The sequence below is a fragment of the Runella salmonicolor genome (assembly GCF_024158025.1).
Classification (GTDB): Bacteria; Bacteroidota; Bacteroidia; order Cytophagales; family Spirosomataceae; genus Runella; species Runella salmonicolor.
Genome location: NZ_JAMZEL010000001.1, coordinates 115,344 through 173,014 on the forward strand (window position 1 = coordinate 115,344; position 57,671 = coordinate 173,014).

Consider the following 57,671-nt stretch of genomic DNA (forward strand, 5'->3'; position numbering starts at 1 on the left):
AAACAGGCATTGACCTCATCAGCTTTACCGTGGTGCTTACCACGCCCGCGTGTCCACTCAAAGAACTCATTCGGAAAGAATGTACGGATGCCATTCACAAATTTTTCGGTGAGCATATCCGGGTAGATATAAAACTTACCGCCGACGTTACAACCACGCGCACGGGCGGGCCAGTGGTGCCACAGGTAAAAAACATCATTGCGGTAGCCTCGGGAAAAGGAGGCGTCGGAAAATCGACCGTTACGGCCAACTTGGCCATGGCGCTCTCTCGCTCAGGGGCCAAAGTCGGAATTCTTGACGCTGACATTTACGGGCCATCCATGCCCGTTATGTTTGGAGCCGAAGACATGCAGCCCCGAATCGTGCAGCGCGACGGTCGCAACATGATGGTTCCTATCCAACAATGGGGCATTAAGTTGATTTCGATGGGCTTTTTGGTGCCCGCCGACAGTGCCACCGTATGGCGCGGCCCCATGGCCAGTACGGCATTACGCCAATTGATTGGCGATGTAGAATGGGGCGAACTGGATTACCTGCTCATTGACTTGCCTCCGGGCACCAGCGATATTCACCTGACACTTGTGCAGGCATTGCCCGTTACGGGAGCGGTTATTGTGACTACGCCTCAAAAGGTGGCTTTAGCCGACGCGATCAAAGGCTTGGCCATGTTTCGCCAGCCGCAAATCAACGTGCCAGTCTTGGGAATTGTGGAAAATATGTCCTACTTTACCCCTGCCGAATTGCCCAACAATAAGTATTATCTTTTTGGGAAAGACGGCGGGCAGCAATTGGCCGACAAATTTGACGTTCAGGTATTAGGACACATCCCGTTGGTGCAGGGAATTCGCGAAGGCGGCGACGAAGGTCGTCCAGCATATTTGAGCGATGACCTCATCACCAAAGAAGCTTTTCAGGAAGCGGCCGAAAACCTCGCGCAACAAGTAGCCATTCGCAACGCTACCTTGGCCAAAACCAAGCAGGTAGAGATTAGAGTATAACTGAAAATAGCATCTTAGCGCATTATTTTATAAAAAATGGAAACACTTCAAGCTGATTCACTTAAAGCTCGCGTCGAAATGGCGCTCAACAGCATCCGCCCTTATCTGGAAGCTGACGGCGGCAACGTAGCGGTGAAAGAGATTACCGACGACATGACGGTTCGACTCGAACTTGTTGGTTCATGCAGCTCATGTCCCATGTCAACCATGACCTTCAAGGCAGGCCTTGAGGAGGCGATTTTAAAATCCGTTCCTGAAATCAAAAAAGTAGAGGCCATCAATCTCACTCCTGCTTATTAAAATCATGAAGGGTTCAAAAAACGTTTTTTGAACCCTTCATGATTTAGTAATTCCACCACTCTTTGACGGGATACTCACCGCCCCCTACTTCCACTTTTTCGCCAATCATAGGCGTTGTAATGGGCTGATTCAAGGCTTTTGCTTTTTTCGTCACGCGTTCGATGGATTCATTCCACGGATGCAACGCCAGCGTAAATTTGCTCCAATGAACGGGCAAAAGTAATTTGGCTCGCAGCTCAACCGCCGCTTGGGCCGTTTCTTCGGGCATCAGGTGAATGTACTTCCAATAGTCGTTGTATTGCCCACATTCCAAAATAGCCAAGTCGAACGGGCCGTACTTTTCTCCAATTTCTTTAAAGTGCGTATCATATCCCGAATCCCCGCCAACGTAGATGCTGTGCTGCGGTGTTTTTAGAATAAACGACGACCAAAACGTCTGCATCCGCTTAAAACCACGCCCTGAAAAATGTCGGGCCGGTGCGGCAGTAATGTCAAACGTACTGTCGAGTGCTGTCTTTTCCCACCAATCCAATTCTGTAATCTGAGACTCATCATAGCCCCAATGCGCCAAATGCGACCCTACCCCCAAAGACGTAATGACACGCTTTACCTTGGGTTGTAGTTTTTTGACCGTTTCATAATCCAAATGGTCGTAATGGTCGTGCGTAATAATCAGCAGGTCGAGTTCAGGAAAATCATCAATTGAATACACATTACTTCCGTTGTAATTAGCCCCAAAAAAAGAAACTGGCGAGGCATTTCCGCTAAAAACGGGATCTACCAGTATATTTTTTCCGTCGATATACATAAAATAGGAAGAATGTCCAAACCAAACCACTACGGGTTTATCAGACGAAATGTTCTTTAAATCGGTCTTGACCGAAGGCAGTGTTTTGCTCGGCTCTTTGTTTTCAACCTTCGGAATATACAGTTTTAAGATGTCAAAATAAGTAACGCCTTCGGCTAAATCGGGGGTAAAGTGCTCATTTTGAAAGGCTCCGTTTTTGTAATGTGGCGAAGTACGAATACGTTCGAGGCGGAGTTCGGCAGGATTTTTTCCGAATTGTGGCTGCTGCATGTACACGTACCCACTCAGGGCAATGACCGCAATGAGAATGAATAAAATCAACATTGTTTTTTTTAATTTGCGAAACATGGGTTGCTACATTGACAATTAATAAGTGAGTGCTTACTTACTGTATGACCACACAAATTGTGCGTTTAAAAAATTTAATTCCTTAACTTTTCAGTTTATTCTGTTGATACTTAGATTTCAGAAATGAGAGCGTTTGCTCAATAAATGCCTCAGAAGGTTGCTGCATCAACTGATTACTCAAGCCGTCGATGAGCATAACCAGCAACAAAACTTCTTTTTCGGGTTGGGCGTAGCCCAGTTGGCGAAATGCGTCGGTGATGACCTCCACCAACTCAAGATAATAACCACTCGGACGGTACGACTGCCCTCGGTATTTTTTCTGCCATTTGAGCGAAAACTGTAGTTTCCAAAACTCGCGTTCTTCGCTAAATAGCTTCACGGGCAGTTCTATCGTGGCGTGAATCTTGGCCAAAGGCTCCGCCAATGCAACAATGGATTTGACGTGCCGAGCCATTCGCTCTTCACTCATGGCCAAGATAGCATCCATTAATCCTTCCTTATTGGTAAAATGACGGAAAATCAATCCTTCTGAAACCCCCGCTTCCTTGGCAATCTGACTCGTGGGAGTCGTATCAAATCCATGTTCTGCAAAAAGTTTTAGCGCTGTTTCTAGAATCAGTTCCTTTTTTTCGGTCATAACTAAAAGTGAGTAATCACTTACTAAACTGAAATTAGCCTTCGGGGGTTCCCGATGTTTAAAATTTAGTTAAGAATACCACAATTTATTTACGACACCCAGCCTTTCAATAGTCCCTGGTGGTCATGTTGGAGAAGCAGCTCAAACAGGCGTGTTGTAGCGGCGGCATCGCCCATGGCACGGTGATGATTGGTGTGCTGGATTTGTAAATCTCGGCAAATATTACCCAAACTATACGATTTGTAGCCCGGAAAAATCTTACGACTTAGCCGAACGGTACACAGCGTATCACGGTCAAAATATTCATCTATACGCCCAAATTCGCGCTTTACAAATCCATAATCGAAGGTGACATTATGCGCCACAAAAGCGGCATTTTGGGTCAATCGGCGCACATCATCCGCAATTTCTTCAAATGTTGGCGCGTCTTTGACCATCTGATTATCAATCCCCGTCAGTTGGGTAATAAATCCCGGAATCCAGCACTTGGGATTGATGAGGCTTTGATAAGAGTCGATAACCTGCTGGCCATCGTGACGCAAAATGGCAATTTCGGTAATTCGGCTCGTATCGTACGCGCCGCCGGTGGTTTCAATATCTACAATGGCAAACATAAAAGAGCGTATATGAGGCACAAAAATACGGGAAAAATACCGAAAGGATACGGGCAAACGCCCGTTGATTTCACCCCTTCTCAAATCGCACTTTTGTAGGGCACATTCAACCCTTAATGTTATGACAGTTCTACACCTTGCACGAACGCCCAATGGCTTAGAAGGCCTCCGTTTGCCGCTAAACTCCCACAAAGTATTCGTTCCACTACGCGACATCATGCGCCTTGAAGGGCAGCGCAATTACACCTTGTTTGTCCTCAGAAACGGTCAAAAAATATTGGTTTCAAAAACCATTGGTTTCTACGAAGAGCTACTGCCGCCCAACTTTCTCCGCGTCAATCGAGGTTGTATCATCAATACTGCCTACTTAGACGTTTCGTTGGGTGAACATTTCCGACTAAAAGACGGGTATGAGATTCCAGTATCACGAAGAAAAATAAAACAACTCGAAGCCCTGCGAGACGTTGCCTAAACAAAGAGGCAATGCCCTCTACGCGAAAGCATTGCCTCTAATAAAACCCTAGATGAAGGCTATCTTCAAAAAATTTCTATTGTTGCTTCCTGTTTAGGCGCTGGATGAGCATTTGCGTAAACATCTGCTCGGCTTTATACAGCTCTGCCAACTGCCTAACATTAACCACTTTAAGGAATTTAGTCATGTACTCACGCTCCAAATCCACTTCTTTTTGCTGGAGATTGAGCGTTTCTTTGAGATTAGCCAGAATTTTTTCGTCGGGTGTTGTGAGTGTGTTGGTTTCAACGATGAGCTTTCTCATTTGCTTACGAATCTCTTTTTTTCTGTCGTCAAACTCATTATAGACAGGCCAAAACTGCTGCGACTGTTCTGGGGTAAGGTTCAAGCGGTTGGTAATCAGGCCAATTTTGGCATTTTCGATTTTCTGATGTCCTCCGTCTTGCGCGTAAGAGGCACTAACCAATAGGGTGCAAATAAATACAAATACGATTTTTTTCATCACTAGAATAAGTTTCAAATAACGGATTGATACACTAAATTGCTTCCTCTAAGTCTTCTTCCTGAATGGCTTTGCGGAGGTCTTCGTCATTGACATTGAGCTGTTGCAACAAAACATCTTCTCCGGCATAAGTCTCATTTACCTGAGGCTCTACCACCATTTCTTGCTGGGTAATGTGATTGTCTTTTAGATACGTAATAATCTCAGCATCTGACACTTGGCTCAGGGTTTCTTCGCCCAGCGAAAGTTGTTTTTGCGGATACGTCACCCAAAGTAACACGCCAACCACACTCGCCGCCGCCCCAAGCAAAGCAGTTCGTTTCCACGACCAACTGACCGTAAAAGAGGTTTCTTTCTCGGCTATTTGTTCGTAAATGCGGCTTTGTACCGTCGAAGGTAGTTTTTCAAAATACCCTTCCGGTTCCCGAAAAGGAAGCTTACGTTCGAGGTCGTCTAGTTTTATCCGTTTCATTTTTTCTCAGGTTCTGCGATGCTGTGGATGAAGTAGTGAATCGTTTTCAATCGCGCAAAATGAAGCCGTGGAGAAAACGTATTTATCTTTTGACAAAGCTTTTATACTAAAGTTTAATCTTCTCCGTTTAAAAACTTTTCAATTTTTGTCACTGCATGGTGATAGCTTGCCTTTAATGCCCCTACCGAGGTGCCAGTGATGTCGGCAATATCTTCGTATTTAAGGTCATCAAAATATTTCATGTTGAACACCAACCGCTGTTTGTCGGGCAAGGTCAGCAGCGCTTTTTGCAGCTTCAACTGAATTTCGTCTCCCGAAAGCGGCGAGTCAGATTCGCCCGCAGCGGCTTCCAGTTTTTCTAATAACTCGCCTTCTACATCGTGAATGGGAATAAAAAATCGGCGACGTTTTTTATTCAAAAAATTCAAACATTCGTTGGTAGCAATGCGGTACAGCCACGTAAAAAGCTGCGCATCTCCCCGAAATGTTTCTAATGCCTGCCACGCTTTAATGAAAGTTTCTTGTGTCAAATCATCGGCATCGTCGTGGTCAATGACCATCTTGCGAATGTGCCAATAAATTTTTTGCTGGTACTTTCGCACCAACTGATTGAAAGCAAAATTGCGGCTTTCGGGATTGGCAAATTTTTCAAGAATGGCTTGATCGGTCATCTTTCAGGAGTGAGGACGGTGCCGCGCGTGCGGTCAGGAGTCAGGAGTGATTTTTTTGTTCTCACTCCTGGCTTCTTCTTACTTTTTTCTGGCAATCGCCCGTTTGGCGGCTGCTACAATATCGTTGGCGGTGAGGCCATATTTTTCCATGAGTTGCGCTGGCGTCCCGCTTTCTCCGAAGCTGTCTTTTACGGCGATAAATTCCTGCGGATAAGGCGTACCCTGAATCAACAACTCAGCGATGGCACTTCCCAATCCTCCCGCTACCTGATGCTCTTCGGCCGACACCAAACAACCCGTTTTCTTCACCGATTTTAAGATGGCTTTTTCGTCCAAAGGTTTAATCGTGTGAATGTTGATAATTTCGGCATTGATGCCTTCTGCTTCGAGCATTTCGCCCGCTTGGATGGCTTCCCACACCAAATGACCTGTGGCAAAGATACTTACATCGGTACCTTCGTTGACCATCCACGCTTTGCCGATTTCAAATTTTTGATCAGCATCCGTAAATACTGGAATCACTGGGCGACCAAAACGCAGATAAACGGGACCTTCGTATTCTGCCACGGCGATGGTCGCCGCTTTGGTTTGGTTATAATCGCAGGGATTGATAACGGTCATTCCAGGCAGAGCGCGCATCATGGCAAGGTCTTCCAAAATCTGGTGTGTGGCCCCATCTTCTCCCAGCGTCAGGCCCGCGTGTGATACCGCGATTTTGACGTTTTTGTCAGAATAGGCTACACTCTGACGGATTTGATCGTAGACCCGTCCCGAACCAAAATTGGCGAACGTAGTGGCAAACGGAATCTTTCCGCCGATGGTCAGACCCGCGGCCATCCCAATCATGTTGGCTTCCGAAATCCCACACTGGATAAAGCGCTCTGGGTTTTCTTTGATAAACGCGTCGAGTTTTAAAGAGCCCACCAAGTCGGCACACATTGCCACGACGTTGGGGTTGGTTTGGCCTAAAACCTGCATTCCCGCGCCGAATCCGCTGCGGGTATCTTTCTTTTCGGTGAACGTATATTTTTTCATTCTTTGTGTTGTATTGCGTAATTAGTATTAGGTATTAAGTACTGAAAGTTTATTCAAAAAGTAAGCGGCACTGGGGCAATTGGGATGCTGCGCAGCGCGTTGGAGGGAGAAACCATTCCGCAAATAGTTCAGCGCAAATCGTGTTTTTCTATTGCCGATACCACGTTTCGTTTTTTCTATCATCAAAGCTCCCAATGTTTCAAAAGGGACAATTTCTCGTTCAGGTTGTTCAAAATAACAATTACTTTTTGTGCAAAGCGATAATGTCTCTGTATCTGCCAAAAACCAAGATTCAATTTGATGCACTGCTACAATGATAATTTGGTTTTCCTGCTCGGTTATTCGTTGACGCGTCTGCGTAATACAAACGGCATCGTCTTTGTCGGTAAGAATTATAATGTATTCTGCTCCTAAATCTTTTAAGGTTTCTCTGAACGGGATGATGTTATGAGGCAATAAATTTCCATTTCCTCCAGCATCAATAGCTTCGCTGACACATTCTAAATTCAATTCAACTAACAATTTTTGAAAACCGTCAGAATCAATGATCAGCTTCTCGGTTTCACCTTCTACGATAAACCCAACTTTTACCACGGTAAGCCTCCTCCTAAAGCTGCCGTCAACCACGCCTCGTCCATGCGTAAACCATGTAAATTGTGGTTTTTTAGTTGTTTGGTTATTGTTTCTCCCTGCTTTTTATTGACAAGAATAATTTCTTCGGGCTGTAACTGAGCAACCAATGTTTGCGAATGCGTATTGAGCCAGATATAATGCCCTTTTTCTTGGCAGGCATCCCGAAAGAAATGAACCAACTCTTTTATCACTTTGGGATGCAATCCGTTCTCCGGCTCTTCAATGCACAAAAACTGCGGCTCATCCGATTGATAAACGGCGGTTAAAAGCGCTAGGATGTTGTAAGTACCGTCGGAAAGTAAATCTTTGGTGAAAGGCTTTTTAATTCCTTTTTCGTACATCACCAAGGTATCTGTACCACTCAATTCACTAGAAACGATTTCAATATTTTCAAAACCGGGAATAAATAAATCAAGCCACTCTTTGATTTCTTCGCGTTTGATTTCGTCTTGGAGAATGCGTTTTAAGACCTTTTCGAGGTTGGAAGCGGAAAGGGAAAGTTTAGTATTGTCTCTTAGCTCAATCTTCTCCACTTCTTTATTTTTAATAAAAATTCTAGAGTAGTTTTTATAAAATTCTCGTAACGATGTTTCTTCAATTGGTATTCCTTCTAAATGCAAAGTCCTAAACTTATGATGCCCATTTTGAATATCAAATCCTACTTTATTGATAGTGTTAGGGAAATTGATCAAATCAATTCTTAATTCAGTCTCCAAATCCCCTTTTAGACGATTAATAATTGATTCAGCCCCCCTAAAAAGAGGCACCATTTCCTTAACGTAAGGGCTTAATAAATGAAAACTCCAGAACTCCAATGCCTCAAAAATATTCGACTTACCCGACCCGTTGGGGCCGACAAAGACCGTAAACGGGTTGGGTTCGACGATTTCCAAATCTACAATGGACTTGAAATTTTTGATATGGAGTTTTTGGAGTTTCATTGGCAACAGAGGCCCGTTAATCTTTAAAGACTTCTAACAAATTGATTTTCAGTTCAGGAAAAATGAATGAATGCATAATTTCGTCTTCAATGAAAGGCCGATGTCCGATAAAAACGCCTTGTTCGTTGAGCGTGTAAACCAGTACATTCTTATCGGTCGATTGTACGATCCAATACTCGCGCACCCCAGCTTCTTCATACACCTCAAACTTATCTTTCATTTCCTTCTTACTATTGCCGGGCGAGAGAATCTCAATAATCAAATCAGGCGCACCAACGCAGCCTCGCTTATCCAACTTAGATTTATCGCAAATCACACAAAGGTCAGGCTGCACCACTGTATATACCTGTTTATCGGTATTGTCAGATTTACGCGCCAAACGCACATCAAACGGCGCATGATACATCTGGCATTCGTGCTCTTTAAAATACGAAAACATCATGCTAATCATTGTCATGGATATGTGCTGATGTTTGCGCGCTGGAGCAGGCGACATTTTAAAAATGCGCCCTTTTATCAGCTCTACACGCTCTTCAAACTTCCATTTAAGATAGTCTGCGTAGCTGTATTGCTTTGATAAATCCAGTTGGTCAAGACTTGTTACCATCCTTCTGATTATTTAATAATCTCCCAGCGTCTCGGGCAATTGCGCCAAAGCTTGCTCCAATTGGGCGTCGTTGGGCGCTACACCGTGCCATTTGTGGCTGTGCATCATAAAGTCTACGCCTTGGCCCATTTCGGTTTTCATCATCACGGCGATGGGCTGACCTTTACCCACAAGGCGCTTGATTTTGCGCAACAGGGTTGTCAGTTCGTCCATGTTGTTGCCGTCTACGGTCACTACACGCCAGCCGAAAGCTTTGTATTTAGCACCTAAATCGCGGTTGTTATTTACCTTATTAGTCGAACCGTCAATCTGCTGACCATTTACGTCCACAAACGCAACAAGGTTATCAACGTTGTTGTTGGGCGCAAACTGTACGGCTTCCCACACTTGGCCTTCTTGCTGCTCGCCATCGCCCATGAGGCAATACACAATGTTTTTTTCGCCGTTGAGTTTTTTCGCCAACGCCGCCCCAATCGCTACCGAAAGCCCTTGGCCCAAAGAGCCCGATGCAATGCGAATACCTGGAAGTCCTTCGTGGGTGGTGGGGTGACCTTGCAAACGGGTGTTTATCTTACGGAAGGTAGCCAATTCTTTGACATCAAAGTACCCGCGACGCGCCAATACGCTATAAAATACCGGCGAAATGTGGCCATTTGATAAAAAGAACAAATCCTCTCCTTTGCCATCCAAATTGAATGACAAATAACCGCCTTTACCTTTGCGGTTGTTGATTTTCATTTGTTGAAAGTACAATGCAACCAACAAATCGGTGCAACCTAGCGACCCGCCCGGGTGACCTGATTGACAGCCGTGGACCATGCGTAAAATATCGCGTCTTACCTGCGAAGCAATGCTTTGAAGTTCAGTCATTTGGATAATGGAAATATGCGTAGTTTTTAAATTGTTACAAATATAAATGTCAGAATGACACTTTTAGCACAAACTAACGAAAACTTAATTTACGAAAGCACCTGCTCCGCATGATTTTTGGTATCTATTTTAGAGATAATCTCCTGAATTACACCATTTTCGTCAATAATAAAAGTAGTACGTACGGTGCCCATATAAGTTTTGCCGTACATAGATTTTTCGGCCCAAACACCGTAGGCTTCCACGATGTGGTGCTCGGTATCGGCCAATAGAGGAAAGGGAAGCTGATATTTTTCAGCAAATTTCTTATGCGATTTTTCGTTATCGACACTAACGCCGAGCACTACATAGCCTCTAGCCAGCATGGCATCGTAGCTATCGCGCAGGCTACACGCTTGGGCAGTACAGCCGGGAGTATCATCTTTGGGATAAAAATAGAGGACAATTTTTTTGCCCTGAAAATCAGTCAGTTTAACGACGTTTCCGTTTTGATCCTTTGCTTCGAACAGGGGAGCTTTTTCGCCTACTTGCAGTGCCATGTTTTTTACGGGTAGCGGGTTTGACAACAGGTTCTTTGATTTCGGCCTGCAAGATAGCGATATTTCCTGCGCGGTCGGTCACTTCGAGCCGTAATTCCCCCTCAAAATCAAGGGTGTCAACCAGTTTATCGGACCAAATATAGTTGCGTTTGTAGTCATAATTCATCAAAACCCACTCTCCATTCACAAACGCATTGAACGAGCCGATTCCCGACATTCCGTCGGAAATACGCGCCGAAATGCTTTTTTTGGAAGATTGAATCAACTTTACGGACGGAGGGGTTTCGTCGGTAGCGATGGAAAAATCGCCTAACTCGCGGGTGGCAAATTCCAGCATTTCACCTTGCCATTTTCCGCCCACAAAACGCAGTCGTTCACCGTCAAAACGATAAGCATGCGTTTTGTCAGGATTTGCGGGCATTACATCAGGTCGAAAATTAACCCCAATAGCATCCCGAAGCGGGATATTTTCTTCATTTATGACAAGTCCATTCGCGCGCGACTGCACGGCCAGATAAAGCGTATCAAAAATGCTTTGATTGCCAAAGCGCAACGTGTAGCGGTCGCCGTTGTAGGTCTCAATGATATTGGGGCGAATCCTTTCTCGAAAGCTTGTTTTGAGCTGTTTGTTACCGATTTGAATCGAATCGGGCAAGTAGTCGCGCAAATCGAGTAAATAGACCGTTTCACCGCTGCTCTGATAGGCCGGCGCCAATTTTATACTTTTATTTTTTACGTAAATATCGGCCTGCGTCAACTGAGAAAGCCCGAATGCGGTGATTTTGAGCACATTTTCTACCGCATCGGTTTTAAGATAGGCCACCGTCGGCAATGCTTCAGGCTCCTCCAAGAGAGGCAATAGTTCCTCAGGTGCTTCGCCCTTTATTTTCAGTCGCAACACCGCCGAATTTTCGTAAGAATCAAAGAGCGTCACCTCCACATCGTGCATGAGCGTGTCCCTTATTTGCAATTTTCCGCGATAGCCGTCGGTTTTGTGCACATTGAATTGATTGCCGTCTGGATTATAGCATTTCAGGTAGCGAGCGCCCGTTTTTTGTTCGGTGGCGTAGTCGATAAGGTTGTTGTAATCGCGGGTAGACCACGAAGGAAACGAAGTCATGTTGTAAGCAAATACTTCCTGCCCGTCGAGCTTAATTTCAACGCAATTCACGCCATTTCTGAAATTCACCCCCGTCATGGCATCAAAAGCAATCAGTTCAAGACCGATTTCCCCCCAAGCTTTGATGGGCTGCGCCACGGAATAAAAGCCTTCTTTTTGACGCACTGGCCGAAAAGTAATTCTTTCAAACTCCCCGTTGACGCGACTAAGTAGCGACATGGGGCGGATGGCCATTGACGTAAAATAAGGCGGCGTATTGTCTTCAATTTCGGCAAAATCAAAGAACAAAGGATTGAGATAATTGTCTTTGGAGTCCCGAATCTCAAAATGCAAATGCGGCCCCGCCGAGCCGCCCGTGTTTCCCGAAAGGCCAATCAGTTGCCCTTTGCTCACCGGAAACTGGTCGGGCGAGAGGTTCAGTTCTATTTCAAACGATTTACGTTCGTACTGTTTTTGGCGTAAATAACTCCCCATCGGCTCCGCAAACGAAAGCAAATGCCCATACACCGTCGTCATGCCGTTGGGGTGTTTGATAAAAATCACGTTTCCATAACCCGACGTTTGCACTTTAATGCGAGAAATATACCCTTCGGCCGCCGCCAAGACCTGCAATCCTTCCCGTTGTTGGGTACGAATATCAATCCCTGCGTGAAAATGATTGGTTCGCAAATCTCCCAAAACCCCCGCCAAAGTGTTTTTCTGACCGGGATGAATCGGAAACTGAAAATACCCTTTCGGAAAGGATTCCCGTTGGGCCACAACCGATTGAAGAATGCCGAGAAAAAAGCAAAAAAAGTATATAAATCGTCCTTTAGTCATGCTGCTAGCATCATTTTTTTATCACAAAATCACACACAAGGCTCGCAGATGCACAAATCAGTCCATTTCACGTCCTCCTGTCATTTTTATTTTACCTCAAACTCAAGCATTTTATTACCTTCAACATAAGCCGTCAGCGTATCCCCTACTTTGACCGCACTAACGCCTTTTGGAGTGCCCGTAAAGAGCAAGTCGCCCGTTTTTAGGGTAAAGTAGCGAGAAATAAACGAAATAATATAGTCAATTTTAAACAACATCAACGAGGTATTGCCCTGTTGGCGGGTTTCACCGTTGACATCCAAATGAAAATTAAGGTCTTGTAAATCAGCAAATTGCGATTTAGGAACAAACGACGAAACGGGCGCAGAGCCATCAAATGCTTTGGCTAACTCCCACGGCAGGCCTTTTGACTTCAGTTTGGATTGCAAATCGCGGGCGGTAAAATCAATACCGATGCCGACTTCTTCGTAGTATTTGTGGGCAAATTTTTCGTCAATATTTTTACCCATCTTACTGATTTTCACCACGATTTCTACTTCATGATGAAGGTCCTGGGTAAAATCGGGATAATAAAATGGCGCATTGTCTTTGAGTAGCGCCGTGTCGGGCTTTTGAAAAATAACGGGGTCTTCTGGAACGGCGTTTTGAAGTTCGTGAATGTGATCAACGTAATTTCGGCCAATACAAATGATTTTCATGATAAGGCATTTTTTAAGCCTCAAAGGTACAGAATTTCTCAAAAATGCGCCTGCTCAAGGGTCTACATGGAAGTATAAAAGGTTAAATTCTCTTGATGAAGGCGATTGTTAAGGCGCTGAACTACCTTTTCAAATATTTCCTCGCTTCGTTGGGTGGGCGTTTGGTACGAAATCGTAATCTCTAGCCGTTCTCCGTTCCAGTCCGTAATTTTAACATCGGGGGTAAGGGCAAGCTGCACCAGCGTCTCAATATCTGCCATTTGCTCGACAATCATTGATTTAAGATGCTCGGTATCCACATCTGACGCGGTATAAATTTTCAATCCCCTTTTTTCAAAACCAGCGCGGGTGTGGTTGATAATGGTGTTGTTGAGCAAAGGCCCGTTGGGAATCATGACACGGCGGCCGTCGCCCGTGTCCAATACGGTATTAAACATCAAAATATCGCGCACAACACCGGTATAATTTTGGGAAGTGATTTTTTCGCCCACTTTAAATTGCTTCATCAATAAAATGATAAAACCACCCGCAAAATTGGACAAGCTGCCTTGCAACGCAAAGCCAATGGCCAAGGTAGCGGCACTAAACAACGCCACAAAACCCGTTACTTTTAGTCCTAAAAATGCACCTGAAAACATGATAACACTAAGGCGCAAGCCAATAGAAATCAGGCTTTTAATAAAACTTTTAACGGAAGGGTCTACGCGACGACGATTATCGATAAATGATTTTAGTGGACGGTCAAACCAATTAATCAGGCCAAATCCCAACAATAAAATCGCCAACGCCGTCCCGAATTTTATCCCCCATTCAACCAGCGTTTCTGAATATTCAATGAATTGGGTTTTCAGCCTGACCAGAAATGTTTTGGTTTGGGAAGGGCACACCTGAATGTTCTGAAACAACACAATCTCTTGGGCCACTACCTGGTCTTTGGTTTTATCGGCGTAATATCCGTCTATTTCTACATAAACACGGCTTAGTTTCTCCCGACGGGCTTTTTTATAAATGTCTTTAAGCTCCTGATACGCGCCTTTCGGCAATATTCGTACGATTTTCCCCGTCCGGCAATCACTCAACGTAGGATACCCTCCCAATTGCGTGTACATCCCCCGAAAAGACTCCGACGAGGTCGTATCGCCAAACAATTGGGCTGGCGAAATTGTTGGAAAAGTCTGACTTTGAGCGTTTAAGGTAAGAAGAACCGTAAGAAGTAATCCAGAAAAGGTGGTGTAGATAAAGCGAAAATGAGGCATGAAAGCTGACGTTGGTTACATTGTAATAACGAATTTTCCAGCCATTTTACATAAAAAAATAACAAATTGGTGATTTGAGTAGCATTTCTCCCCCATTTATTTTGTGGGGGCAGGCCTTGCGTCTGCCCCGTTTAGGTGGGCGGATGTCAACCCTGTCCTTACGATAAAATCTCCTCAATTTTCGATAATTCTTCAGCGCTGAAATGCTGATTTTCAAGGCATTTTAGGGAATCTTTGAGTTGAGACACACGACTCGCCCCAATCAAAACCGACGTGACCCGTGGGTCTTTCAACAGCCACGCCAACGCCATTTGCGCCAAGGTTTGACCGCGTTCCAGTGCCAAAGCGTTGAGTTTTTCGATTTTTTGAAGTGTTTCGGGAGTAATTTGACTTGTTTTCAAAAAGCCATGTTCCTTCGCCGCCCGCGAATCTGACGGAATGCCTTTCAGGTATTTATCGGTTAAAAGCCCCTGCGCCAAGGGAGAGAACGGAATACAGCCCACGCCCGATTCTTCCAAAACATCCATCAAGCCCCCTTCGACCCAACGCTCAAACATCGAGTATTTGGGTTGGTGAATAAGACAGGGTGTACCCAAATCTTTCAAAATCTGAATGGCTTTGGCTGAATTTTCGGCCGTATAGCTAGAGATTCCTACGTACAATGCCTTTCCTTGACGAACAATGCTGTCGAGCGCGCCCATCGTTTCTTCAAGTGGAGTGTTGGGGTCAAAACGGTGCGAGTAGAAAATATCCACGTAATCTAATCCCATGCGTTTGAGACTTTGGTCACAGCTCGCTATCAAGTATTTGCGTGAGCCCCATTCGCCATACGGCCCAGGCCACATCAAGTGTCCGGCTTTGGACGAAATAATGAGTTCGTCGCGGTGAGCGGCAAAGTCTTTTTTGAGCAATACCCCAAAGTTTTCTTCGGCCGAGCCGGGCGGCGGGCCGTAGTTGTTGGCCAAATCAAAATGGGTAATTCCTGCATCAAAAGCAGTACGAAGGATGGCACGGTAGTTTTCAAACACATCGACACCTCCAAAATTATGCCACAAGCCCAGTGAAATCGCGGGCAATTTAAGGCCGCTTTTTCCGCAGCGGCGGTACGACATGTGTTCGTAACGGGCGTGATTAGGTACGTAAGTCATTGGATTAATTTTAGTTTTTTACATTTACTCAAATTTCTTCCCTTCTGTTTTTGCTTTCCAATTATCGGTTCTGAAAGGGCTTGCGGGCAAACCTTCACTGTTGAACAAATTGGCATCTTCGGGTGCATTCGCCCAACCATAGCGCACCGCAATCGGCTTTTGTCCTTTGGGGTGATACACTTCTATTTTGTCGCCAATGATTTCGGCTTTGGCGTAGTAAAATACTTTATCTTCTCCCGCAATTTCAAAACCTTTTACGTAACCAAATTTATCTTTAACGGTTAAACCCTCTCCTGTATAATCAAATGTAACAACGGCTCTATCTTCCTCAAAATGAACCGATTCATACATTGGCCCCGAATGCAAGACATCCAATCCATAATTAGATTTGAGGGCGTTGAGGGCTAGGCGGTGGCCCACATCCTGCTTGTTGGTAGGATGTATGTCTTTGGGATTGCCGACGTCGGTCGTTACGGCCATTCCCGTTTTAGGAAGGCTCAGAGTCATGGTTTGTGCTTCGCGAAGTTCGGCCCAATCGCTGCCATCATTGCTGTTTTGATACGCCCCGTAGCTCGAAAGCTGCACAAAATAAAATGAAAATTCGTCTTTCCATTTTTGCCGCCAATCATTAATCATCAACGGGAAAGTTTGGCGGTACTGATAGGCTCGCCCCGCGTTGGACTCACCCTGATACCACAATGCCCCCCGAATGGCAAACGGCACCAACGGGGCAATCATCCCGTTATAAATCGTGGTCGCTACGTTGTTACAACTGTGATTGTAGGTGTGAGTTTCGGCAAAAGAAGGCATCAGATACCAACCCGTAGCCAAGCTAACTTTGCTGTCTTTTGCGCTGACAAACAAGTCTTCAGGTGTACCATTGATGCCCAGCCCATACCACGGAAACTGCACCATATTGCCAAATTTGATGACCAATTGATTGTTACCGCTTTTCCACGTGTTGGCTGGTAAGGTGATTTTGCGCGTTCCTTCCACAATTCCCTGCGACACCAATTGTCCGTTGATGTAAATCTCGTTGAAACTATCTTGGATTCCCAAACCCAAGGTAGTGGCTTGCCCTACCATTTCTTCGGGAATATCCACCGTCCGGGCCATGAATCCTTTGCCCCGAAACATCCAGATTCCTTTCCAGTCCCACTGACCAATCGGACTGCCTGCGTTGTGCCACTTAGAAAAGTCGTAGCCTGCTTCGGTGTATTTTTTCTCGTCGGCCACGGTAGGATTTACCTCCGTTTTCAGCAATTGTTTCCGCGTTTTCAGGTCCAGAATCGCGTCGGCTTCTTCCCAAGTTTTCGGTAAATTTTGAGCAACGGGTTTTAGTTCCTCGTGGGTTAGCATGGCTTCTTTGCTTAGCCAGCCTTCCAATTGCGAACCACCCCACGACGAATGCAAAAGCCCAATAGGAATCTTGAGTTTTTGGTACAGTTCACGGGCGAAGAAAAAACCAACGGCCGTAAAATTCCCCACATTTTCTTCATCGCAAATTTTCCACTCCCCAGAAGTCAAATCAGTTTGTGGCTGCATAGTTACATCGTGCGCCACAAAAAAGTGGCGTATTTGCGAAAAATCAGCATTTTTCTTCTCTACTTTAAAGTTATCAGCTTGTCTAACGGGCCATTCCATGTTTGACTGCCCCGAGCAAAGCCACACCTCTCCCATCAGAATATCGTTTACTTCTAGTTTTTCTGATCTAGCTATAACCGTCATTTTATGCGGGCCGCCCGCCTCTAGCGGTGTAAATTTCACCGACCATTTTCCAGAGGCATCGGCTGTGGCAATTTGTTTTTGCCCAGCCAGCGTCACCGTTACCTTTTCTTTAGGCTTGGCCCAACCCCATACCGGAATGGGCTTTTGACGTTGCAGCACCACATGGTCGGAAAACAAGCGGGCGAGTTTGAGTTGGGCAAAGCTTTGAATCTGAACGAGAAGAAAGAAAAGGAGTAAAAATCGTTTCATCATGGATTAGGATTAGTACCGTTGGTGCAATAAAATATTACTAAGTTTGAGTAAAGGTTTTTCTTTTGTCAGGGTCAAAGCCCATCATTCATACCCTTTCCTCCCCAGTCTAAAGGCTAGAATTACTCACTTTCATTTGTTGGAATTATACTCCAAAAGCGCTTTTTTGAAGTATTTTCCTTGCCTCGTGGGCGTAAAATTCCAATCAGAAAACATACGGGGTGCCCAGCGGTCGTCAAAGACCCAGCCCACCCAGCTGATGCCCTGTTCAGCGGTATATTTGGTGATGGCTTCACCGTACGATTCATCGCTGATGACTGGAACGTGCGCACCTACTTCTTCAGCGCCTGAAAAACCTATTTCAGTCAGCATCAATGGGTATTTTTTAGCCACAAATCCCCAGTCGGTCGGCCATTTGTTTTCCCAAGGTTTTCCCCCATTTTTCATGGGATACGGGTGACTTACGTAGGCAATACCAGCAGCGTTGATTGGGTTTTCTTTGACGGGAGTCAGGTCATAGGCCCAATTGAAACCAGCGACCAATGGAATAGCATCATTGCCGTGGGCACGAATGATTCCAATCATTTCTTCATTCAAGGTTTTCCATTGTTCCCACGAACACGTTCCCAACTGCCCACCCGCAACGGTGGGTTCGTTAAACAATTCAAAGAAAGCAACGGTGTTGTTCCCTTTAAAATGCTTGGCCATGGTCCGCCAAAACTCAAAAGTTTCTTTTTGGGTCGTTTCATAATTATCAGATTGGTACATTTCGGTCCGTAGATTACCAATCGAATGCCAGTCAATGATGACGTACAAGCCCAATTCCGTTGCCCATTTTACGCCGTCATCCAGTAATTTTAGATACTCTGCTTTCCCCCGTTTCCGCCACGCAGAAGGATGAACAGGAAAACGTACAATATTGGCTCCCCAGTTTTTGATTTCCTGAAAAAATGCTTTTTCCCAATGTCCTTTGGTGTGCAGGTTGTCGGGGTCGGCTACGTTTAGCCCCCTGAATACCATCATTTTACCATCTTCTGTAACGAATTTATTCCCCTCAACTTTGATTTTTTTGAGGGCGGTTTGGGCAATCGCCGAACTGAAAAAGACGCTAAAAGTCAGAAGCAACAGGGGTGTTTTTAATTTCAACATGTGATATGTACTTTAATCGCTCATCGCTACTCACCCAAAAAGCACCAAAACATCCAACCATACCCTCCGCCCTTACCTAACTATTTGCGGGAGGAGGTGAGCGATGCAGGTGGTTCAAATTTTCGTCTTCAAGTGGCTCTGGGTATTAAACAGCTACTATTTTTTTATCAGAAGAAAGTGTTTCAAGGTTGTTTCTAAGACTATTTTGCCATTTTCAAAGAATACAATTCATTCAAATTTGTATCTTGCCCTACCATTCCTTTACAAACCTTTTATGAACGCTGCGATTTGCAAAAACTGCCAAAACCCTTTGGGAAAAAATGATGATTTCTGCGCTAAATGCGGCCAATCAGCCCACATACACCGTATTGATATGCACCACATTTGGCACGATGTAGTGCACTCCTTTGTCCATGCCGACAAAGGAGTCATTCATTTGACCAAAGAATTGGCGCTTAAACCCGGGATTGTGGTAAAGGAATATGTAGCAGGCAAACGAAAAAAATACTTCAACCCTTTCAGTTATCTGGTACTTACCGTAGCCATCTCGGCGTTTCTGACCCATTATTTCCATTTGATGGAAAACAACAGCCAAAGTGTCAACCCCGTTACGGAGCTTTCTTCGAAGTATTTTAACCTTATTTTATTTATTGGCGTCCCTATTTCGTCCTTTTACATGTGGCTGCTGTTTCGCAAAAAGGGGTACAACTATGCGGAAAATCTCACCTTTCAAGCCTTTATAGGGGGCTTTCGTGTGGTTTTCTTTATTCTGATCTTCACGCCGTTGGTGCTTTTATTTCGTCAGTATTATTTTTACGTGCTTAGCATCTACATGCTTGCCTGGTTTATTTTTACGGCTTGGGCAAAAGTTCAGTTTTTTGGTGGGCCTAAATGGCTTACGATCTTCAAAGCTTTTCTGGTCATTCTCTTTACCCAAATGACCATGACCCTCATTCTTTCGTTGGTTGCTTATTTCCTGATTAAGCGTCAGCCCTAAAACTCAGGATTTGAAACAAAATTCAAGAACGAATTACTGAAGGAATTGTACTTCTCTTTGTTGACTTCATAAAGATAAGCGCCTTTCTTTGAGGACTTTTGCTTTTCTTTGAGCTTTACAAGCAGGTGTGTTGAAAGGATTTTACGGCTAAAATTTCGCTTGTCAAAAGTCGTTTGGAAGATGGCTTCGTAGAGTTTTTGCAGTTGCGGAATCGTAAATTTTTCGGGCAAAAGTTCAAAACCAAGCGGGTGCAACGCCGCCTTGTAGCGAAGTTTTTGAATGGCTAAATCAATCATTTGACGGTGGTCAAACAAAAGTTCACTGGGCATTTCGCTGACGGGAAACCAATGCGCAAAGTGAACCTGCGAAATTTTGGAATCGTAGTGTTCAATGTTTATCAAGGCAAAATAAGCCACCGAAACGGTGCGGTCAATGGGGTCGCGGTTGATATCACCAAACGTGTAAAGTTGCTCCAAATAGACACCTTTAAGCCCCGTCAGTTCAAACAATATCCGCTCCGCTGATTGTTCCAAATTTTCGTTGGGATTCAACCATCCACCCATCAACGACCACGTATCGGCGTGCAGATTCGGACCGCGTTTTACCAATAAAATTTTCAGGAGGTCACCGTCAAAACCGAAAATGATGGAATCCAGCGCAACAAGGCATTTCGGTTGGGTGTCATAAGATGCTTTATCCAGCATACAGGAAGAGAATTAATCAAAGGTTAAGTGCTAGCGTTCCATTAACAAGAAAAAAGTATAAAATCATTCCCTGTTTAATGTTAGGTTAAAGATAAGAGACCCTCATTTTTACCCTATACGCCGATGGTATCGTTTTCGTCGGCGGGAATTTTCTCTTCAATAAACGACACAATCAAGTCAGCGACATTGACGCCCGTACAATTTTCGATTCCTTCCAAACCCGGCGAAGAATTGACTTCCATAATCATCGGCCCCCGATTCGACAGTATCATATCTACCCCTGCCACGCGCACCCCCAAGGCTCTTGCGGCTTGAAGAGCGGCTTTTTCTTCCTGTGGCGTCAATAAAATCGGGGTTGCTTTGCCCCCTCGATGGAGATTGGAGCGAAAATCCCCTGCTTTGCCTTGGCGCTTCATGGCGGCAACAATTTTGTTACCAACCACAAAAGCCCTAATGTCAGCCCCTTTTGACTCTGCGATGTATTCCTGAATCAAGACGTTGGTTTTCAGTCCATAAAAAGCTTCAATGGTTGATTTTGCGGCAGTTTCTGATTCCGCCAAAACCACCCCTACGCCCTGAGTTCCTTCCAATAATTTAATAATAACGGGCGGTCCACCCACCAAGTGAATGAGGCTTTCGATGTCTTTTGTTTGATTGGCAAAAACCGTTTTAGGAATCTGTACGCCCGCTTTTGAAAGGATTTGCAAGCTTCTCAACTTATTGCGCGAGCGCATGATGGCCTGAGATTTGACAGTAGTAAATACTTTCATCATTTCAAACTGCCGCACTACCGCGCACCCATAGTCGGTGACTGAAGCTCCAATGCGCGGAATAATCGCGTCGATGCCCTCAACGGGTTTATTTTTGTATAAAATGACGGGTTTTTCTTCTTCAATCATCACATGACACAACGCATGATTGATGACAAGCGCTTCATGCCCATGCGTGCGAATGGCTTCTACCAGGCGTTTGGTAGAGTATAATTTGGGGTTGGTAGAAAGAACAGCAATTTTCATTATAATAATTACATAATCAGCCGATTAGCATTGCTATTTGCAGCATAACAGAGCCATAACGGTGGGGTAAAATTAATGGGAAGTTGATTGAATCAAGGTTATCTTTTTGTTAATGCAGTACCGACTCAGCAGCGGTTCTTTTTTGGGATAGAGAAAGGTCTTCTAATGAGACATCCACTAAAAAACGATTTCGAAGAAGTTTTCGCCCCAACAATACGGGGTAGCGCATTTTTTCGCGGTCGGCCAAGGAAAATTCGGCCTGAAAAGCTTTGCCAAAAATCACAATGCGCGTTTTGATTACATAACGCATTTCAGTTTGCCCAAACGAATTTTTGATGGATTTCAGCTCAAATGCTTTAGCCACAAACCGTTTTCGTTTTTCTCCCTTGTGCGCTGGCAAATAAAAAACGAGCTTCTCTTTCACCAATTTTATATTATAACAGTGGATGGAAGAAGTATAAGCCCCCGTGTCTATTTTGGCACGAACATCCGTTAAGCCCAAATCAGGGAAATCTACACTGTCAGTACGACCGATTAGCCGCATTTCAACCTTGGGGGATGCCATTCTGTTGGCTGTTCTTACAGATCTCATTTATCCCAAAAAAACAATATTTTCTGTTAAAATAGTATGATTTTATGCAAAAAGAGAGTCAATCAGACAACATTTTGCATAGTACCTTTGTTGTTGGAAAAAAATATCAACATTTATTCGATATAAAATGATATTCTCTTCCTTATTTTAAAGTTCATTTGTACGTTTTTAAAGTTCATTTATCTATTTTACACTAAACAATTACTCTATGAAGCAGAAATTACTACTGCTATTCGTCTGTTTGTGGGCGAATTTGAGCTTGTTCGCTCAAGAACGAACAGTGTCGGGTCAGATTAAAGACCCTACCGGTGCACCACTACCCGGGGTAAGTATTTTGGTCAAAGGTACGACCAAAGGTACCAACTCTGATGCAGATGGGAACTTTAAAATTGGAATGGCTCCTGGAAGTACGCTCGTTCTCAGTGCCATCGGCTTTGCCAAACAGGAAATTACTCCTTCAGGCATTACCGTAAATGTTACCATGCAGCAAGATGTTGCCGCCCTGAGTGAGGTAGTTGTGGTAGGTTATGGTACCCAAAAGAAAGAAACCGTTACGGGTTCTGTGGTATCGGTAAAAGGAACTGACTTGGTAAAATCACCAGCGGCCAACCTCTCCAACTCTCTGGCTGGACGCTTACCGGGTGTAACCGCCGTAAACCGCAGTGGTTTGCCAGGTGGTGATGGCTCGGCCATCAGAATACGGGGTTCAAATACATTGAACAACAACGGCGCACTTATCGTAATTGATGGTATCCCTAACCGGGCTGGTGGTCTTGACCGCCTCAACCCTGCCGACATCGAAAGCATCTCTGTATTGAAAGATGCAGCGGCAGCTATCTACGGTTCACGGGCAGCCAACGGTGTTATTTTGATTACGACCAAGCGTGGTAAGACGGGTAAGCCTGAGTTATCGTACTCGCTCAACCAAGGTTGGTCAAACCCCACCGTTATTCCTAAGTTGACAAATGCTGCCCAATATACAAGTATGCTAAACGACTTGGATATTTACGCCTTGCCAACTTCAGAATGGGCTGCTGCCAACCAAGCTTACAAAACAACTGGCTCATTTACCCGCCCCAACGGTACCGTACGTAACGCTCCGTTTTCTCCGCAAGCTATTCAGAAATACGCTGACGGCTCCGACCCATGGAACTACCCCAACACTGACTGGTACGGTTCTACCCTTAAAAACTGGTCGCCACAGGTACGTCACAATCTCCAACTTAACGGTGGAACGGAAAACTTCTCTTACTTGGCTTCATTGGGTTACCAAAACCAAGATGCCAACTACATCCAGTCGTCTACGGGTTATAAGCAGTACGATATGCGTTTGAACTTTGACGCAAAAATCAACAAGTACGTAACCATGACTTTGGGCGTAGTAGGTCGTCAGGAAGCGCGTCGTTATTCTACACAATCTCCCGGTGCTATTTTCCGGATGTTGATGCGCGGAAAACCCCAAGAGCCTGCTTTCTGGCCTGATGGCCGTCCTGGCCCCGACATCGAGAACGGCCAAAACCCCGTGGTAATCACAACTGACTTGGCTGGTTATGACCGCGACACCCGCAATTATTTCCAATCTAATGGTCAGCTTGACATCAAAATTCCAGGCGTAGAAGGCTTGAAATTGAGCATGAATGCCGCTATTGACAACTTGGCCCAGAACAACAAAACATGGTTGATTCCATGGACACTTTACCAAAAAGGCTCAGGAGTAGATGCCAACGGCAATCCAAACCTTGTTCCTGCCCGTAGAGGACCTGCTGATCCAAGCTTAAACCAAGTGAATATCAATCAGCTTAACATCTTGTTGGGTACGGTGCTTTCTTATGACAAAACCATCGGCAATCACACCTTCAACTTGTTGGCTGGTACAAACCGCGAAACCATCAAAGGCGATAACTTCTCGGCTTTCCGTCGTTTCTTCCTTTCAACTGCCCTCGACCAGATGTTTGCGGGTGGTGACTTGCAACGTAACAACAACGGTGGTGCGTTTGAAACAGCTCGTATCAACTACTTTGGTCGTGTAGGTTATAACTTCAAAGAGAAGTACCTCGCCGAGTTCTTGTGGCGTTATGATGGTTCAGACATCTTCCCTGAAGAAACCCGTTACGGCTTCTTCCCAGGAATTATGGCAGGTTGGGTTGTATCAGAAGAAGAATTCTTCAAAAAAGCACTCCCTGCGGTTAATTTCTTAAAATTGCGCGGTTCAATCGGCCAATTGGGTAACGACCAAATTCCTTCGTATCAGTACCTTTCTACCTACGGATTCAGAAGTTATATCTTAGGAAATGCTGAAACAAAAACGTTGTTTGAAGCACGTATTCCTAACACCCAAATTACTTGGGAAGTAGCGACTAACTCTAACTTAGGTTTGGAAGGGCAAATGTTTAACGGTAACGTTTTCTTCGAATTTGATGTATTCTCTAACAAGCGTACCAACATTCTTTGGACCAAAAACGCTTCTGTACCTCAAAGTACAGGTTTGACGCTTCCACGTCAAAACTTGGGAGAAGTGCTAAACAAGGGTTGGGAATTTAACATCGGTTACCGTAACCAAAAAGATGGCTTCAAGTACAACGTAAGCGTGAACGGTGGTTATGCTCAAAACAAAATCTTGTTCTGGGATGAAGCTCCGGGAGCACCTGCATGGCAACAAACAACGGGCAAGCCGATGTTTACGTATCAGACTTACCTCTACGACGGTGTGTTTAAAGACCAAGCCGCCATTGATGCCAACACCATCGACTACAAGGCCATCGTAAACACGCTCCGCCCTGGCGACATGAAGTACAAAGATTACAACGGTGACGGAAAAATTACTCCTGATGACCAAGTACGTAACAACTTCACCAACATTCCTTTGTTTACGGGTGGGGTTAACCTATCGGCCAGCTACCGCAACTTTGACTTGACCGTCCTTATCCAAGGAGCCGCAGGAGCAAAGCAGTTTATAAGTGCCGCCGAAATGGGTAACATTGGTAACTACTTGTTGGATATGTACGAAAATCGTTGGACTATCGACAATCCAAGCGACAAGCACCCACGCATTGCTAACCGTAACGACCAGTATTTCTCTACAGGTAACGACTATTGGCTCAGAGATGCCGACTACCTCCGCCTGAAAAACTTGGAAATTGGATACAATATTCCTTCTACTTTGGTGAAGAAAATCGGAATGAACACGCTTCGCGTATATTTCAATGGTTTAAACCTGTTTACAGTTGATAAGTTGAAGGTATTTGACCCCGAAACAGATAACTCTACTGGACAGTATTATCCTCAGCAAAAAATCCTGAACGTAGGTCTTGTTGCCGCATTCTAACAACATCGTAATTTGATTTAAAACGGGGGCGCCCGTGCGATGAGTCAATTTGAAAACACTAATCATAAACAGACAGTTGGTTATGTTGGCAAAATCTCACTTTGTTTAATCACAAATTACACAACTAAAAAATAGAGATGAAAAAATACAAATTTCTAATCGCGTCACTCATTGCTTCGACGGTAGTTGTTACCAGTTGCGACGATAGTTTCGTAAACACACAACCCCTAAACGAACTTTCAGAAAATGCCGTTTGGACGGATGCTGCGCTTGCAGAAGCGTTTGTTTCTGAAATTTACGCTGGCTTCGGCAACGGTGGTTTTGATGAGCAAATGTTGGCTTCATTGACCGACGAAACCATCTTTACTCACCCAGGTCGCGGAATTACGACCATCACTGAAGGCCGTTCAAACCCCGCCGACATCGGTTGGGTAAACAACACCATCAGCTGGCAGCAAATGTACCTGCGTATTCGCGCATGTAATCTTGCCCTCAAAAATCTCGCAAGCCCTAAGTTTACAAACACGGGCAACATCGTAGAGCGTTTAACGGGTGAGACCAAATTCATGCGTGCTTATTTTTACCATCAGTTGGCCCGCTACTACGGCGGCGTACCTTTGGTGGATCGTCCGTATGATTTAGGAGAAGCCGATTACATGGCTACTCGTAACACTTGGGCCGAAACAGTCGCTTTTATTGTCAAAGATTTGGACGATGCCGCTACTTTGTTGAACGGCAAAAGCATGGCCGCAGGTCGGGCAAATTATGCCGCTGCCTTGGCGCTCAAAGCCCGTATCTTAACTTACGATGCCAGCGATTTGCACGATGCTACCAAGATGAAAGCAAAATCTACGGTACTTTCTTCTTTCACAAAACCTGAATTAGTAGCAAACGTGACTGGCTCACAAGCCGACCGTTGGCAAAAAGCAAAAGCTGCCGCTAAAGCAGTTTTGGATTTGCCAGGATACGGTAACCTGCTCAACCTTACGGCTCCCGTCTCTGCTCAACAGGGAACGACCAACTACATGAACAACTCATTGTCGCGCAATGGCGGTCAAAACGAGTTGCTGATGGCGCGTTATTTTATCAACGCAAAACAAGAAAACGGCGGCCGTCAGGGACTTTTCAACGGTCCTAACGGCTACAACAACTGGGCAGGTAATACCCCAATCCAAATCATGGTAGATGACTACGAAATGATGGACGGAACTAAGTTTGACTGGAAAAACCCTGCTCACGCTTCAGATCCTTACGTAAACCGCGACCCTCGTTTCTACGCTTCTATCTTGACCGAAGGTTCACCTTGGAAAGTGCGTAGCAATGCCAACTTACCCCGTGACCCAGCAAGCCAAATCCAAACGGGCCGCTACGAAATCGTAAACGCTTCAGGGGCTAAAGTAACCCACTTTGGTTTGGATACACGCCAAAGCCCAATCGAAGACTGGAACGGAAGCTATACTGGTTATTATATCCGTAAATTTACCGATCCAAACCCTGCCATCGTTGACCAAAATACATGGCAAGAAGTACCTTGGCCTATCTTGCGCTATACTGAGATGATCTTCAACTACGCCGAAGCTTGTATTGAGCTAGGTCAGGACGAAGAAGCCCGTACTTGGTTGAACAAGATTCGTTTCCGTGCTGGTATGCCTGCCATTACTGAGTCAGGAGATGCGCTGAGACAACGTTTCCGCAACGAAAAACGCATTGAAATGTACTTGGAAGAGCAGCGTTTCCACGATGCCCGCCGCTGGATGATTGCTCCTACTACCTTAGGTCGCAAAGCCAACGGTATCAGCATCGTAGGTACACTCAAGCCTGGCAAAACGGTTAGTCTTTATAAATACGATAAAGAAAACTACAACTACTCTTACACGGTATTTGAAATTGATCCAGGTAAGGAAAACCGCAGCTGGGCTGACAAACTGTACTATTTACCAATTGACCGGAACGAAATGAACCGGAACACCAAATTGGTTCAAAACCCAGGTTATTAATTAGAATTATAAGCACTTGGAGAGCCTTATAGCTCTCCAAGACTTCTAAAAATCTATGCTCTCAAAAAATGCGGGGCATAGATTTTTTTAATTTATACCCTCATACAGAGAACTTTGTGTAGATTTGTTTATTAAGAAATGTTATTCCCAAAAAACAGAAATCATGAAAACAGGCATTATTTTATCGGTCATTTTTGGAGTTTTTTCCTTGGCGCTACGGGCACAAGATACCAAAACAATCAGAGTAAAAGCCGATACCGACCTCAAATACGCCATTCCAGTAGCTGAACGATATCGCTATCCTCAATTCAAAGAGGGGACGGTATCTTTTTTCAACGCTGCTCCCGCAACCGCAAAACTCAATTACAATTTCCAGTTGGGAGAAATACAATTTCTTAGCCTAACCAAAGACACCTTATCCTTGGCCAATGAACAAAGCATTAAACAGATTCAAATTGGCGAAAATACCTTCTACTATGACGTGGCCCACGGATATGTAGAACGTATTGCTACTTATCCGAAAGCTTATTTAGTAGTCAAAACCATGTTTAAAGTAGCCGCGGTCGAAAAAATGGCCGCGATGGGCAAATCCTCCGCCACGTCGTCCATTAGAGAAGTCAATATGCTTTCTACGGGCAATAGTTCGGTCCAAAAACTTGCCTCAAAAGGAGACATCGTTTTTTCCAAAGAAAAAATGTATTTTCTGATGGACTTAAACCATCGTTTTTACAAAACAACCAAAGGAGGATTTTTAAAGCTTTTCCCAACCCATAAAAAGGCCATTGAAGCCTATTTCAAAGCCGAAAGTCCTGACCTAGAAAATGAAGACCATCTCAAAAAAATCCTTCAATTTTGTAGTGAATTACCCCAATAAATGAATAAATGCCATTTGCTATAACCATTCATTTTTACTCAATTTGTATCCGCTTTGTGCGCCTAAAGGTGCTTTAAAGCCTCATTAAATTTTTTAGCATTACTTTATCTTCTATTGATGAAACATCTTACACTGCTCGCAGGGTGCATCATTGTACTATTACTATCGACAAGTTGCCAAGAACAAAAAGGTACCCCAACGGAAGTCACCGAGCCTACGCTATTTACCCTGCTTAGTCCTGAAAAAACCAATGTCGATTTTCAGAATATCATCAATGAAGGCCTTAATACAAACGTGTTGATGTATGAGTATTTTTACAACGGTGGTGGCGTTGCGGTGGGCGATTTGAACGGTGATAAACTGGAAGACCTCTACTTTACCGCCAATCTCAGCGCCAACAAACTCTACCTCAACAAAGGGAAAATGCAGTTTGAAGACATCACCGCCGTCTCGGGAGCCGCCGGACGCGAAGGCCCCTGGAAAACGGGAGTGACCATGGCAGATGTCAATAGCGATGGGAAATTGGATATTTTCGTTTGTCATTCGGGCAATCTCCCCCCCGAAAAAAAAGCCAATGAGTTGTTTATCAATCAGGGAAACAACGCCCAAGGCATCCCAACATTTCTGGACCAAGCCGCTGAGTATGGCTTAAACGACCCTTCGTCGAGCACCAATGCCTACTTTTTCGACTACGACCACGACGGCGATTTGGACCTGTTTTTACTTAATCACAACATAAAGTCCCTGCCTGTACTGAATGAATCCAACAGCGCCGAATTCAACAAACAAGACGACCCCGTAAGTGGCTCTCGGCTTTTTCGGAATGAGGGCAAACGTTTCGTTGACGTGACCACCAAAGCGGGTATCAATAGCTCTCCCCTCTCCTACGGTTTGGGGGCGGGCATCGCTGATTTTAACCAAGACGGCTGGCCAGATATTTACGTCAGCAATGATTATACCATACCTGACCATCTTTACATCAATAATAAAAAAGGTGGTTTTGTGGACCAACTCACTACCTCGATAGGGCATACCTCTCATTTCTCCATGGGCAACGACGTGGCCGATGTAAACAACGACGCCACACCCGATATTTTCACGCTTGATATGCTGCCTGAAGAAAATCGACGTCAAAAGCTTCTCATGGCCCCCGACAACTACGAGAAATTTGATATGGTGGTCCGGTCGGGCTTTCATAAGCAGTACATGCGAAATATGCTGCAATTGAATACCCCCCTCCCAACCTCCCCCCAGTCAGGGAGAGGAGTAGTATTCTCCGAAATTGGTCAACTTGCAGGGATTTCAAACACCGATTGGAGTTGGGCGGCACTTTTTGCCGATTATGACAACGACGGTTGGAAAGACCTCTACATTACCAATGGCTACCTACGCGACTACACCAACCTCGATTTTCTGAAATACATGAACGATTTTCAGCAGAACCAACCCAACATTGGGCGACAGGATGTGCTGAATCTGGTGCAGCAGATGCCCGCTTCCAACGTGGTGAATTACCTCTATAAAAACAACAAAGACCTGACCTTCAAAAATGTGGGTACGCAATGGGGATTGGGACAAAACTCTAACAGCAACGGAGCCGTTTATGCCGATTTAGACAACGACGGTGACTTGGATTTGGTGGTCAACAACGTAAATCAGCCCGCATTTATCTACCAAAACGAAGCCCAACAGTTGCTCAAAAATCACTACCTAAAAGTGACATTGGCGGGCAATGCGCCCAACCTTTCGGGCATTGGGGCGAAGGTCATTCTGTACAAAAAAGGCCAAACCCAGTACCTAGAGCAAATGCCTATGCGTGGGTATCAGTCGAGTGTTTCCAACGTACTGCATTTTGGATTGGGCAACGCAACAACGATTGATTCGCTAAAAGTACAATGGCCCAACGGCAAACAACAGCGCCTTTCCAACGTTAAAGGAGATCAATGGCTAACCCTGAACGAAAAGGACGCCAATGAAGCCATCGGTGCGCCCGCTTCTAAAAAACCTTTGTTCAAAGAAACTCCCTCTGGCATAAATTATGCCCAGCCAGCTTTAGCCTACAATGATTTTAAAAGGCAGATTCTGATGGTCAATCCGCAATCGTACGTGGGTCCGGCACTGGCCAAGGCCGATGTCAATGGCGATGGCTTAGAAGATGTATTTGTGGGCGGCGGTAACGGACAGGCAGGGGCGCTGTTTTTACAGCAAAAAGGGTCTACGCCACAGTTCGTCAAAAAATCACAAGCAGCTTTTGAAACCGACGCCAAAAGCGATGCCTCCGACGCGGTATTTTTCGACGCCAACGGCGATGGCACCCTCGATTTGTACGTTTGTCACGGGGGCTATGCCAATTTTGAGCCCAATGATGCTTTGTTGCAAGATGCACTGTATTTCAATGACGGAAAAGGCAATTTTACCAAAAACCCAGCCGCTCTTCCATCCATGCTGGTCAGTACAAGTTGCATCCGGGTGGCTGACCTTAACGGCGACCAAAAACCCGATTTATTTGTGGGTGGGCGCGTGGTGCCGGGTAATTACCCCGAAATCCCCCCCAGTTTTATTTTACTCAACGACGGCAAAGGCAACTTTAAAGATGCCACCGCTTCTGTGGCCCCTGAGCTTCAAAAAATTGGCATGGTGACCGATGCCGCTTGGCTCGACCTCAACGGAGATAAAAAATCCGAGTTGATTGTAGTAGGGGAATGGATGCCTATGACGGTTTTTGAAAACAATAATGGTAAACTGGAGAACAAAACCGCTAAATACTTTGACCAAAACTACAGCGGTTGGTGGAATAAACTGCTGGTGGACGACTTCAACGGCGACGGAAAAATAGACTTAATCGTCGGAAATTTGGGCCTCAATAGCCAAGTGAAAGCATCTCCCGAACAACCCGTCGAGCTATATTTCAAGGATTTTGACCAAAACGGCCGCATTGACCCCATTTTGTGTACGTACATCCAAGGAAAAAGCTACCCATACATTACCCGCGACGAATTGATTGGGCAATTACCCATCATGGGCAAGCGGTATCCTGATTACAAAACCTATGCTGATGCTACGCTCAAAGATGTATTTACGGCATCGGAACTTGAAGGCGCCACACGACTGGAAGCCAACCACTTGGCTACAACTTGGTTTGAGCAAGGCCCTGCTGGAAAATTTACGGTCAAAAAATTACCCATCGAAGTCCAGACCTCGCCCATTCACGCCCTGATTGCATTGGATTATGACAAAGACGGCAAAAAGGATTTGCTCCTTTGCGGCAATCAACTCCGCACCCGCCTGCGTCTCGGGCAGTACGACGCCAATTTCGGTACGTTGCTCCATAACAACGGCAACGGAACGTTTAGTTATGTTCCTCAGCAAAGCTCTGGTTTTTACATCAATGGCGAAGTAAGAAGCATTTTGTCATTAAATAATACACTTTACTTTGGCATCAACCAGCAGAAGGTAGTGGCGTATGGAATGAAATAGAGATATACCTACAACCCCATCAGATGAGCTAGCTTTACCAAATCATCTGATGGGGTTTGATTAAACGCGCATCGTCCGAGCTGCGGTCAACGAAATATCCAAAAACAACACTTTGGCGCGGGCGTTTCGTTCGAGGTGATAGTAGCCGTCGGTGATTTCCTGAATCAGTAACTCAATGGCTCCTGGGTTGACGGCTTTGCCAAATTTTTGCACAAAACTCAGCTCTTCGTCCTGCAACCGTAGCAATTCTTCCACGCCGTTTTGCCACAAAAACAAATCCCGAAACAGATTGAGGGTATAGTCGAAAATTCCTTTTTGTTTCTCTTTGCCCAACGTATCAAATTCATCCGCAAGTTTGACCAAGGACACAAAATCACGCGAATAGCATTTACGCATCCATTGCGCAAACCACGCGTGTCGGTCGTCTTCCGTCTCGTTGGTCAGGCGCATGGCCTCGGCAAGATTCCCTTCACAGAGATACGCAATCTGCCGCGCCCGTCGCTCATCAATCCCTTTTTGGGCCAAAAACTGCGTCACTTCTTCATCCGTAAAGGCACGAATGGCTACGCGTTGTGTGCGGGAAATGATGGTAGTCAATAACTTATCCGACTGACTGGAAACAATCAAAAACAGCGTCTTTTCGGGTGGTTCTTCCAGAATCTTCAACAGCGCATTGGCCGCCTGTACGTTGAGCAGTTCGGGTTGCCAAAACAGCATGATTTTAAACTCCCCTTCAAACGCCTTGAGCGACAGCTTATTAACAATACTCCTCGATTCTTTGATGGGAATAATTCCCTGCTGATTGCCGGTGGCGTTGATATACGCCAACCATTCGGGGAGCGTTCGGTAAGGATGTTCTTCCAAAAAAGCACGCCATTTGGGCGTTAGTTCGCCCAACAAATCCTCCCCTTCTTTGGGAGTGCGCGGCAACGGAAAGATATGATACACGTCGGGGTGAACCAACTTACGCATCTTGGAGCAGGAAGCACAATGCCCGCAGGCATCGTCGGGCTGACGGTCTTCGCAATTGACAAACGTAGCAAACGCCCACGCCAACGCAATGCCCGCCCCGCCCACTGGCCCGTCAAAAAGCTGGGCGTGCGCAACGTGGTTATTCTGTACGGAGCGAATCAGCGCGCGCTTGGTATCGTCGTGACCGAGTATATTCTTAAAAAGCAAAATAGAAGCAATTGGATGTTGGCTGCAAAATTAAAGAATGTCGGCTTGCTTTGGGCGGATTGTGCGGGAAATTATAATGCAAACGCGTAGAGGCAGACGTAAAGCCTGCCCCTACTCCATTTTTTACATTTTTACGGTATTACCATGACATACCCTTTCGATTGCAGCGTGGTCATCAGCAGCATGGCCGAGAGTGTCACTTTGATGTTGGGATTGCGGGGCTCTTTCTCCATTTTACGCATGTAGAGAGATTGTCCACAGATGTATATTTTGACGCCGTTGGCGGTTAACTCGTTGATAAGGGTGGTATTGGGATTGGGCATTCCAAACTTCTTTTGGTAGGCTTCATCGCTCAAAATCAGGGGCGTACCCAAAAAATGCACCACCGCTACCACGTCTAAATTCTCTCTGGGAATCCCCGCCGATAGATGCAGATTGACCAAGCGGGCCAATTTGTCGAGCGTGGCATTGACAGAATCTGGCTTATCGGCACCTTTGGAGATTTCATACAACACCTTGTATTTCATCTTTTTATCGGCAATAGGCTCCGCCTCTGGCACTTCAAACATGCTGCCACCGCTTTTAATGAAAGGAAATTTTTTCTGCGCCTGACTGGCAAAACTAATAAAAAAGAAAAGGGCTAAAAGAGAGTAAAAGCTGGTACGCATGGAGTAGAAAGGTTTGTAAATGAAAGTGATTTTTCACTAAATATAAGGTTATTTTGGGAAAGTGGGTGGCAACTTGCGCATAAAACAATCTACAATTCTCCCTATTTTTGCGCCACAAAACATGAAACAGCGTATCAGCAATATGTCAAATCAATCCACGCCCAAACAACGGGGCTTTTTTTTCCCCGCCGAATGGCACCCACACCGCGCCACTTGGCTGAGTTTTCCGCACACGGAGGCTTCTTGGACGTACGAACGTCAGCCGAAAATGCTTCCTGCGTATCTTGAATTTATCAAAACCATCAGCGAAAGCGAAAAAGTGTGCATCAATGCCCACAACGAAATCGTAAAACAAACCATACAGCTTCAGCTGCTCAACGCGGGGGTAGACATGAACCAGATTGAATTGCCGCTACACGCCACCAACGACTCATGGTGCCGCGACCACGGGCCTGGCATTCTCATCAACCCTGACACCAGCGAGCGCTTGATAGTGAATTGGGGCTACAATGCATGGGGTGGAAAGTACCCTCCTTTCAACAACGATGACCTGATTCCCGTGGCCATTGCCCATTATTTAGGGTTAGAATACGTCACCCCGGGCATCATCATGGAAGGTGGCTCGGTAGAGTTCAACGGTAAAGGGACTGTGATGACGAGCCGGGCGTGTTTGTTGAACGAAAACCGCAATCCGCACCTCAATCAAGGACAAATTGAGCAGTATCTGTGCGATTATTACGGGGTAGAGCAGGTTCTTTGGGTGGGCGACGGCATCGTAGGGGATGATACCGACGGACACATTGATGATACCGTTCGGTTTGTAAACGAAGATACCGTGGTGACCATTATTGAAGAAAATAAATCGGATGCCAACTACGAAATCTTGCAGGAAAACTTGCACGAATTGAAGCAAATGCGGTTGCTCAACGGCAAACAACTCAACATCGTAGAGTTACCCATGCCAACGCCTGTATACAGTGATGAGTTGCGATTACCGGCCTCCTACGCCAACTTTTATATCAGCAATGCCGCCGTCATTGTACCTACGTTTCGCTGCGATAATGACCAACGCGCGCTAGACATTCTGAGTCAGTATTTTACCGACCGAAAGGTGGTGGGAATTGATTCGACCGAAATCGTGTGGGGATTGGGAAGTTTTCACTGCCTGAGTCAGCAGGAACCTATTGTGTAAACTACGTCGGAGAGGTTTATATAACAACCGTACAAAACTACGTCGGCGAGGGTTTAAAACACTAACGTCGGCGAGGGTTTAAAACAACAACGTCGGCGAGGGTTTAAAACAACAACGTCGGCGAGGGTTAAAACCTCGCCGACGTTAGTTTTAATGATGCACTCCGCCGTCGCCGTGGACGTGTCCGTGCTCCAGTTCTTCGGCCGTAGCAGTGCGCACTTTGTGTACTTTTCCAACAAAATGCATTTCACGTCCTGCCAATGGATGGTTAAAATCCATCAAGACAAACTCTTCGTCAATTTCAACGATTTGGCCCATCAAACGATGTCCTTCTTCGTTGGTCATCGGAACCATATTGCCTACTTGAAGGATGTCTTCCTGAAGTTTGCCATCCACTTTGAATACTTCCAAAGGAATCTCCGCAACGGCTTCGGTGTCATAATCTCCGTAACCCTGTTCTGGGTCTAATTTAAAGTCAAAAGTATCGCCTTCGGCAAGACCATTCAATCGGTCTTCAAATGCTTCGGGAAGGCCACTCATGCCTTGAATAAAATACATAGGTTGGTCATCACCAACGGTTTCGACCATTTGCCATTCGTCGCCGTCGTTCAAAAGACTCAGTTCGTAGGTTACCGCTACGACTTGATTAGGTGCTATTTTCATTGATACAAATTTTTAGCAAACCTACGGTTTTTCGGGAGTGATACCTAATTTGCGTTTAATTTTCGCCACAAAATAAGCCCTTCATTTTCACTTATTTGCTCAAAACCTGCTTTTATCAAAACCCGTTGTGAATTGACCAGCGCCACGGGAGTATGCGCAATCAATGCCTTTAGAGCACGGTTTTTAAACACCCATTCTGCCAGACATTCGAGCGCTTCGGTGGCAACTCCCTGCCCCCGAAAAGACTGGTCGATTCCGTAGCCGATTTCCGTTTCGCCTTGGTCATTGGGCAAGCCTGCCACGCCGATTCCGCCAGCGACGCAATTCTCTGATTTGTACACGATGAGCCAGTTGGTAAACCATTCATACCGCGAGGCGTTGGCGGCGGTTTCGGGCAGCCAATAATTGGCCAATGCATCATCAAATTCATTCTGAAAATATTCTTCCATCTGCATGGGGCGCGGAACCAGCCCCAACGAGCGTTGAAGCGCGTCGTAGTCAGCCGCGTGTAGTTGCAATTGGGTTGTATTGAGCGGAATTAACCGCAAACGAGTTGATTCTAACTGAAACATGGAAAAAAATTAGTTGGACGTAAACAATACAGTTATGCTTTGTGAAATGTATCCACAAAGTAATCAAAGCGGCTCAGCGCCGTTACGCCACCCTATCAGGCAATGAAATGAAAGTTGTGAGTTGCAGAGGCAATAAAGTTAGATTGCGTAACAAAGGTAAAAAAATGTCTACTTTTGAGCAAGGATAGCAACAATGCTTCTCCCCTAACCGTTGAGAGTCATTTGTTGGAAGACAACTTGGTTATCAATACAAACTATGGAATTGTTTGATAATCTGATGGATAGTCTTTCCGAGCAAAGCTACGGAGTGATTGATTCTTTTCTGACCACCGAAGAAATAAACGACTTGGTCATCAATCTCAGAAAACGCCACGCAGCGGGCAGTTTTAAGGAAGCAAGCATCGGGCAAGGCAGCGCCCAGCACATTCAAGTCTTGGTGCGAGGCGATCAAATTTTGTGGTTGGAAGAATCTTCGGTCGTGGAAATAGAGCAAGTATACTTTAAAAAAATCAACGCGCTGATTCAAAGCCTCAACCAAAGCTGTTATTTGGGACTGAAAGATTTTGAGTTTCACTACGCCTTATACCCAATCGGGACTTTTTACAAGCGCCACCTCGACCGTTTCAAAACCGATTCGCACCGCAAAATATCAGTCATTTGTTATTTGAATGAAGATTGGCAGGCCACTGATGGCGGCGAGTTGGTGATTTATTTGCCCAACAAACCACCCGTCAAAATCTCTCCCGTTGGTGGAAGATTAGTTTGTTTTGAAGCCGATGTATTGGAGCACGAAGTTCTTCCCGCTACGCACGAGCGCCTCAGTCTGACGGGCTGGCTTAAAACTTATTGATAAAAGCAAAACCCACAAATACTTCCATAAACCACTGATAATCAGAAGAAAATTAGATTATAGCAAATTTTTATTCTCCGTTTTTCTAGCATCCATGAACCAATATTTACAAAATAGGTTAGCTTTTATGAATTAATTGCTTTTTAAGAAATACAAAAGTAAATTCCTTTATTTTTCAACTTCCTAACCGTTATGCCGCGCTGTTATCGTTTAATTTTCGTTTTACCATTATTATTTTTTAGCCTGCATTCTACCATGTCGCGTTCCCAAACCGTCATTTCTCTTTGGTCCAATGGACAGATGCCCAATGATTTACAAAATCGTTCAATTCAAGAAAAAATCGAAGTAGGCAACGACGGTATTTTACGAATCAGCAACATTGTTTTTCCCACGCTTTCGGTCTATGTTCCTACCACTCCCAATGGAGCGGCGGTGATGATTTGCCCCGGCGGAGGCTACGCCATCGAAGCATCGGGACATGAGGGTGTAGACGTAGCTAAGTGGTTTAACAGCATCGGCGTGACGGCATTTGTATTGAAATACCGCCTGCCCGACGATAAACTTTGGTCTAACAAACACGAAGTGGCCCTTCAGGATGCCCTTCAAGGCATTAAAATAATTCGGGAAAGTGCCGATAAATACAACATTGACCCCAATCGTATTGGGATTATGGGTTTCTCGGCAGGGGGACATTTGGCCGCCACAGTCAGCACGCTTTGGCATCAGGCCAAAGAATTAAAAGGCTTCGAAAATCTATCTGACACGCAAGTATGTAAGCCGAATTTCTCCATTTTGATGTATCCCGTCATTACTTCGGGACCATTTAAGCACGCGGGTTCATTTGAAAGACTATTTGGAAAAACGCCTTCACAGGAACAATTAGAGCATTATTCGGCCGAAAAACAGGTATCTGCCCAAACGCCGCCTACCCTACTCGTCCATGCTACCGACGATAAAGGCGTACCCGTAGAGAACAGTATGTTGTATTATGACGCCCTTCGTAAACTTCGGATTCCTGCGTCCATGCTGCTTTACGAAAACGGCGGGCATGGGTTTGGACTGGCAAAAAAACTCAAAGGCTCGGTGCACAGTTGGCCCGAAAGCTGCCATCAATGGCTGGTTGGAATGGGATATATTCAGTAAAACGAAAAGAATAAAAACGCGGCGCGGCCTTTGATGTGTTATCTTCATCAAAGGCCGCGCCTCATTTTACCAAAAGTACAATCGTATTCGGTCTAAAAGCACTTTAAATTTAAACCGAAATATGTCTGAATTGGAAGTAAATGAATTTGACAAGGCAAAACTTGTAGTGTTTTTGCTGTAAAAATTGAGGTAAAAGTCGTAGAAGGTACGGGCGGTCACTCCCCATTTTCTTAAAAATTGCTTCCTGCCGGGGTTATGGGAAATACGGCTAACGGACTTAGAACCAAAATGATAGACCAAACTATTGCCGATTCCCTTAAAATTCCGAATGCCCACTTCCCACATTTTACGGCTAATGTCAGGGTCAGAATACATACCCGGACTGAATTCAATGCTAAATCCACCAATCAGGTTCCACGTATGGCGGTGCATTACGCTGGGCGGAAATGAAGCCCCCTGCCAATCAGCCACTGCTAAGTTTTTATATTCTTTCAACAGTTTATTTTCCTGAAAATTTTGCAGTGAATCGCCATAATCATGCCCTCCGATTACGTAACCGTAGGGGTTGGGATGCCGCTCTATCTGCGTGCCTGAAAAATAAAAATCGTCTTTGCCGTAGTCTTTAATGGCCTGAAACAGATGGGTATCCCAGTCGGGACAGGCATACATGTCATCGTTCATGTAGAGCACATAATCCGCTTGGGTTAACGAAAAAGCGGCGTTACAGCCCATACATATACCTACATTTTCGGCTGAAATACTGTAATCTATCCCTTCTTTTTTTGCCCACTCGGGCGTGCCGTCTTTGCCTTCATTGATGTGCAAAACAATTTGATGAGGATACGCAGAGTTTTGGCGGATGCTCCTGATGCAGGTTTGTAAGTAGGACAGATTATTCCACGTAGGAATGATGATGGAAAACAAAGGCGAGGGGGATACCTTCGAACTTTTTACATATTCGATCATGACAGAATTAATAATGGTGGCGGAATAACATACAATCTATAAGCCCCTACGCACAACCACTTCAATTTGTTGCACTCAACCCTCATTTTTTTACAAAAAGACCGATAGGATAACCTCCCCACCAATCAGCCCTAAAAAATGAACGCCGACAAGGTTAAACCCTGCCGGCGTCTGCAATATAAATTGTTTATATCTACTTTTTTACCGTGATTATGAGCGTCCTATGACCATTTGCTTCTAATTCTACCAAATTTTCGTTGACGGCAAACGACACGGGTAGGTTCGAAAAATTCTCCACTTCGATTGCTTCAGGCTTGACCGAAACCCGAATTATCTGTCCCTTGAAAGTAATCCGAAACGAATATCCTTGCCATTGGTCGGGCAAATAAGGCGCAAACGAAAGCACGCCGTTTCGAATCCGCATCCCCGCAAAACCTTTGATGACCGACATCCACGTTCCCGCCATACTTGTAATGTGCAAACCATCTTCTGTATCGTTGTTGTAATCGTCGAGGTCAAGGCGTGAGGTACGCAGGTACATTTCGTAGGCTTTTTCTTTGTAACCCAACATCGCCGCCAAAATCACGTGTACACACGGCGACAGCGACGACTCATGCACGGTCATAGGCTCGTAGAAATCAAAGTTGCGGCGGATGGTATCGAGGTCAAAATCTTCCTCAAAGAAGTACAACCCCTGAAGCACGTCGGCCTGCTTGATAAAACAACTGCGCAGAATCCGATCCCACGACCATTTTTGGTTGATGGGCCGGTGCTCGGTGATGTCGTCGACGGTGAGTAATTCTTTATCCAGAAACCCATCTTGCTGCAAATACACCTGCCGCTGGGCATCATAAGGGTAATGCATATTGTCAATGATATGCTGCCATTTAGCAGTTTCAACCTCAAAATCAAAATTGATTTTTTGCAACAATTCACTCACTTCTGACTTCCAGCTCCTGATTCCTTCCAACGTAAAGCGCAAACACCACACCGCCAAGTAATTGGTGTAGAAGTTATTGTTAACGTTGTTTTCATATTCGTTGGGCCCCGTTACGCCGAGCATGACGTATTTTTGTTTATCGCTCGACCAATTGACCCGCTGCGCCCAGAAACGCGCAATGCCAATCAAGACTTCCAAACCGTATTCGGCCAAATAACCCTCATCGCCTGTGTGCCGAATGTAATCATAAATGGCATACGCAATGGCTCCGTTGCGGTGGATTTCTTCAAAGGTAATTTCCCATTCGTTGTGGCATTCTTCGCCCGTCATGGTCACCATCGGGTACAGGGCCGCACCGTCTTTAAAGCCCAAATTAGCCGCATTTTCGATGGCTTTTTGTAGGTGCTTATGACGGTAAATAAGCAGATTACGCGCTACTTTTTGGTCGGCAGTTGCCAAATAAAAAGGTAAACAGTAGGCTTCCGTGTCCCAATAGGTACTGCCGCCGTATTTCTCACCCGTAAAGCCCTTTGGGCCGATGTTGAGGCGGTCGTCCTCGCCAGTGTAGGTTTGTTCGAGTTGAAAAATATTAAAGCGAATCCCCTGCTGCGCGGCATTATCGCCTTCAATGACAATATCGTTTTTGTCCCAACGCTCCGCCCATGCTTCTATCTGCTCGGCCTTCATTTGCGCAAAACCTTTGTCGGCAATTCGCTCAACATAGGCCTTAGCGTTAGCGAGTAACTGGTCGGTTGGATGATTTAAAGACGCCAAATTAACGGCGTATTTATACAAAGCCACTTCTTCACCCGCTTTGGCTTCTATTTCTACCTTGCAGGCCACAAACTTCTCCGCCTTAACGGGTTTAGATTGAAAATCAACGGGTTCGCCATTAAGGGTAAGGTCTATTTTCATTCCCGTACAGACGTTGAAAAGCTCCGTCTTAAACGGCGTATCCTTGGTTCGCATTTCTAGATACGCTTCTCCAAAGGCGGTTTCCTTACGGATTTCGTCCCAGAATTTTTCGCCGTAATTGGAGTCTTTGTTGCTTATATCCCCGTCTAAGTAAGGCGTGAGGGTTATTTTTCCGTCAAAATTGAGTAGCGTAATGGCGTAGCGAATCGCCCCCGCTTCGTCGTCGACAATGCTACAAAACCGCTGAGAATGAACACGTACCTGCTTTCCGTCCGACAGGGAGGCCACGAAGGTACGCTCCAATATCCCCTCTTTCATGTTGAGTACCCGCGAGTATTCCGAGACGGGGCACAGACCCAAATCAAGTGTTTCACCGTCGATTTGCACGTCAATGCCAATCCAATTGCAGGCATTGAGGACTTTGGCGAAGTAGCGCGGATAGCCGTTTTTCCACCAGCCTACGCGGGTCTTATCGGGATAAAAAACCCCCGCTACGTAGTTTCCGAGCAGGGTTTTTCCCGTAAATTTTTCTTCAAAATTACCACGTTGCCCCATGCGGCCGTTGCCAAGGCTCGTGAGGCTTTCGGTGATTTCGTTGTATTCGGCATAAAAGCCCTCTTCAATAATACACCACGGATCGTGCTTTATATAATTTTTCATCGGGATAAGGTCAGTTGAAGCCCCAAAAGTAGAAATTTACCACGAAGGTTTTTGTATCTATTTTGTCAATAATTAACGGTATGTTGACTCTTTAGGACAAAAACAGATTACTGATTTGAACTTAAACAATTGTACTTTTTTACTTATCAAACTTTCCTGCTTTTTCATTATACACCTCATTTTCCAACAGTATTCAACATACTTTTCTATATTCATCGTGCATTAAAACAACCATTTTACCAGCGAATAGTTAGGTTTCACCGAAATCACAACCCTTAAACAGCATACACATTTTTTAAAATCGTTTATTTTTTCATAATTTTATCACTCCTACTCTTCTGTATGAAAAGCGCTTAAAATTGAATTTTTTCAATGAAAAGCGCTTTTGGAGATGGGTCAATTCAATTTACGTTAGAAAACTAAACAATCCCCACAAGCGATGTCGTTGTCAATAACGACATCACTACAACTACCTAGAAATATGAAAACAACAACTGCCTTTGTTTTTATTTTATCTTTTATATCGTGTAAACCCGACTATGTAAAAAGATACGAGAAAATCAGTGGTTCTTGGGAATTTAAGCAAGTCAATTATGTAACTAAGGATGAACAAAAAATACAAATTCAAATGCCTAAATACGTAGTCAAATTTGGGAACTACTCCAATCGAGAAGGGCTTATATTGATCAATAACAAGGAGTTTGTTTTCTTTTTCAACGCTGGGCCAGAGGAATGCAGCATCCAAGTGCATAAACAGTCCGAACTACCTACCGAAGCTATCGGCAAAGGACATGTTTATTTTTATGAGTTTGTGGACAGTAAAACCCTTAAATTTTCTATTGACCGAGAGTATGATAATGTCACTAAAGAAGTAATAAAAGAGGTAGAGTATATTTTTTCAAAATTATGAATAACCTAAAAATGAAGTCGCATTTTTATTGGTTTCTGACACATTTCATTGGCTTTTCCTGTCAACCCGATTATGTTACAGTAAGTAAAAAATTGGAAGGTTCTTGGCGTTTAGAACGGTTTCAATACACAGATACCAATAATCAGTTAATAGTTAACGATGCCCCTCCTAAAATCATTTTGAATTTTACCGATTCTAAAAGGAATGGCAATTTATCGGTGGGCTCTGTTTCTTATCCATTTGAATATAACTTTGGCCCTGATCAATGTAATATAGATTTACAGGATGAAACCACTTTGCCGTTAGAGGCCATTGGAAAAGTTCAAGTTTACTCGTACGAGTTTATAGACAAGAAGAATATTCAATTTACCATTGATAAAGAATATCACTACACGACCAAAAGAGTGATAAAGAATGTTGAATATTTTTTTTCAAAGCAGTAGCTTTTCCTCATCGGAGTGTAGTTGTACAATCTGTAAAGTAAATAAAATCTCTACGATATGCGAACCATGCAACAAAGCCCCTGAAAATGGAAAACTAAAACAGTTTTCGCTGTTTCCCATTGTTCCTTCCGTTGGATATGAAAGGAGATTTTAGGTAGCACTGCCCCCCACTGCCCCCCATACAGCTATCGTTGAGTCGAAAAAAAAGCAAAAAAAAGTAATCCTAAAAGCTATTCCGTAATGAAACTATTTAAATGGAGTCTCTTATTACTGATTGTAGGGTACTTGCTGGTAGCGATGTTTTACCGACAAAAAGAAGTCGTTAACATCACCAATGTCGGGAAAGATACAACGTGGAACTTTACCCTCCATAAAGTCATCCCGCTCCAATTTGACTATCCCTATTATGTCTACATCGACGGGGAATTGGATGAAGAAGCTGAGGTAGATTTTTCATTTACAGTTATGAATTACCATCCTACCAACAGTGAAAAGAAAGAATATCCAATCAACTATAAATACAAATATTGTTTACCTAAGGGCAAAGTGAAAAGGTACTATATGATCGAATATGCAAGCCCCGAAACAAGTCACTTTATCCCCAAAAAAGCAAAAAAAGGGCACTTAACTTTTACCTATACTACGGGCTATCGTGAGGTCGAAAAAGACCGTTTAAGAGTCATTTCTAAGCCCCTAGATGATAAAAAATAAATGAAACTGTTCAAATGGAGTCTTTTGTTCCTGATTGTAGGGTACTTGTTGGTAGCGATGTTTTACCGACAAAAAGAAGTCGTTACCATCATCAATGTTGGAAAAGATACTACGTGGAACTTTACCCTGCATAAAGTCATCCCGCTCCAATTTGATTATCCCTATTATGTCTACATCGACGGGGAATTGGATGAAGAAGTTGAGGTAGATTTTTCGTTTACAGTTGAGAATGCTTTTACTGATAACCAAAAACAGTCGAAACAATATCATTTTAAATATGCACTACCGAAAGGAAAAGTAAAAAAGTACTATATGATCGAATATGCGAACCCCGAAACAAGTCACTTTATCCCCGAAAAAGCAAAAAAAGGGCACTTAACTTTTACCTATACTACGGGCTATCGTGAAGTCGAAAAAGAACGCCTAATGGTTGACTACAAGCCCCTCAATGATAAAAAATAAATGAAACTTTTCAAATGGAGTATTCTTATTGCCGTCGTCGTTTTTTTGCTCTACCCCCGCGAGCAACCTTTTGGTGAGTTTGAAATCAATGACGTTTCCAAAGCGCATTACTTTGTGGATTCCGTCTCCACAGACCGCTATGACGACCATGCCAATGTTGAGGTAAGCATAACGGGAGAAATAGATTCTGCCGCTACCATTTCGTATGCCTCCCTGCCAGAAAATTATGGGGGCTATACGTATAAATTGAAAAAAGGAGATGTGAATATTTTTACCCAATATGATTTTTATGGCGGCGATAAAATTTGGATCAAGTTTGAGCCTAAAGGCTCCAAAAAAGGAAAACTCAAGATTAAAACACAAATTCATTAGGAGATTCATCGTTACAAGCTGCTGCTAAAACGGCCCGTAACGTTGAAAACTACCCTGCCAAATACCCCCGAATATTCTCCGCTACCTTATGCACCAATCGCGTGCGGGCTTCGATGCTCGACCACGCAATGTGCGGTGCCAACAGCAATTTTTCTTTTTTCTGCAATTGCATGTACGGGTGCGATGCTGGAATCGGCTCCTGCGTAAATACATCAATGGCCGCCCCCGCAATCAACTCATCGTCAAGTGCTTTGGCCAAATCAGCTTCGTTTACAATTCCCCCACGACTGGTATTGAGGAGCAAAGCAGTGGGTTTCATTTGAGAGATACGTGCATAATTGAGCAGGTTTTCGGTCTCCGCGCTCAACGGCGCATGAATGGAAATCACATCGCAGGTTTTGAGAAATTCATCCAACTCCAACCGCTCATAAATAACGTTATATTCCTGCCCCGAGGCCGAAAAATACACCACCTCAGCGCCGAAAGCCAAGGCAATCCGCGCCACCTGTCGGCCGATTTCACCCAAGCCCAATATCCCGAAACGCTTTCCGTTCAGCTCCCAATAAGGACGCCCCAAGTGCGTAAAAATGCGCTCATTGGAGTATTTTCCCGTTTTTACATAATCATCATAATAGGCCGTAGAATTGAGCAAAGCCAACAGCAACGCAAACGTCTGCTGCGCCACGCTGTCGGTCGAGTAGCCTTTTACGTTTTTGACCTGAATGCCCAACTCATGCGCCGCCGTCAGATCTACGTTGTTTGTGCCCGTAGCCGCTACACAAATGAGTTTAAGCGTTGGCGTGCTGGCCATCGCCTCCCGCGTCACTTTTACTTTGTTGGTAATCACCACTTCAGCGCCCTGAATGCGCTCCGCTACTTGCTCAAGTTGCGTATCGGGATGCAGGATGGTTTGGCCCAAGGCGCTCAATTCGTCCAAATTGGGCACATCGCCGAGGGTACGGGCGTCTAAGAAAACGATTTTCACGGTGTATTAAGAAATTGGTAAATAGCTTTTTTATCTATTCACAAAAGCAATAAAACAGGAAAAATTACCCTCAAAAAAAGCCCATAAAAAAATCCCTATCTCACGACAGGGATTCAATATTGGTTTTCAGAATCATTTATTGGGCCAACTTTTCAACAATCAGCCCCGATAAATATTCCCGAATTGATTCAATTTTGATTTGACTAATCACGTCCTCGCAGAAAGCATACATCAACAGCGTAACGGCTTCGGCTTTGGGAATCCCGCGCGAGCGCATGTAGAAAATGGCTTCGTCGTTGAGTTTTCCCGTCGTGGTTCCGTGCGAGCATTTTACGTCGTCGTTGTAAATTTCCAACTGCGGTTTGGTGTTCATCGAAGCTTCGTCCGACAACACTACGTTGCGGCATGATTGGTACGCGTTGGTCTTGCTGGCGTACTCGCGCACAAAGATTTTGCCGTTGAAAACCCCCGTCGATTTATCCTTCAAAATACCTTTGTACAACTCATTGCTGTACGAATTGGGCTTGGCGTGGTCAACGAGTGTATGGTTGTCGACGTGCTGTTTTCCGTTCGGAAAATACAAGCCGTACATGAAAGATTCGCAGTGTTGGCCGTCCAAAACAATGTTGAGGTTGTTGCGCACAAACCCACCGTTTACCGTCACGGTTACGGCATAAAAATGGCTCTTGTCTTTCTGAATCACCTGCGTTGTGCCGATGTGGTAGGCCTTTTCAGTCTCGTTTTGTACTTTGTAATACTGAACGTTGGCATTTTCTTCCACCACAATTTCGGTCACCACGTTGGTAAACGAACCGTTGTCGCCGATAGTCCGGAATGCTTCGGCCATTTTCACTTCTGCATTTTTGCCCACCACAATCAAATTGCGCGGCTGCGATGCGGCATTGGCGGTGCGGGCATCCGTGATAAAACGCAGAATGATAGGCTCTTCCACGACTTTGCCAGCGGGAACGTGAACAACCACGCCGTCGTGCGCAAAAGCGGTATTGAGGGCCGTAAATGCTTCGTCTTGGTAATTGGCGTAATGGGCAAAATAGGTAGCCAACAGTTCGGGTTTCTCTTTTACCGCCCGACCAAAATTAAGAATCTGCAACTGGCTTTCGGGAGAAACAATACTCGAAAGCTCGGCATTATACATTCCATTGACGAAATACAGTACGTTGCCTTGCAAATTTGGAATTTCGAGCGTTTCTACGTCATTCGCGCCAAAGTCAGATTTTACGTTGAAATCAAACGCCTGTTTTACCAGGTTATTGACGTTGCTGTATTTCCATTCCTCGTGCTTGATGGTCGGGAAACCCAACGCTTCAAAGCGCTGCATGGCTTCGCGACGCTTTTGGTGGACTTCGGTTTTGGCTTCACCATTTAGGCGGCTTTCCGTAGCCTGAAAATCTGCGACGAGTTGTTGTTTTAAGTCTATATTTTTTGATAAATCCATGTCTGAATTTTTACAACTCAATAATGATATTTGCAACTGATAACGACAATTTCGTCGTTGGTAACTTCATACACTAAACGATGTTCGTCATCAATTCTTCTTGACCAACATCCTTTTAGACTATATTTTAAAGGCTCCGGTTTGCCTGTTCCCTCAAAAGGTGTCCGTTGTATTTCTTCCAACAGTTTAATGATACGGTCTTGCATTTTCTTATTAATGCTTCTCCATTCATTAAATTGACTAAATGCCGTAGGCGTAAATGAAATATTTCTCATTTACGTAAATCACTCAACGTTACTACTATCTTCTCTCCTCGCTTAGCTTCTTCCATTGACTTCTCCAAAGCTTCTCTATTGGCTAGACTTGAAAGCAAGTAATCAGTTTCATCCATTTCACTATCAATAGTCAAACGTATCTTACGATTTTTATACATTGCTTTCAGGCTACGAAAAAGCTGGTAGTCAAGCTCTTCAGCATTCAATTCAATCGTAGTAGTCATGAGTCAAAGTTTTTTATTTGTAAACTACAACGCTGCCACTTCGGCTTTGATCCAATCGTAACCCTTTTCTTCGAGTTCAAAGGCGAGTTCTTTCGAGCCCGATTTTACAATACGACCTTTGTACAATACGTGTACGTAATCGGGAACGATGTAGTCAAGCAGACGTTGGTAGTGGGTTACGACGATGACCGCACGCTCAGGCGAACGAAGTTTGTTAACTCCCTCAGCCACAATCCGTAAAGCATCAATATCCAATCCAGAATCGGTTTCGTCGAGAATAGCCAATTTAGGCTCCAACATGGCCATTTGGAAGATTTCGTTGCGTTTTTTCTCACCACCCGAAAAGCCTTCGTTCAATGAGCGTTTCAGCAACGCATCGTCGATGTTAACGATTTTGGCCTTTTCACGCATGAGTTTCAAAAACTGCGCCGCGTCCAAAGGCGCTTCCCCGCGTGATTTGCGGATTTCGTTGAGCGCGGTTTTCAAGAAGTTGATGGTCGTGACGCCCGGAATTTCGACAGGGTACTGAAACGCCAAAAAGATTCCCGCCGCAGCGCGCTCTTCGGGCGACATTTCGAGCAAATCCTGCCCTTCAAATTCAACACTTCCTCCCGTTACTTCATATTCTTCGCGCCCCGCCAATACCGATGCGAGGGTACTTTTGCCCGAGCCGTTGGGGCCCATTATTGCGTGGACTTCGCCAGGTTTGATTTCCAAATTGATTCCTTTCAAAATCGCTTTATCGTCAACCGACGCTTGTAAATCCGTAATTGTAAGCATAATACGTGTATGTTATCTTGTTCAGGACGGAGCAAACCTCCGAAGTATATCAGAAAAAGTCTGCAAAATTACAACAAAGAGTTCAAATAACCCTTATGATATTTGATAACAATTCTAAATAAGGAAAAGTTGGGAACAATTGATAAAAATGTGGAAGTAGGCCTTTTTATGAACCGCAAAACAGAAGAACCCAAAAATGATAAATTTAAAACGGAATACCGTAGGGCAGGCATGCAGCGGCACTCCTTTTTTGTGAACCGCAAAACAGAAAAATAAAAAATGTAAAACGGAATATCGTAGGGGCCTGCGTCTGCCCAGTTACAGCGAAGGTGACAAAAAATGGGCGGACGCAAGGCCCGCCCCTACGTAAATCAACTCAATTTCTTTTTCAAATACCCCAAAGCGTTTTTGTACGCATCGGCGGTAGCGGTTGGGTCGTGCTTGGGATTGCTTGGATTGGCAAAACCGTGTACGGCATCGTACATTTTTACCGTTACTTGTTTGCCCGCAGCTTTCATATTTTGTTCAAACTGCTCTACCATTTCAGGAGACGGAGCTTTGTCTTGTTTGCCAAAAATACCCAACACGTCTACATTCAAGGTCTTAAGTTTTTCCACATCTTGCTCAGGACGGCCGTAGTACATCACGCAACCCACCGCCTGCTTTCCTTCCAACAATGCCGATTGCAACGACAGCATTCCGCCAAAGCACCAGCCCACACTCGCAATTTTTGCGTCTTTTCCTGCATAAGCAATACCACCCTTCATGATTGCCTCCAAGCGCTCTTTGGGCGTTGATTGCATGATTTTACCCGCTTCTTGCGGCGTGGTGCCCACCTGTCCGTCGTACATATCAAGGGCTAGTACGTTTACGTCGCCGAGGTCATTATAGAAGGTTTCAGCTTCTTTTTTAATATGGTCGTTCAGGCCCCACCATTCTTGATAAACGAAAAGCCACTTATCCGATTTCTTTGCTGATTTGATAAAAAACGCCGACGCAGGTTTGCCGTCAGAAGTTGCGAAGGTAATCATCTCACCTTTGCCCGCGTAATGAAAAGGCAACGGCGCTTCGTGAAGCATCTGGAAAGCAGGGTCAGCACCGAGCATAGCCATGTCGTGCTCCGAGGTTTGGCACAATGGGATGGGCGCTTCTAGCGGACGAGGGGTAAACGCCTGCATGGCAAACATCGCCCCAACGAGAATCAATTTTTTCATTTTTGAATGTGATAAGGTGAACAACTGTAGTAACACGTAACTCTAACCAAAATTGACAAAAATGGTTCAGAAAACAATAATTGAAAATAAAACTATAAAAATAGTTTGTAAACTATAAATATAGTTATATGTTTGTTTTATGGAAAAGCTCACCAACAAAGAAGAGGAAATCATGCAGGCGCTCTGGAAAGCCGAAAGTGCTTTTGTGAAAGACCTATTGCCTTATTTTACCAACCCGCCGCTGCATTACAACACGGTTTCGACCATCATCCGTAATCTCGAAGAAAAGGGGTATGTACATCATCGTTCGTTCGGGAATACGCATGAATATTTCCCGCTTATCAGCAAAGAAGAATACCAGAACCAGTTCGTTATCAACAAATTGGTTGGCGACTACTTTGACAACTCTTACAAAAATCTGGTGTCTTATTTTGCCCAAAACGACAAAGTAAGTGCCGATGAACTGCGGGAAATCCTGCGCATGATTGAACAAAACGAATAACAGAAAACCTATTAACGCTTCACCATGAACTACGAACTCCTTTCCTATCTCCTGAAAGCCAGTTTGGTATTGGCCATTTTGACCACCGCCTACGCGTGGCTGGTAAAACGTGAGACTTTTTTGCAGGTCAACCGGTGGTTGTTATGGATCAATGTGGCAGCCACCTTGTTGTTGCCCATCATTCCCCTCCCCGATTTGGAATGGGTGCCAGATGCCCCCGCCCAAGCCGTAGCCGTCGTTTTGCCACCCAAACCAGCTAACCCCGTACCAAAGGTGACAAAATCGGAGCCATTCATTGCTCCCACCCCTCAAGCAACGACGGTATCAAGCGTGGTTTTGGAAGATTCATCGCTTTCGGTATGGGATTGGATCGGCATTGTGTATGGCGTAGTGGCAGGTTTGTTAGTGCTGAAATTACTGATTCAGCTGGGAGCTCTCTGGCGACTGCAACACGGCAGTACCCAATACGAAACCGAAGACGGCGTGTACTTGATTGAGAATGATAAAATCACCTCACCTTTTTCGTTTTTCAACCGTATTTTTTACAATCCTACCCACCACAACGACGACGAATGGGCGCAGGTGTGGGCGCACGAATGTGTACACGCACACCAACTCCACAGCATAGATATGCTCACGGCCGAGGTCCTAAAGATTGTGTTTTGGTTCAATCCCTTTGCATGGTGGCATCAGCGGCTGGTGCAAGAAACGCTCGAATTCATCACCGACCGCGCGGTGTTGGACAGCGGTATCGAAAAGAAATCGTATCAATACCATTTGCTTCGCACTACACTCTCGGCCGATAAACAGACTTTTACCAACCACTTTGGCGTACCGCATTTCAATAAATCACTGTTGAAAACACGCATTGAGATGATGAACAAGTCAAAATCCAAATGGATGGGCGTGGGGAAATACTTTCTTTTTGTGGCAATGCTGTGGGTTTGCGCGGCTTTTACAAAACCCTATCGGGCTGAAATAGCGGCAAAGATTGTAAAGGAAGTACCTGAATTGAAGGCGGTTATGAAACCTAAACCTGCACAAAAGGTCATTTTTAATGATTTTGTGTTGGAAAAATCGTTGGATAAGCCTCAAAAAGACTCAGTACAAATTGCCGTTGAGCCACTGGCTAAAGCCGAAGCTGATACCCAAACGTTGGTTTCATCCTCTAAATACATCACGTACGAAAAAGGCGTACTTCACTGGTTGGTCACTCCCAAAACTACGTTGGAAGACTTAGTGGAAATGAAAAAGGAATTCGCAAAACGTGACCTGATGTTTGAAGTGACAGAAGTAAAAAGAGACCCTCTCAATTCATTTATCATTGGTATTACCGCTGGAGCATTCAGAAATGAAAGAAGTGGAGCCACCATAAGGGCATATGCTCCAGAAAATTCTATCAGACCTATACCTTCAAGGGGTGGGTATATTTCCATTGGGAAATTCGGCTTTGGCGGAACCTCTTTTAAGAAAGATATGGTAGGCGCATTGAGAACAATAGCTACACAAGAAGAAGTAATAGCCCAAAATGAATGGGATAAAAATCGTATAAAGTACCTACAAATACAAACCACCAATCAATTGGGAGCTGGGGGAAGTACTACCTTCACAAAAGAGAGCCTAACTAACCTAAAATCACAGGCCAAAAAGTCAAAATACATCAATCTTTCAGCCAACGATTTACTACGAATTGCCGAAGCCCGAAGAAATGACATTTTTATGATAGATGGAATATCGACTACGCTGGATGAAATCGAGAAGCTATCTCTGAGTCAATTCCATTCGGCAGTATTCATGGATACATGGAACAACGGCCAAACCGAAAAGAAGCATTATACGTTGATTTTTACGGAAAACTAACGCCATGAAAACCCTTACTAATCCAGACCATTTCACCTTCATCAACCACTTTGGCGGACCGCATTTCAATAAATCCCTGTTAAAATCGCGCATTGAGATGATGAACAAGTCAAAATCCAAATGGCTGGGCATAGGAAAATACTTCCTTTTTGTGGCAATGTTGTGGGTTTGCGCGGCTTTTACCAAGCCCTATCGGGCTGAAATAGCGGCGAAGATTGTAGAAGAAGTGCCTGAATTGAAGGAAGTTTTTGAAAGACAAAATCCTCCTTTGACGCAGCTTAATGACTTTGTACTTGAAGCACCCCCCAAGCCTGAGAAGGAAACCGTTGTCTCAGTCAATTCATCATCAAAAGACACTTTAGTCTCGCAAACCAAGTATGTAATATACAAGGATAACAAACTGCATTGGGTCGTTACCCCCACCATGTCTTTTGAAGATTTTCTCGCTATCCATGAAGAATTTGAAAAAGTAGGTGCTACATTTTACGTAAAAAAGACCGATTACGACCCCATAAGTCATTATTTATCAGGCATTCACCTGAAAACCTCTTTTTTGAAGGATGGTGAAGATTGCTATACAAATGTATCAGGAGCAAAACAAGAACCCATTACTGCTTTTGGGGGCTGGGTAGCCGTACAAGGAGGAAAAGCAGAAATATACAAATCAGCTTTTGACGGTCAATTCAGTTCGGTAGTAGCAGAGGCCAAAGAAAAAGTGGATAAATGGCGGGCAAGCCATTCTGCTGAATATCGTATAGCCGAATTGAAAGCAGAAAGTCGTAAAGTTGAACTCGAATTGAGAAACTATGAGTCTCAATGGAGAGGTAGTACCAATAAATTTTATTCCAGCCCTTTAAAAACCCCAAATGGGATAGCCAAATTCAGCCCAGACGCTCTCCAATACCTCTGCCAAATGGGTGCACGCAACCGTATCTATTTTGAAGAAAGGCAACTGCGCATTGAGAATCTCTATAAATCTTCCGAATTTTTCATTAATAATCAACCAAGCACATTTCAAGAAGCAGAAAAGTTAATCATTGATGAAATCCGTTATGTAGTTTCTTACGCACTTTACACAGACTCCACACGCAAATCAGCCCATCGAACGATGATAATTTTCACAAAAGATTCCAATAAGCCATGAAAACCCTCACTAATCCAGACCATTTCACCTTTACCAACCACTTCGGCGAGGTGCATTCAAATAAATCAAGGTTACATAGTCGTATTGAGATGATGAACCGTCAATCCACATGGCGAAGCAGTTGGCGGTATATTGTCCTGAGTTTGTTGTTGTTTTTAACGGCGATGTGTCAGCCACTGCTGCAATCGGAGCCAGATAAAGAAGCCATTCCTAAAAATGATAAAAGCCAGAGGCCAAATATTGACCAAATGACCGTCAGTACAACCTCTCACTCAGGGGATACCATGATCTTTGAAAACTACCAACAAGGCCAGCTGGTGGGTAGGGTTAAAATTGAGAATTCGAATAAACATACCTCCTACACTTGGACGGGCGACATGAATCAACTCATGGAAGCAAGTTTTTTTAAACGAAAAAACACTATGCTCTACGTTCGGGCTAATCATCACTTAGCTCTTTACGATGAATACAAGAAAAGCGTGACGGTATTTGTGGATGGCAAGCAAGTCTCATTGGAAGAACTAGAGAACGTGCACATCAGGCAGGTAGCCCAAGTATATGCGCACAAGCGCGCCTCAAAAGAAAATTTATATGGTGTTGCCGAGGAGTACCGGAATAATCAAAAGTCAGTTCCTGAATTAAAAATGATTCAAGCCTCCACCCGCAAACCCGGCGAAACTGATTTCGTTATTTGGATTGACCGGGCACCCAACCGGCTAAAAAGAGATTCGAGCTATTATGTATTCAGCCCTTTTTATTCGGGTGATTTCTAGCACCCCCCAAAAACAAAGACACCTGGGCCAAAGCAGGCCCAGGTGTACTCTAAACAACCCATTCTCGCAAGATTTTTAATATTTTTATGAGGCAAATTTGTTACGCCTCCAATGTCTCCATTTGTTCTAAATGACAAATCAAAATCGGGATATGCGACGCCAACACCATTTTTTTGGAAAGGCTCGGATTAATCAATCCCGATAACCAGTCCCGCTTACGGGTAGCCATAACAATCAAATCTGCATGATGTTTGTCGGCATATTTTTGCAATCCATCCACAACCGACTCTTCGTCGATGGCGTGGAGGGTGTACTTTTTATCCCCAAACGCCGCTTTGATGTCACCGATAAACTGCTCATCATCAAACACATTCACTTCAAAAGACGCATTTACTTTTACAAGGTCCAATTCAGCATTAAAATGTTCGGCTAAATTGAACGCAAAGCCCAAGGCATTTTCTTCGGGTCGCTCCAACTCCGTGGCGTACACGATTCGCTTAATGTCTTTGGTGTGCGCCTGCGGTGGCAACACCAACACGGGGCACGCGGCCTTGGCCGAAACACTCGTGGCTACACTGCCCATCAGTTTATCGAGCCAGCCCCCTTTTCCCGTGCGACCCATGACGACCAAAATCGGCTTCTGCCCCATGACCTCGTCCAAAATCACATCTGTCGCCGAGCCAAATACCAGTTTACTCTCACACGCAAATCCATCTTGTCTACATTCTTTTTCCCACGCTTCTAGCTTCTCTCTGTCAATTTTCTCCGTCTGCTCGGCCAGTGTAATCAATGCTTCGGGCGGCAGGTTAGGGTCAATGATTGGCGGATGATACGCATGTACCAATGAAATTCCCGCATCGTACCTTTCTGCAATTATTTGCGCAAATTCAAGCGCTTTTTGTGAGTTGTCAGAGAAGTCCGTGGGTACCAAAATTGTTCTCATTGTTTTTCTACGTTGGTTGGATGCCATAAAATTGTGCTATTTAAGGGTGAAACTATATGATAAAAATCAGTTACCTTGGTGATAAAAATCACCCCTGTGGGTAGAACTACTGAAAAAACCCGTTTTAACGTCAAAAATGTATGTCAATGAAGAAACAATTTACGCTCAATTTGCTCGCTTTCCTATTATTTTCGGCGTGTTTTGCCCAGAAAAACCCACCCGCCGCTGGCTTCGACGCCGCTGGCTCTGATGCCAAAGCCATCGAAATAGCCGACCAAGTGATGGAAAATATGGGAGGGCGCAAAAATTGGGATAAAACGCGCTACATCGCCTGGAATTTCTTCGGAAATCGAAAACTAATTTGGGACAAATGGACTGGCAATGTTCGCATCGACAATGTCAATAACGACCAGACCGTTCTTTTAAACATCAATACCGACAAAGGACGCGTGTTTAAATACGGACAAGAACAAACGGCTCCTGACTCCATCGCCAAATTTGTGAAAGGCGGCAAAGGCGCTTGGATAAACGACAGTTATTGGCTTTTAATGCCTTTCAAACTGAAAGATTCGGGCGTAACCCTCAAATACCTCGGCGAAGACAAAACGCAGGACGGCGTAGAAGCCGATGTACTCCAATTGACCTTTAAAGGCGTAGGCAACACCCCCGACAATAAATACAAAGTATGGGTAAAGAAAACAAACCCTATGGTGTGGCAATGGGCTTATTATCCCAAGTTTGACGCCGAGAAGCCGGGCTTCATTCGTCCATGGACCGACTACAAGCAACACGGCAAAATCTTGATTTCGGGGGAGCGTGGCGACCGCGACCTCACCGAAATTATGGTGTTCGACAAACTTCCCGAAAGTATTTTCACCGATTTCAAACGACCAGATTTAAGCCAGTACCCACAGGCGAAGTAGCAATAACGTTAAAATTACTAAGGCACTAAGTTTTACTAAGACTTAGTGCCTTAGTGGTTAAAAAACACTTTCAACATGATTCACTCCAAAGCCGCCATTGCCAACGGCACGGGCAGTTTTTCCATCCAAACCCTCCAAATAGCCGCCCCGCAGGGCGATGAAGTGCTAGTACAAATCAAAGCGGCGGGCATCTGCCATACCGATTGGGATTCGCAATCGTGGGGAAAACCCATCGTAATGGGCCACGAAGGTGCGGGCATCGTAACCCAAATTGGTCCCGATGTAACAAGCCTTCAGGTAGGCGACAAAGTGATGCTCAACTGGGCCATTCCGTGTCATAAATGCTTTCAGTGCCAAGAAGGCAACCAACATATTTGCGAAGTTAATTCGCCCGTTACGGCGGGCAATAAGGCCTCTGGTGGGCACGCTACGCTCGCCTCTACCCTTCTGGAAGGTCAGCCCATTGAGCGCGCGTTTAGCCTCGGTACAATGGCAGAATACACGTTGGTGCGAGAAGCGGCCTGCGTCAAAATCACGGTAGAGATGCCTTTTTCGTCGGCGGCTATTGTGGGTTGCGGCGTCATGACAGGCTACGGATCAGTGGTCAACGCCGCCAAGGTCAAAACGGGTAGTTCTGTGGTAGTGCTCGGTACGGGCGGCGTGGGGCTAAACGTCATTCAAGGCGCGAGAATTGCGGGCGCGGCCAAAATCATCGCCGTAGATATTAATCCCTTACGCCTCGAAATGGCCAAAGAATACGGCGCTACCGACACTGTTTTGGCCAACAAGGCAGACATAGGTTTATTGAAGGCCGCCCAACTTGTCAAATCCATGACTAACGGGCGCGGCGCTGATTATGCCTTTGAGTGTACCGCCATTCCCGAACTCGGTGCGGCACCTCTCGCCATGGTGCGCAACGCGGGCGTAGCCTGTCAGGTGAGCGGCATTGAACAAGAAATCAGCATCGACATGAACCTTTTTGAGTGGGACAAAATCTACATCAATCCTCTCTACGGCAAAGCCCGCCCACAAATTGACTTTCCGATTCTCCAACAACTCTACGCCAAAGGCGATTTGATTTTGGATAAAATGGTCACTAAAACCTACGCCCTAGACCAACTATCCGAAGCCTTTGCGGATATGCACGCCGGAAGAAATGCCAAGGGCGTGATTGTGTTTTAGGGCCACCCCATCATTTTGATTTTATAATGTATGCCCCAATTCTTCACCGCCGAAATCTCCGACCCACGTTTTGAATCCGACAATCTGCGCTTGATTACGGTCAAAAGCCCAGCCCTCAACAAACGCGCCGATATCAGCATCTTTGTACCCGACGTTCCTGTTTCTGAACTCAAAGGCATGGTTATTCTTCTGCATGGTGTGTATGGAAGTCATTGGGCGTGGACGCTCAAAGGCGGTGTTCATCAAACCGCCCATAAGCTTATTAATGAAAACCAAATACCACCCATGCTTCTGGTCATGCCTTCCGATGGACTGTTTGCCGATGGCAGCGGGTATGTATCCCATGTGTCGGAAGACTATGAAAAATGGATTGTGGAAGATGTGGTCAGTGTAGTTACCCAACAAATAGCGGGCCGTCCATTGCCGCTTTTCATTACGGGGCTTTCGATGGGCGGGTATGGTGCCATGCGGTTGGGCGCCAAATATTCTGATAGATTCAGGGCTTTTTCGGGACATTCATCCGTGACAGAGTTGGGCCAATTGAGCCAATTTGTGGAAGATTTTGACAGACTGCTCTCCGTTGTTCAAACACAAGAATCAGTACTAGAGAGTATACTGCAACACAAAGCCACGCTCCCACCTTTTCGGTTTGATTGTGGCAAGGAGGATATTCTCATTGAATACAATCGACACCTGCATCAGGCATTGGAGCAGCACGGCATTGACCATCAATACAATGAGTTTTCGGGGGGACACGAGTGGCCCTATTGGGAAGAGCACATTGTGGATTCTTTGCTCTTTTTTGGTCGTTTTTGTCCTTGACTTTTTTATCTCGCAAAATCGCTGAGAAGCAGTCCGCCGCTGAGGCAAAGAAATTTCGTTCGGAGTCATACCTTTGTGCGATACTAAAACAACACCATGAACGATACAGCCATTCCACACAAACCCTCTGTTATTGAAAAAATAGATGCGGATGCCGCAAAAATGAGCTTTGGTCAACCTTCCGACGATTTGACGGGGGTATTTCTCCGCACCATTATTGCTTCCAAACCTGTGGGAAAATTTCTGGAATTGGGAACAGGTGCGGGGCGCGCCACGGCTTGGATTTTGGAAGGAATGAGCGCTGATTCTAGCCTCATTTCGGTAGAATTTGACGAAAACCTGATTG

At 44.8% G+C, this 57,671-nt stretch carries 58 protein-coding genes (2 of these 58 cut by a window edge); 24 read left to right on the plus strand and 34 right to left on the minus strand.

Annotated features, from left to right (window positions below; translation table 11 throughout):
- Positions 1-998 carry the 3' portion of an Mrp/NBP35 family ATP-binding protein gene (locus NCI00_RS00540; protein ID WP_253523888.1) on the plus strand. It extends 109 nt beyond the left edge of the window, so 998 of the gene's 1,107 nt are visible here — the last part of the coding sequence; its start codon lies off the left edge, out of view; the stop codon is at positions 996-998.
- 36 nt (positions 999-1,034) lie between these two features.
- Entirely contained in the window at positions 1,035-1,298 is a 264-nt protein-coding gene (locus NCI00_RS00545; protein WP_114461513.1) for a NifU family protein, read from the plus strand.
- Positions 1,299-1,341: 43 nt separating this feature from the next.
- On the opposite strand, the gene NCI00_RS00550 is transcribed toward NCI00_RS00545, so the two are convergent.
- From NCI00_RS00550 to NCI00_RS00560, 3 genes are all read right to left on the minus strand, one after another.
- Positions 1,342-2,430, minus strand: coding sequence for an MBL fold metallo-hydrolase (locus tag NCI00_RS00550; RefSeq protein ID WP_253523890.1), 1,089 nt, complete (start codon positions 2,428-2,430; stop codon positions 1,342-1,344).
- Positions 2,431-2,536: 106 nt separating this feature from the next.
- Positions 2,537-3,091 carry a TetR/AcrR family transcriptional regulator gene (locus NCI00_RS00555; protein WP_253523892.1) on the minus strand — a complete coding sequence of 185 codons (555 nt, stop codon included), beginning with the start codon at positions 3,089-3,091 and terminating at the stop codon, positions 2,537-2,539.
- Positions 3,092-3,180: 89 nt separating this feature from the next.
- The gene (locus NCI00_RS00560) at positions 3,181-3,705 is read right to left on the minus strand and encodes a 3'-5' exonuclease (protein WP_253523894.1); all 525 of its coding nucleotides are present in this window, start codon (positions 3,703-3,705) and stop codon (positions 3,181-3,183) included.
- 121 nt (positions 3,706-3,826) lie between these two features.
- Between NCI00_RS00560 and NCI00_RS00565 the strand changes: the two genes are divergently transcribed.
- Positions 3,827-4,177, plus strand: a complete 351-nt coding sequence (locus NCI00_RS00565; RefSeq protein ID WP_253523896.1) for a LytR/AlgR family response regulator transcription factor — start codon at positions 3,827-3,829, stop codon at positions 4,175-4,177.
- Positions 4,178-4,253: 76 nt separating this feature from the next.
- Here NCI00_RS00565 and NCI00_RS00570 read toward each other — a convergent pair whose 3' ends face one another.
- The 15 genes from NCI00_RS00570 to NCI00_RS00640 all read right to left on the minus strand — a co-directional run bounded on the left by NCI00_RS00570 (position 4,254) and on the right by NCI00_RS00640 (position 18,614).
- Positions 4,254-4,679 carry a Spy/CpxP family protein refolding chaperone gene (locus NCI00_RS00570; protein ID WP_253523898.1) on the minus strand — a complete coding sequence of 142 codons (426 nt, stop codon included), beginning with the start codon at positions 4,677-4,679 and terminating at the stop codon, positions 4,254-4,256.
- A gap of 34 nt (positions 4,680-4,713) precedes the next feature.
- The gene (locus tag NCI00_RS00575; RefSeq protein WP_253523900.1) at positions 4,714-5,151 is read right to left on the minus strand and encodes a hypothetical protein; all 438 of its coding nucleotides are present in this window, start codon (positions 5,149-5,151) and stop codon (positions 4,714-4,716) included.
- Positions 5,152-5,264: 113 nt separating this feature from the next.
- Positions 5,265-5,822, minus strand: coding sequence for an RNA polymerase sigma factor (locus NCI00_RS00580; protein ID WP_166559487.1), 558 nt, complete (start codon positions 5,820-5,822; stop codon positions 5,265-5,267).
- Between the two features lie 78 nt (positions 5,823-5,900).
- Positions 5,901-6,857: a transketolase family protein gene (locus NCI00_RS00585; protein ID WP_114066378.1), complete on the minus strand. Its 957-nt coding sequence runs from the start codon at positions 6,855-6,857 to the stop codon at positions 5,901-5,903.
- 27 nt (positions 6,858-6,884) lie between these two features.
- On the minus strand, positions 6,885-7,451 hold the full coding sequence (locus tag NCI00_RS00590; protein WP_253523902.1) for a DUF4276 family protein: 567 nt from the start codon (positions 7,449-7,451) through the stop codon (positions 6,885-6,887).
- The gene (locus NCI00_RS00595) at positions 7,445-8,431 is read right to left on the minus strand and encodes an AAA family ATPase (RefSeq protein WP_253523905.1); all 987 of its coding nucleotides are present in this window, start codon (positions 8,429-8,431) and stop codon (positions 7,445-7,447) included. Before NCI00_RS00595 ends, NCI00_RS00590 begins: the two co-directional genes overlap by 7 nt.
- A 16-nt stretch (positions 8,432-8,447) precedes the next feature.
- On the minus strand, positions 8,448-9,038 hold the full coding sequence (locus tag NCI00_RS00600; RefSeq protein WP_253523908.1) for a Uma2 family endonuclease: 591 nt from the start codon (positions 9,036-9,038) through the stop codon (positions 8,448-8,450).
- Between the two features lie 12 nt (positions 9,039-9,050).
- Positions 9,051-9,908, minus strand: a complete 858-nt coding sequence (locus NCI00_RS00605) for a transketolase (RefSeq protein WP_114066382.1) — start codon at positions 9,906-9,908, stop codon at positions 9,051-9,053.
- Positions 9,909-9,997: 89 nt separating this feature from the next.
- Complete coding sequence (bcp, locus tag NCI00_RS00610) at positions 9,998-10,447, minus strand: thioredoxin-dependent thiol peroxidase (protein WP_253523912.1); 450 nt, start codon at positions 10,445-10,447, stop codon at positions 9,998-10,000.
- Positions 10,380-12,386 (minus strand): M23 family metallopeptidase, encoded by a 2,007-nt coding sequence (locus NCI00_RS00615; protein ID WP_253523915.1) that lies wholly within the window; start codon positions 12,384-12,386, stop codon positions 10,380-10,382. Before NCI00_RS00615 ends, bcp begins: the two co-directional genes overlap by 68 nt.
- An 86-nt stretch (positions 12,387-12,472) precedes the next feature.
- Positions 12,473-13,084, minus strand: coding sequence for a fumarylacetoacetate hydrolase family protein (locus NCI00_RS00620; protein ID WP_253523918.1), 612 nt, complete (start codon positions 13,082-13,084; stop codon positions 12,473-12,475).
- Between the two features lie 62 nt (positions 13,085-13,146).
- Positions 13,147-14,340: a mechanosensitive ion channel domain-containing protein gene (locus NCI00_RS00625; RefSeq protein ID WP_253523921.1), complete on the minus strand. Its 1,194-nt coding sequence runs from the start codon at positions 14,338-14,340 to the stop codon at positions 13,147-13,149.
- Positions 14,341-14,498: 158 nt separating this feature from the next.
- Positions 14,499-15,488, minus strand: a complete 990-nt coding sequence (gene mgrA, locus NCI00_RS00630) for an L-glyceraldehyde 3-phosphate reductase (RefSeq protein ID WP_253523923.1) — start codon at positions 15,486-15,488, stop codon at positions 14,499-14,501.
- A 24-nt stretch (positions 15,489-15,512) separates the two neighbouring features.
- The gene (locus NCI00_RS00635; protein ID WP_253523925.1) at positions 15,513-17,468 is read right to left on the minus strand and encodes a sialate O-acetylesterase; all 1,956 of its coding nucleotides are present in this window, start codon (positions 17,466-17,468) and stop codon (positions 15,513-15,515) included.
- A 129-nt stretch (positions 17,469-17,597) separates the two neighbouring features.
- Positions 17,598-18,614 (minus strand): glycoside hydrolase family 5 protein, encoded by a 1,017-nt coding sequence (locus NCI00_RS00640; RefSeq protein ID WP_253523927.1) that lies wholly within the window; start codon positions 18,612-18,614, stop codon positions 17,598-17,600.
- Positions 18,615-18,888: 274 nt separating this feature from the next.
- On the opposite strand from NCI00_RS00640, the gene NCI00_RS00645 reads away from it, so the two are divergent.
- A complete protein-coding gene (locus NCI00_RS00645) occupies positions 18,889-19,611 on the plus strand; it encodes a DUF3667 domain-containing protein (RefSeq protein WP_253523929.1) in 723 nt (240 codons plus the stop codon).
- Here NCI00_RS00645 and NCI00_RS00650 read toward each other — a convergent pair.
- The 3 genes from NCI00_RS00650 to NCI00_RS00660 form a co-directional block, all read right to left on the minus strand.
- Positions 19,608-20,315 (minus strand): NUDIX hydrolase, encoded by a 708-nt coding sequence (locus NCI00_RS00650; protein WP_166559478.1) that lies wholly within the window; start codon positions 20,313-20,315, stop codon positions 19,608-19,610. The genes NCI00_RS00645 and NCI00_RS00650 overlap by 4 nt on opposite strands.
- Before the next feature lie 113 nt (positions 20,316-20,428).
- Complete coding sequence (rimK, locus tag NCI00_RS00655; protein WP_253523932.1) at positions 20,429-21,331, minus strand: 30S ribosomal protein S6--L-glutamate ligase; 903 nt, start codon at positions 21,329-21,331, stop codon at positions 20,429-20,431.
- A 109-nt stretch (positions 21,332-21,440) separates the two neighbouring features.
- On the minus strand, positions 21,441-21,896 hold the full coding sequence (locus tag NCI00_RS00660; RefSeq protein ID WP_229599094.1) for an ATP-dependent zinc protease family protein: 456 nt from the start codon (positions 21,894-21,896) through the stop codon (positions 21,441-21,443).
- Positions 21,897-22,131: 235 nt separating this feature from the next.
- Between NCI00_RS00660 and NCI00_RS00665 the strand changes: the two genes are divergently transcribed.
- From NCI00_RS00665 to NCI00_RS00680, 4 genes are all read left to right on the plus strand, one after another.
- Positions 22,132-25,248, plus strand: a complete 3,117-nt coding sequence (locus tag NCI00_RS00665; RefSeq protein ID WP_253523935.1) for a SusC/RagA family TonB-linked outer membrane protein — start codon at positions 22,132-22,134, stop codon at positions 25,246-25,248.
- Between the two features lie 137 nt (positions 25,249-25,385).
- Complete coding sequence (locus tag NCI00_RS00670) at positions 25,386-27,245, plus strand: RagB/SusD family nutrient uptake outer membrane protein (RefSeq protein WP_253523937.1); 1,860 nt, start codon at positions 25,386-25,388, stop codon at positions 27,243-27,245.
- A gap of 163 nt (positions 27,246-27,408) precedes the next feature.
- Positions 27,409-28,119: a hypothetical protein gene (locus NCI00_RS00675; RefSeq protein WP_253523939.1), complete on the plus strand. Its 711-nt coding sequence runs from the start codon at positions 27,409-27,411 to the stop codon at positions 28,117-28,119.
- Positions 28,120-28,236: 117 nt separating this feature from the next.
- Complete coding sequence (locus NCI00_RS00680; RefSeq protein ID WP_253523942.1) at positions 28,237-31,596, plus strand: VCBS repeat-containing protein; 3,360 nt, start codon at positions 28,237-28,239, stop codon at positions 31,594-31,596.
- Between the two features lie 60 nt (positions 31,597-31,656).
- Here the strand turns inward: NCI00_RS00680 and NCI00_RS00685 are convergent, their stop codons facing one another.
- Entirely contained in the window at positions 31,657-32,775 is a 1,119-nt protein-coding gene (locus NCI00_RS00685) for a DNA polymerase III subunit (RefSeq protein ID WP_253523944.1), read from the minus strand.
- Between the two features lie 131 nt (positions 32,776-32,906).
- Positions 32,907-33,443, minus strand: coding sequence for a DsrE family protein (locus NCI00_RS00690; protein ID WP_253523946.1), 537 nt, complete (start codon positions 33,441-33,443; stop codon positions 32,907-32,909).
- A 121-nt stretch (positions 33,444-33,564) separates the two neighbouring features.
- Here NCI00_RS00690 and NCI00_RS00695 point away from each other — a divergent pair, with 121 nt between their 5' ends.
- Complete coding sequence (locus NCI00_RS00695) at positions 33,565-34,635, plus strand: agmatine deiminase family protein (RefSeq protein ID WP_253523948.1); 1,071 nt, start codon at positions 33,565-33,567, stop codon at positions 34,633-34,635.
- Between the two features lie 150 nt (positions 34,636-34,785).
- Here the strand turns inward: NCI00_RS00695 and NCI00_RS00700 are convergent, their stop codons facing one another.
- Both NCI00_RS00700 and NCI00_RS00705 read right to left on the minus strand, forming a co-directional pair.
- Complete coding sequence (locus NCI00_RS00700) at positions 34,786-35,298, minus strand: FKBP-type peptidyl-prolyl cis-trans isomerase (RefSeq protein ID WP_253523950.1); 513 nt, start codon at positions 35,296-35,298, stop codon at positions 34,786-34,788.
- Positions 35,299-35,342: 44 nt separating this feature from the next.
- On the minus strand, positions 35,343-35,870 hold the full coding sequence (locus NCI00_RS00705; protein ID WP_253523952.1) for a GNAT family N-acetyltransferase: 528 nt from the start codon (positions 35,868-35,870) through the stop codon (positions 35,343-35,345).
- Positions 35,871-36,126: 256 nt separating this feature from the next.
- Here NCI00_RS00705 and NCI00_RS00710 point away from each other — a divergent pair, with 256 nt between their 5' ends.
- Positions 36,127-36,720, plus strand: a complete 594-nt coding sequence (locus tag NCI00_RS00710) for a 2OG-Fe(II) oxygenase (RefSeq protein WP_253523954.1) — start codon at positions 36,127-36,129, stop codon at positions 36,718-36,720.
- Positions 36,721-36,975: 255 nt separating this feature from the next.
- Complete coding sequence (locus tag NCI00_RS00715) at positions 36,976-37,863, plus strand: alpha/beta hydrolase (RefSeq protein WP_253523955.1); 888 nt, start codon at positions 36,976-36,978, stop codon at positions 37,861-37,863.
- 66 nt (positions 37,864-37,929) lie between these two features.
- Here the strand turns inward: NCI00_RS00715 and NCI00_RS00720 are convergent, their stop codons facing one another.
- Both NCI00_RS00720 and NCI00_RS00725 read right to left on the minus strand, forming a co-directional pair.
- Complete coding sequence (locus NCI00_RS00720) at positions 37,930-38,829, minus strand: glycosyltransferase family 2 protein (RefSeq protein WP_253523957.1); 900 nt, start codon at positions 38,827-38,829, stop codon at positions 37,930-37,932.
- Between the two features lie 193 nt (positions 38,830-39,022).
- Positions 39,023-41,344: a glycoside hydrolase family 65 protein gene (locus tag NCI00_RS00725; RefSeq protein ID WP_253523960.1), complete on the minus strand. Its 2,322-nt coding sequence runs from the start codon at positions 41,342-41,344 to the stop codon at positions 39,023-39,025.
- Between the two features lie 481 nt (positions 41,345-41,825).
- Between NCI00_RS00725 and NCI00_RS00730 the strand changes: the two genes are divergently transcribed.
- From NCI00_RS00730 to NCI00_RS00750, 5 genes are all read left to right on the plus strand, one after another.
- On the plus strand, positions 41,826-42,254 hold the full coding sequence (locus NCI00_RS00730; RefSeq protein ID WP_253523962.1) for a hypothetical protein: 429 nt from the start codon (positions 41,826-41,828) through the stop codon (positions 42,252-42,254).
- The gene (locus tag NCI00_RS00735) at positions 42,251-42,697 is read left to right on the plus strand and encodes a hypothetical protein (RefSeq protein ID WP_253523965.1); all 447 of its coding nucleotides are present in this window, start codon (positions 42,251-42,253) and stop codon (positions 42,695-42,697) included. Before NCI00_RS00730 ends, NCI00_RS00735 begins: the two co-directional genes overlap by 4 nt.
- A gap of 240 nt (positions 42,698-42,937) precedes the next feature.
- Positions 42,938-43,408: a hypothetical protein gene (locus tag NCI00_RS00740; protein ID WP_253523968.1), complete on the plus strand. Its 471-nt coding sequence runs from the start codon at positions 42,938-42,940 to the stop codon at positions 43,406-43,408.
- Positions 43,409-43,870 (plus strand): hypothetical protein, encoded by a 462-nt coding sequence (locus NCI00_RS00745; RefSeq protein ID WP_253523971.1) that lies wholly within the window; start codon positions 43,409-43,411, stop codon positions 43,868-43,870.
- Positions 43,871-44,242, plus strand: coding sequence for a hypothetical protein (locus NCI00_RS00750; protein WP_253523974.1), 372 nt, complete (start codon positions 43,871-43,873; stop codon positions 44,240-44,242).
- A 49-nt stretch (positions 44,243-44,291) separates the two neighbouring features.
- Here NCI00_RS00750 and NCI00_RS00755 read toward each other — a convergent pair whose 3' ends face one another.
- From NCI00_RS00755 to NCI00_RS00780, 6 genes are all read right to left on the minus strand, one after another.
- Positions 44,292-45,227 (minus strand): D-2-hydroxyacid dehydrogenase, encoded by a 936-nt coding sequence (locus tag NCI00_RS00755; RefSeq protein ID WP_253523977.1) that lies wholly within the window; start codon positions 45,225-45,227, stop codon positions 44,292-44,294.
- Between the two features lie 136 nt (positions 45,228-45,363).
- On the minus strand, positions 45,364-46,683 hold the full coding sequence (gene sufD / locus NCI00_RS00760) for a Fe-S cluster assembly protein SufD (RefSeq protein ID WP_253523979.1): 1,320 nt from the start codon (positions 46,681-46,683) through the stop codon (positions 45,364-45,366).
- 17 nt (positions 46,684-46,700) lie between these two features.
- The gene (locus NCI00_RS00765) at positions 46,701-46,958 is read right to left on the minus strand and encodes a Txe/YoeB family addiction module toxin (RefSeq protein WP_253523981.1); all 258 of its coding nucleotides are present in this window, start codon (positions 46,956-46,958) and stop codon (positions 46,701-46,703) included.
- Positions 46,955-47,182 carry a hypothetical protein gene (locus tag NCI00_RS00770; RefSeq protein ID WP_166559457.1) on the minus strand — a complete coding sequence of 76 codons (228 nt, stop codon included), beginning with the start codon at positions 47,180-47,182 and terminating at the stop codon, positions 46,955-46,957. Before NCI00_RS00770 ends, NCI00_RS00765 begins: the two co-directional genes overlap by 4 nt.
- A 24-nt stretch (positions 47,183-47,206) precedes the next feature.
- On the minus strand, positions 47,207-47,962 hold the full coding sequence (gene sufC / locus NCI00_RS00775) for a Fe-S cluster assembly ATPase SufC (RefSeq protein ID WP_166559456.1): 756 nt from the start codon (positions 47,960-47,962) through the stop codon (positions 47,207-47,209).
- 371 nt (positions 47,963-48,333) lie between these two features.
- Positions 48,334-49,176, minus strand: a complete 843-nt coding sequence (locus NCI00_RS00780) for a dienelactone hydrolase family protein (RefSeq protein WP_374758827.1) — start codon at positions 49,174-49,176, stop codon at positions 48,334-48,336.
- Between the two features lie 139 nt (positions 49,177-49,315).
- Here NCI00_RS00780 and NCI00_RS00785 point away from each other — a divergent pair, with 139 nt between their 5' ends.
- Genes NCI00_RS00785 through NCI00_RS00800 form a run of 4 tightly spaced genes read left to right on the plus strand, consistent with a single transcriptional unit; the run spans position 49,316 to position 53,455 of the window.
- Positions 49,316-49,678 carry a BlaI/MecI/CopY family transcriptional regulator gene (locus tag NCI00_RS00785; protein WP_166559455.1) on the plus strand — a complete coding sequence of 121 codons (363 nt, stop codon included), beginning with the start codon at positions 49,316-49,318 and terminating at the stop codon, positions 49,676-49,678.
- Between the two features lie 24 nt (positions 49,679-49,702).
- On the plus strand, positions 49,703-51,538 hold the full coding sequence (locus NCI00_RS00790; RefSeq protein WP_253523983.1) for a M56 family metallopeptidase: 1,836 nt from the start codon (positions 49,703-49,705) through the stop codon (positions 51,536-51,538).
- 4 nt (positions 51,539-51,542) lie between these two features.
- On the plus strand, positions 51,543-52,682 hold the full coding sequence (locus NCI00_RS00795; RefSeq protein ID WP_253523985.1) for a hypothetical protein: 1,140 nt from the start codon (positions 51,543-51,545) through the stop codon (positions 52,680-52,682).
- Complete coding sequence (locus NCI00_RS00800) at positions 52,679-53,455, plus strand: hypothetical protein (protein ID WP_253523987.1); 777 nt, start codon at positions 52,679-52,681, stop codon at positions 53,453-53,455. Before NCI00_RS00795 ends, NCI00_RS00800 begins: the two co-directional genes overlap by 4 nt.
- Before the next feature lie 100 nt (positions 53,456-53,555).
- Here the strand turns inward: NCI00_RS00800 and NCI00_RS00805 are convergent, their stop codons facing one another.
- Complete coding sequence (locus tag NCI00_RS00805) at positions 53,556-54,398, minus strand: universal stress protein (protein ID WP_253523989.1); 843 nt, start codon at positions 54,396-54,398, stop codon at positions 53,556-53,558.
- A 140-nt stretch (positions 54,399-54,538) separates the two neighbouring features.
- Between NCI00_RS00805 and NCI00_RS00810 the strand changes: the two genes are divergently transcribed.
- The 4 genes from NCI00_RS00810 to NCI00_RS00825 form a co-directional block, all read left to right on the plus strand.
- Entirely contained in the window at positions 54,539-55,321 is a 783-nt protein-coding gene (locus tag NCI00_RS00810) for a hypothetical protein (protein ID WP_253523991.1), read from the plus strand.
- Positions 55,322-55,396: 75 nt separating this feature from the next.
- Positions 55,397-56,503, plus strand: a complete 1,107-nt coding sequence (locus NCI00_RS00815) for a Zn-dependent alcohol dehydrogenase (RefSeq protein ID WP_253523993.1) — start codon at positions 55,397-55,399, stop codon at positions 56,501-56,503.
- Between the two features lie 30 nt (positions 56,504-56,533).
- The gene (locus tag NCI00_RS00820) at positions 56,534-57,325 is read left to right on the plus strand and encodes an alpha/beta hydrolase (RefSeq protein WP_253523995.1); all 792 of its coding nucleotides are present in this window, start codon (positions 56,534-56,536) and stop codon (positions 57,323-57,325) included.
- A 96-nt stretch (positions 57,326-57,421) separates the two neighbouring features.
- On the plus strand, positions 57,422-57,671 hold the 5' portion of the coding sequence (locus NCI00_RS00825; protein ID WP_253523997.1) for an O-methyltransferase. The gene runs 332 nt beyond the window's last position; the window shows 250 of its 582 coding nt (coding positions 1-250); the start codon lies at positions 57,422-57,424; its stop codon lies beyond the right edge, outside the window.

Coding starts and splice junctions, on each gene's coding strand:
- NCI00_RS00545 (WP_114461513.1), top strand. CDS start 1,035: ATGGAAACACTTCAAGCTGATTCACTTAAAGCTCGCGTCGAAATGGCG.
- NCI00_RS00550 (WP_253523890.1), bottom strand. CDS start 2,430: ATGTTGATTTTATTCATTCTCATTGCGGTCATTGCCCTGAGTGGGTAC.
- NCI00_RS00555 (WP_253523892.1), bottom strand. CDS start 3,091: ATGACCGAAAAAAAGGAACTGATTCTAGAAACAGCGCTAAAACTTTTT.
- NCI00_RS00560 (WP_253523894.1), bottom strand. CDS start 3,705: ATGTTTGCCATTGTAGATATTGAAACCACCGGCGGCGCGTACGATACG.
- NCI00_RS00565 (WP_253523896.1), top strand. CDS start 3,827: ATGACAGTTCTACACCTTGCACGAACGCCCAATGGCTTAGAAGGCCTC.
- NCI00_RS00570 (WP_253523898.1), bottom strand. CDS start 4,679: ATGAAAAAAATCGTATTTGTATTTATTTGCACCCTATTGGTTAGTGCC.
- NCI00_RS00575 (WP_253523900.1), bottom strand. CDS start 5,151: ATGAAACGGATAAAACTAGACGACCTCGAACGTAAGCTTCCTTTTCGG.
- NCI00_RS00580 (WP_166559487.1), bottom strand. CDS start 5,822: ATGACCGATCAAGCCATTCTTGAAAAATTTGCCAATCCCGAAAGCCGC.
- NCI00_RS00585 (WP_114066378.1), bottom strand. CDS start 6,857: ATGAAAAAATATACGTTCACCGAAAAGAAAGATACCCGCAGCGGATTC.
- NCI00_RS00595 (WP_253523905.1), bottom strand. CDS start 8,431: ATGAAACTCCAAAAACTCCATATCAAAAATTTCAAGTCCATTGTAGAT.
- NCI00_RS00600 (WP_253523908.1), bottom strand. CDS start 9,038: ATGGTAACAAGTCTTGACCAACTGGATTTATCAAAGCAATACAGCTAC.
- NCI00_RS00605 (WP_114066382.1), bottom strand. CDS start 9,908: ATGACTGAACTTCAAAGCATTGCTTCGCAGGTAAGACGCGATATTTTA.
- bcp (WP_253523912.1), bottom strand. CDS start 10,447: ATGGCACTGCAAGTAGGCGAAAAAGCTCCCCTGTTCGAAGCAAAGGAT.
- NCI00_RS00615 (WP_253523915.1), bottom strand. CDS start 12,386: ATGACTAAAGGACGATTTATATACTTTTTTTGCTTTTTTCTCGGCATT.
- NCI00_RS00620 (WP_253523918.1), bottom strand. CDS start 13,084: ATGAAAATCATTTGTATTGGCCGAAATTACGTTGATCACATTCACGAA.
- NCI00_RS00625 (WP_253523921.1), bottom strand. CDS start 14,340: ATGCCTCATTTTCGCTTTATCTACACCACCTTTTCTGGATTACTTCTT.
- mgrA (WP_253523923.1), bottom strand. CDS start 15,488: ATGACTTACGTACCTAATCACGCCCGTTACGAACACATGTCGTACCGC.
- NCI00_RS00635 (WP_253523925.1), bottom strand. CDS start 17,468: ATGATGAAACGATTTTTACTCCTTTTCTTTCTTCTCGTTCAGATTCAA.
- NCI00_RS00640 (WP_253523927.1), bottom strand. CDS start 18,614: ATGTTGAAATTAAAAACACCCCTGTTGCTTCTGACTTTTAGCGTCTTT.
- NCI00_RS00645 (WP_253523929.1), top strand. CDS start 18,889: ATGAACGCTGCGATTTGCAAAAACTGCCAAAACCCTTTGGGAAAAAAT.
- NCI00_RS00650 (WP_166559478.1), bottom strand. CDS start 20,315: ATGCTGGATAAAGCATCTTATGACACCCAACCGAAATGCCTTGTTGCG.
- rimK (WP_253523932.1), bottom strand. CDS start 21,331: ATGAAAATTGCTGTTCTTTCTACCAACCCCAAATTATACTCTACCAAA.
- NCI00_RS00660 (WP_229599094.1), bottom strand. CDS start 21,896: ATGGCATCCCCCAAGGTTGAAATGCGGCTAATCGGTCGTACTGACAGT.
- NCI00_RS00665 (WP_253523935.1), top strand. CDS start 22,132: ATGAAGCAGAAATTACTACTGCTATTCGTCTGTTTGTGGGCGAATTTG.
- NCI00_RS00670 (WP_253523937.1), top strand. CDS start 25,386: ATGAAAAAATACAAATTTCTAATCGCGTCACTCATTGCTTCGACGGTA.
- NCI00_RS00675 (WP_253523939.1), top strand. CDS start 27,409: ATGAAAACAGGCATTATTTTATCGGTCATTTTTGGAGTTTTTTCCTTG.
- NCI00_RS00680 (WP_253523942.1), top strand. CDS start 28,237: ATGAAACATCTTACACTGCTCGCAGGGTGCATCATTGTACTATTACTA.
- NCI00_RS00690 (WP_253523946.1), bottom strand. CDS start 33,443: ATGCGTACCAGCTTTTACTCTCTTTTAGCCCTTTTCTTTTTTATTAGT.
- NCI00_RS00695 (WP_253523948.1), top strand. CDS start 33,565: ATGAAACAGCGTATCAGCAATATGTCAAATCAATCCACGCCCAAACAA.
- NCI00_RS00700 (WP_253523950.1), bottom strand. CDS start 35,298: ATGAAAATAGCACCTAATCAAGTCGTAGCGGTAACCTACGAACTGAGT.
- NCI00_RS00705 (WP_253523952.1), bottom strand. CDS start 35,870: ATGTTTCAGTTAGAATCAACTCGTTTGCGGTTAATTCCGCTCAATACA.
- NCI00_RS00710 (WP_253523954.1), top strand. CDS start 36,127: ATGGAATTGTTTGATAATCTGATGGATAGTCTTTCCGAGCAAAGCTAC.
- NCI00_RS00715 (WP_253523955.1), top strand. CDS start 36,976: ATGTCGCGTTCCCAAACCGTCATTTCTCTTTGGTCCAATGGACAGATG.
- NCI00_RS00720 (WP_253523957.1), bottom strand. CDS start 38,829: ATGATCGAATATGTAAAAAGTTCGAAGGTATCCCCCTCGCCTTTGTTT.
- NCI00_RS00725 (WP_253523960.1), bottom strand. CDS start 41,344: ATGAAAAATTATATAAAGCACGATCCGTGGTGTATTATTGAAGAGGGC.
- NCI00_RS00730 (WP_253523962.1), top strand. CDS start 41,826: ATGAAAACAACAACTGCCTTTGTTTTTATTTTATCTTTTATATCGTGT.
- NCI00_RS00735 (WP_253523965.1), top strand. CDS start 42,251: ATGAATAACCTAAAAATGAAGTCGCATTTTTATTGGTTTCTGACACAT.
- NCI00_RS00740 (WP_253523968.1), top strand. CDS start 42,938: ATGAAACTATTTAAATGGAGTCTCTTATTACTGATTGTAGGGTACTTG.
- NCI00_RS00745 (WP_253523971.1), top strand. CDS start 43,409: ATGAAACTGTTCAAATGGAGTCTTTTGTTCCTGATTGTAGGGTACTTG.
- NCI00_RS00750 (WP_253523974.1), top strand. CDS start 43,871: ATGAAACTTTTCAAATGGAGTATTCTTATTGCCGTCGTCGTTTTTTTG.
- sufD (WP_253523979.1), bottom strand. CDS start 46,683: ATGGATTTATCAAAAAATATAGACTTAAAACAACAACTCGTCGCAGAT.
- NCI00_RS00765 (WP_253523981.1), bottom strand. CDS start 46,958: ATGAGAAATATTTCATTTACGCCTACGGCATTTAGTCAATTTAATGAA.
- NCI00_RS00770 (WP_166559457.1), bottom strand. CDS start 47,182: ATGACTACTACGATTGAATTGAATGCTGAAGAGCTTGACTACCAGCTT.
- sufC (WP_166559456.1), bottom strand. CDS start 47,962: ATGCTTACAATTACGGATTTACAAGCGTCGGTTGACGATAAAGCGATT.
- NCI00_RS00780 (WP_374758827.1), bottom strand. CDS start 49,176: ATGAAAAAATTGATTCTCGTTGGGGCGATGTTTGCCATGCAGGCGTTT.
- NCI00_RS00785 (WP_166559455.1), top strand. CDS start 49,316: ATGGAAAAGCTCACCAACAAAGAAGAGGAAATCATGCAGGCGCTCTGG.
- NCI00_RS00790 (WP_253523983.1), top strand. CDS start 49,703: ATGAACTACGAACTCCTTTCCTATCTCCTGAAAGCCAGTTTGGTATTG.
- NCI00_RS00795 (WP_253523985.1), top strand. CDS start 51,543: ATGAAAACCCTTACTAATCCAGACCATTTCACCTTCATCAACCACTTT.
- NCI00_RS00800 (WP_253523987.1), top strand. CDS start 52,679: ATGAAAACCCTCACTAATCCAGACCATTTCACCTTTACCAACCACTTC.
- NCI00_RS00805 (WP_253523989.1), bottom strand. CDS start 54,398: ATGAGAACAATTTTGGTACCCACGGACTTCTCTGACAACTCACAAAAA.
- NCI00_RS00810 (WP_253523991.1), top strand. CDS start 54,539: ATGTCAATGAAGAAACAATTTACGCTCAATTTGCTCGCTTTCCTATTA.
- NCI00_RS00815 (WP_253523993.1), top strand. CDS start 55,397: ATGATTCACTCCAAAGCCGCCATTGCCAACGGCACGGGCAGTTTTTCC.
- NCI00_RS00820 (WP_253523995.1), top strand. CDS start 56,534: ATGCCCCAATTCTTCACCGCCGAAATCTCCGACCCACGTTTTGAATCC.